The organism is Streptococcus pacificus, from assembly GCF_016481305.1.
Lineage (GTDB): Bacteria > Bacillota > Bacilli > Lactobacillales > Streptococcaceae > Streptococcus > Streptococcus pacificus.
Map to the genome: position 1 here is coordinate 115,142 of NZ_JAENBO010000002.1, position 57,671 is coordinate 172,812.

52 protein-coding genes and 1 pseudogene (2 of these 53 running past the window's edge) are annotated in these 57,671 nt (G+C 36.7%); 8 read left to right on the plus strand and 45 right to left on the minus strand.

Annotated features, from left to right (window positions below; all coding sequences use genetic code 11):
• The 10 genes from JHK62_RS03715 to JHK62_RS03760 form a co-directional block, all read right to left on the minus strand.
• On the minus strand, positions 1–252 hold the 5' portion of the coding sequence (locus JHK62_RS03715; protein ID WP_199575347.1) for a DUF6612 family protein. The gene continues 537 nt to the left of window position 1, outside the view; only the first 252 of its 789 coding nucleotides appear in the window; the start codon lies at positions 250–252; its stop codon lies off the left edge, out of view.
• Positions 253–355: 103 nt separating this feature from the next.
• The gene (gene sufB, locus JHK62_RS03720; protein ID WP_199575348.1) at positions 356–1,774 is read right to left on the minus strand and encodes a Fe-S cluster assembly protein SufB; all 1,419 of its coding nucleotides are present in this window, start codon (positions 1,772–1,774) and stop codon (positions 356–358) included.
• A gap of 11 nt (positions 1,775–1,785) precedes the next feature.
• Complete coding sequence (gene sufU / locus JHK62_RS03725) at positions 1,786–2,235, minus strand: Fe-S cluster assembly sulfur transfer protein SufU (protein WP_199575349.1); 450 nt, start codon at positions 2,233–2,235, stop codon at positions 1,786–1,788.
• Entirely contained in the window at positions 2,222–3,454 is a 1,233-nt protein-coding gene (locus JHK62_RS03730) for an aminotransferase class V-fold PLP-dependent enzyme (protein WP_199575350.1), read from the minus strand. The genes sufU and JHK62_RS03730 overlap by 14 nt, the downstream gene beginning before the upstream one ends.
• A gap of 6 nt (positions 3,455–3,460) precedes the next feature.
• The gene (sufD, locus tag JHK62_RS03735) at positions 3,461–4,723 is read right to left on the minus strand and encodes a Fe-S cluster assembly protein SufD (RefSeq protein WP_199575351.1); all 1,263 of its coding nucleotides are present in this window, start codon (positions 4,721–4,723) and stop codon (positions 3,461–3,463) included.
• A 36-nt stretch (positions 4,724–4,759) separates the two neighbouring features.
• Positions 4,760–5,530: a Fe-S cluster assembly ATPase SufC gene (sufC, locus tag JHK62_RS03740; RefSeq protein ID WP_199575352.1), complete on the minus strand. Its 771-nt coding sequence runs from the start codon at positions 5,528–5,530 to the stop codon at positions 4,760–4,762.
• Positions 5,531–5,602: 72 nt separating this feature from the next.
• On the minus strand, positions 5,603–6,760 hold the full coding sequence (locus JHK62_RS03745; protein ID WP_199575353.1) for a glycosyltransferase family 4 protein: 1,158 nt from the start codon (positions 6,758–6,760) through the stop codon (positions 5,603–5,605).
• Between the two features lie 4 nt (positions 6,761–6,764).
• Positions 6,765–7,475 (minus strand): adaptor protein MecA, encoded by a 711-nt coding sequence (gene mecA / locus JHK62_RS03750; protein ID WP_199575354.1) that lies wholly within the window; start codon positions 7,473–7,475, stop codon positions 6,765–6,767.
• Positions 7,476–7,744: 269 nt separating this feature from the next.
• On the minus strand, positions 7,745–8,596 hold the full coding sequence (locus JHK62_RS03755; RefSeq protein ID WP_199575355.1) for an undecaprenyl-diphosphate phosphatase: 852 nt from the start codon (positions 8,594–8,596) through the stop codon (positions 7,745–7,747).
• 39 nt (positions 8,597–8,635) lie between these two features.
• Positions 8,636–10,531 (minus strand): DUF2207 domain-containing protein, encoded by a 1,896-nt coding sequence (locus tag JHK62_RS03760; RefSeq protein WP_199575356.1) that lies wholly within the window; start codon positions 10,529–10,531, stop codon positions 8,636–8,638.
• Between the two features lie 133 nt (positions 10,532–10,664).
• Here JHK62_RS03760 and JHK62_RS03765 point away from each other — a divergent pair, with 133 nt between their 5' ends.
• Both JHK62_RS03765 and JHK62_RS03770 read left to right on the plus strand, forming a co-directional pair.
• On the plus strand, positions 10,665–12,230 hold the full coding sequence (locus tag JHK62_RS03765; protein ID WP_199575357.1) for an ABC transporter substrate-binding protein/permease: 1,566 nt from the start codon (positions 10,665–10,667) through the stop codon (positions 12,228–12,230).
• A complete protein-coding gene (locus JHK62_RS03770; RefSeq protein WP_199575358.1) occupies positions 12,223–12,963 on the plus strand; it encodes an amino acid ABC transporter ATP-binding protein in 741 nt (246 codons plus the stop codon). The genes JHK62_RS03765 and JHK62_RS03770 overlap by 8 nt, the downstream gene beginning before the upstream one ends.
• Before the next feature lie 64 nt (positions 12,964–13,027).
• Here JHK62_RS03770 and JHK62_RS03775 read toward each other — a convergent pair whose 3' ends face one another.
• The 5 genes from JHK62_RS03775 to JHK62_RS03795 all read right to left on the minus strand — a co-directional run bounded on the left by JHK62_RS03775 (position 13,028) and on the right by JHK62_RS03795 (position 16,772).
• A complete protein-coding gene (locus JHK62_RS03775) occupies positions 13,028–13,930 on the minus strand; it encodes an SPFH domain-containing protein (protein WP_199575359.1) in 903 nt (300 codons plus the stop codon).
• 147 nt (positions 13,931–14,077) lie between these two features.
• Complete coding sequence (gene jag / locus JHK62_RS03780; RefSeq protein WP_199575360.1) at positions 14,078–14,998, minus strand: RNA-binding cell elongation regulator Jag/EloR; 921 nt, start codon at positions 14,996–14,998, stop codon at positions 14,078–14,080.
• A gap of 10 nt (positions 14,999–15,008) precedes the next feature.
• Positions 15,009–15,824: a YidC/Oxa1 family membrane protein insertase gene (locus tag JHK62_RS03785; RefSeq protein ID WP_199575361.1), complete on the minus strand. Its 816-nt coding sequence runs from the start codon at positions 15,822–15,824 to the stop codon at positions 15,009–15,011.
• Positions 15,825–15,827: 3 nt separating this feature from the next.
• Positions 15,828–16,169 carry a ribonuclease P protein component gene (rnpA, locus tag JHK62_RS03790; RefSeq protein ID WP_199575457.1) on the minus strand — a complete coding sequence of 114 codons (342 nt, stop codon included), beginning with the start codon at positions 16,167–16,169 and terminating at the stop codon, positions 15,828–15,830.
• A 285-nt stretch (positions 16,170–16,454) separates the two neighbouring features.
• Positions 16,455–16,772 (minus strand): hypothetical protein, encoded by a 318-nt coding sequence (locus JHK62_RS03795; protein WP_199575362.1) that lies wholly within the window; start codon positions 16,770–16,772, stop codon positions 16,455–16,457.
• A gap of 69 nt (positions 16,773–16,841) precedes the next feature.
• Here JHK62_RS03795 and JHK62_RS03800 point away from each other — a divergent pair, with 69 nt between their 5' ends.
• Positions 16,842–17,213, plus strand: coding sequence for a MerR family transcriptional regulator (locus tag JHK62_RS03800; protein WP_199575363.1), 372 nt, complete (start codon positions 16,842–16,844; stop codon positions 17,211–17,213).
• 12 nt (positions 17,214–17,225) lie between these two features.
• Here the strand turns inward: JHK62_RS03800 and gltX are convergent, their stop codons facing one another.
• From gltX to JHK62_RS03835, 7 genes are all read right to left on the minus strand, one after another.
• Complete coding sequence (gltX, locus tag JHK62_RS03805; RefSeq protein ID WP_199575364.1) at positions 17,226–18,692, minus strand: glutamate--tRNA ligase; 1,467 nt, start codon at positions 18,690–18,692, stop codon at positions 17,226–17,228.
• A 188-nt stretch (positions 18,693–18,880) separates the two neighbouring features.
• Positions 18,881–19,375, minus strand: coding sequence for a beta-class carbonic anhydrase (locus JHK62_RS03810; RefSeq protein WP_199575365.1), 495 nt, complete (start codon positions 19,373–19,375; stop codon positions 18,881–18,883).
• Between the two features lie 63 nt (positions 19,376–19,438).
• A complete protein-coding gene (gene radA, locus JHK62_RS03815; RefSeq protein WP_199575366.1) occupies positions 19,439–20,803 on the minus strand; it encodes a DNA repair protein RadA in 1,365 nt (454 codons plus the stop codon).
• Positions 20,804–20,805: 2 nt separating this feature from the next.
• Positions 20,806–21,252: a dUTP diphosphatase gene (locus tag JHK62_RS03820; RefSeq protein ID WP_199575367.1), complete on the minus strand. Its 447-nt coding sequence runs from the start codon at positions 21,250–21,252 to the stop codon at positions 20,806–20,808.
• 116 nt (positions 21,253–21,368) lie between these two features.
• Positions 21,369–23,165 (minus strand): ABC transporter ATP-binding protein, encoded by a 1,797-nt coding sequence (locus JHK62_RS03825; protein ID WP_199575368.1) that lies wholly within the window; start codon positions 23,163–23,165, stop codon positions 21,369–21,371.
• Complete coding sequence (locus JHK62_RS03830) at positions 23,162–24,874, minus strand: ABC transporter ATP-binding protein (protein ID WP_199575369.1); 1,713 nt, start codon at positions 24,872–24,874, stop codon at positions 23,162–23,164. Before JHK62_RS03830 ends, JHK62_RS03825 begins: the two co-directional genes overlap by 4 nt.
• A 194-nt stretch (positions 24,875–25,068) precedes the next feature.
• Positions 25,069–26,094: a YeiH family protein gene (locus tag JHK62_RS03835; protein WP_199575370.1), complete on the minus strand. Its 1,026-nt coding sequence runs from the start codon at positions 26,092–26,094 to the stop codon at positions 25,069–25,071.
• A gap of 227 nt (positions 26,095–26,321) precedes the next feature.
• Here JHK62_RS03835 and JHK62_RS03840 point away from each other — a divergent pair, with 227 nt between their 5' ends.
• Positions 26,322–27,335 carry an NAD(P)H-dependent glycerol-3-phosphate dehydrogenase gene (locus tag JHK62_RS03840; protein WP_199575371.1) on the plus strand — a complete coding sequence of 338 codons (1,014 nt, stop codon included), beginning with the start codon at positions 26,322–26,324 and terminating at the stop codon, positions 27,333–27,335.
• A 20-nt stretch (positions 27,336–27,355) separates the two neighbouring features.
• Positions 27,356–28,255 carry a UTP--glucose-1-phosphate uridylyltransferase GalU gene (gene galU, locus JHK62_RS03845; RefSeq protein WP_199575372.1) on the plus strand — a complete coding sequence of 300 codons (900 nt, stop codon included), beginning with the start codon at positions 27,356–27,358 and terminating at the stop codon, positions 28,253–28,255.
• 49 nt (positions 28,256–28,304) lie between these two features.
• On the opposite strand, the gene JHK62_RS03850 is transcribed toward galU, so the two are convergent.
• From JHK62_RS03850 to JHK62_RS03925, 17 genes and pseudogenes are all read right to left on the minus strand, one after another.
• Positions 28,305–28,994, minus strand: coding sequence for a rhomboid family intramembrane serine protease (locus JHK62_RS03850; protein ID WP_199575373.1), 690 nt, complete (start codon positions 28,992–28,994; stop codon positions 28,305–28,307).
• Positions 28,978–29,517 (minus strand): 5-formyltetrahydrofolate cyclo-ligase, encoded by a 540-nt coding sequence (locus JHK62_RS03855; protein ID WP_199575374.1) that lies wholly within the window; start codon positions 29,515–29,517, stop codon positions 28,978–28,980. The genes JHK62_RS03850 and JHK62_RS03855 overlap by 17 nt, the downstream gene beginning before the upstream one ends.
• A gap of 106 nt (positions 29,518–29,623) precedes the next feature.
• On the minus strand, positions 29,624–30,046 hold the full coding sequence (locus JHK62_RS03860) for an aspartate carbamoyltransferase regulatory subunit (RefSeq protein WP_199575375.1): 423 nt from the start codon (positions 30,044–30,046) through the stop codon (positions 29,624–29,626).
• 29 nt (positions 30,047–30,075) lie between these two features.
• Entirely contained in the window at positions 30,076–31,005 is a 930-nt protein-coding gene (gene pyrB, locus JHK62_RS03865; protein WP_199575376.1) for an aspartate carbamoyltransferase, read from the minus strand.
• A gap of 3 nt (positions 31,006–31,008) precedes the next feature.
• The gene (pyrE, locus tag JHK62_RS03870) at positions 31,009–31,662 is read right to left on the minus strand and encodes an orotate phosphoribosyltransferase (protein ID WP_281389889.1); all 654 of its coding nucleotides are present in this window, start codon (positions 31,660–31,662) and stop codon (positions 31,009–31,011) included.
• Entirely contained in the window at positions 31,640–32,386 is a 747-nt protein-coding gene (gene pyrF, locus JHK62_RS03875) for an orotidine-5'-phosphate decarboxylase (protein ID WP_281389891.1), read from the minus strand. The genes pyrE and pyrF overlap by 23 nt, the downstream gene beginning before the upstream one ends.
• Before the next feature lie 43 nt (positions 32,387–32,429).
• Positions 32,430–33,338: a dihydroorotate dehydrogenase gene (locus JHK62_RS03880; RefSeq protein WP_199575377.1), complete on the minus strand. Its 909-nt coding sequence runs from the start codon at positions 33,336–33,338 to the stop codon at positions 32,430–32,432.
• Complete coding sequence (locus JHK62_RS03885; protein ID WP_246447883.1) at positions 33,335–34,138, minus strand: dihydroorotate dehydrogenase electron transfer subunit; 804 nt, start codon at positions 34,136–34,138, stop codon at positions 33,335–33,337. Before JHK62_RS03885 ends, JHK62_RS03880 begins: the two co-directional genes overlap by 4 nt.
• A gap of 94 nt (positions 34,139–34,232) precedes the next feature.
• Positions 34,233–34,418 carry a hypothetical protein gene (locus JHK62_RS03890; RefSeq protein ID WP_199575379.1) on the minus strand — a complete coding sequence of 62 codons (186 nt, stop codon included), beginning with the start codon at positions 34,416–34,418 and terminating at the stop codon, positions 34,233–34,235.
• A gap of 142 nt (positions 34,419–34,560) precedes the next feature.
• Positions 34,561–35,772: a DUF6287 domain-containing protein gene (locus tag JHK62_RS03895; RefSeq protein WP_213087399.1), complete on the minus strand. Its 1,212-nt coding sequence runs from the start codon at positions 35,770–35,772 to the stop codon at positions 34,561–34,563.
• A 245-nt stretch (positions 35,773–36,017) separates the two neighbouring features.
• Complete coding sequence (locus JHK62_RS07960; RefSeq protein WP_343044345.1) at positions 36,018–36,692, minus strand: LPXTG cell wall anchor domain-containing protein; 675 nt, start codon at positions 36,690–36,692, stop codon at positions 36,018–36,020.
• Between the two features lie 1,086 nt (positions 36,693–37,778).
• Positions 37,779–42,194 (minus strand): annotated as a pseudogene (locus JHK62_RS03900) (S8 family serine peptidase); the annotation flags it as partial.
• A gap of 213 nt (positions 42,195–42,407) precedes the next feature.
• Positions 42,408–43,757: a glucose-6-phosphate isomerase gene (locus JHK62_RS03905; RefSeq protein ID WP_199575381.1), complete on the minus strand. Its 1,350-nt coding sequence runs from the start codon at positions 43,755–43,757 to the stop codon at positions 42,408–42,410.
• A gap of 232 nt (positions 43,758–43,989) precedes the next feature.
• On the minus strand, positions 43,990–45,579 hold the full coding sequence (locus tag JHK62_RS03910) for an Ig-like domain-containing protein (protein ID WP_199575382.1): 1,590 nt from the start codon (positions 45,577–45,579) through the stop codon (positions 43,990–43,992).
• 227 nt (positions 45,580–45,806) lie between these two features.
• Positions 45,807–47,048: a S41 family peptidase gene (locus tag JHK62_RS03915; RefSeq protein WP_199575383.1), complete on the minus strand. Its 1,242-nt coding sequence runs from the start codon at positions 47,046–47,048 to the stop codon at positions 45,807–45,809.
• A 66-nt stretch (positions 47,049–47,114) separates the two neighbouring features.
• On the minus strand, positions 47,115–47,642 hold the full coding sequence (locus JHK62_RS03920; protein ID WP_199575384.1) for a DUF2812 domain-containing protein: 528 nt from the start codon (positions 47,640–47,642) through the stop codon (positions 47,115–47,117).
• Complete coding sequence (locus tag JHK62_RS03925; protein WP_199575463.1) at positions 47,632–47,958, minus strand: PadR family transcriptional regulator; 327 nt, start codon at positions 47,956–47,958, stop codon at positions 47,632–47,634. Before JHK62_RS03925 ends, JHK62_RS03920 begins: the two co-directional genes overlap by 11 nt.
• A gap of 186 nt (positions 47,959–48,144) precedes the next feature.
• On the opposite strand from JHK62_RS03925, the gene JHK62_RS03930 reads away from it, so the two are divergent.
• From JHK62_RS03930 to JHK62_RS03940, 3 genes are all read left to right on the plus strand, one after another.
• The gene (locus JHK62_RS03930) at positions 48,145–49,584 is read left to right on the plus strand and encodes an amidase (RefSeq protein ID WP_199575385.1); all 1,440 of its coding nucleotides are present in this window, start codon (positions 48,145–48,147) and stop codon (positions 49,582–49,584) included.
• A 100-nt stretch (positions 49,585–49,684) separates the two neighbouring features.
• Entirely contained in the window at positions 49,685–50,554 is an 870-nt protein-coding gene (locus JHK62_RS03935) for a transporter substrate-binding domain-containing protein (protein WP_199575386.1), read from the plus strand.
• 38 nt (positions 50,555–50,592) lie between these two features.
• Positions 50,593–51,249: an amino acid ABC transporter permease gene (locus tag JHK62_RS03940; RefSeq protein ID WP_199575387.1), complete on the plus strand. Its 657-nt coding sequence runs from the start codon at positions 50,593–50,595 to the stop codon at positions 51,247–51,249.
• A gap of 41 nt (positions 51,250–51,290) precedes the next feature.
• Here JHK62_RS03940 and JHK62_RS03945 read toward each other — a convergent pair whose 3' ends face one another.
• The 6 genes from JHK62_RS03945 to JHK62_RS03970 all read right to left on the minus strand — a co-directional run.
• Positions 51,291–51,569, minus strand: coding sequence for a hypothetical protein (locus JHK62_RS03945; RefSeq protein WP_199575388.1), 279 nt, complete (start codon positions 51,567–51,569; stop codon positions 51,291–51,293).
• A 101-nt stretch (positions 51,570–51,670) separates the two neighbouring features.
• Complete coding sequence (locus tag JHK62_RS03950) at positions 51,671–52,456, minus strand: alpha/beta fold hydrolase (protein ID WP_199575389.1); 786 nt, start codon at positions 52,454–52,456, stop codon at positions 51,671–51,673.
• A gap of 162 nt (positions 52,457–52,618) precedes the next feature.
• Positions 52,619–55,576, minus strand: coding sequence for a pneumococcal-type histidine triad protein (locus JHK62_RS03955; protein ID WP_199575390.1), 2,958 nt, complete (start codon positions 55,574–55,576; stop codon positions 52,619–52,621).
• Between the two features lie 8 nt (positions 55,577–55,584).
• Positions 55,585–56,523, minus strand: coding sequence for a metal ABC transporter solute-binding protein, Zn/Mn family (locus JHK62_RS03960; protein WP_199575391.1), 939 nt, complete (start codon positions 56,521–56,523; stop codon positions 55,585–55,587).
• A gap of 188 nt (positions 56,524–56,711) precedes the next feature.
• Positions 56,712–57,512, minus strand: coding sequence for a carbohydrate-binding family 9-like protein (locus tag JHK62_RS03965; RefSeq protein WP_199575392.1), 801 nt, complete (start codon positions 57,510–57,512; stop codon positions 56,712–56,714).
• A gap of 40 nt (positions 57,513–57,552) precedes the next feature.
• On the minus strand, positions 57,553–57,671 hold the final stretch of the coding sequence (locus JHK62_RS03970) for a transaldolase (protein WP_199575393.1). The gene runs 595 nt beyond the window's last position; only the last 119 of its 714 coding nucleotides appear in the window; its start codon lies off the right edge, out of view; it ends in the stop codon at positions 57,553–57,555.

Below are 57,671 nucleotides of genomic sequence, written 5' to 3' on the forward strand. Positions count from 1 at the left end.
GTCAATTTTTTGGGAAGAAATATTATCATTGACACTCACTTTAAATTGATGTTCCCCTTTGACTGAAGATAAGTCTTCATTCTTAGTTTGCATCTCTTCTAAAAAGTCATCTACTGTTATTTCTTTAGAAACTTTTGTAGTTTCTGTTTGATTATTGTCATTATTATTTGAATCGGTATTTGCTTGGCAACCCACTAATAAAAAGAGTACACCAAAGATTAGCACGAGACTAAAGAAAGAATGTTTTTTCATAATTAATCCTCCAAAAGAAAATAATGTGTAGTTAAACATCTAAAAGATATCTACCCACACACTATTTTATCAAAAATTATTATCTTTACCAATTATTTTATGACTATCCAACAGATCCTTCCATCTCATAGCTAATCAAACGATTAAGTTCAACCGCATATTCCATTGGTAATTCTTTGGTGAAAGGTTCCACAAATCCCATGACAATCATTTCAGTGGCTTCACTTTCTGTCAATCCACGACTCATTAAATAATATAGTTGTTCTTCTGAGATTTTAGAAACTTTAGCTTCATGTTCTAAGGCTACCTGAGAATTATGGATTTCATTAAAAGGGATGGTGTCTGATTTTGATAAATCATCCATAATAATCGTATCACATTCAATGTGACTGACTGATTTTTTAGAATTTTTAGCAAAAGTCACTTGTCCTCGATAATTAACCTCACCACCACCTTTAGCAATCGACTTAGAAACGATTGATGAACTGGTATGAGGCGCATTATGAATCATTTTGGCACCAGTATCTTGATTTTGTCCCTTGTTAGCAAAAGCAATGGATAACATTGTTCCACGCGCACCTGGTCCATCCAAGTATACCGATGGGTACTTCATTGTTGTTTTTGCACCAAGATTACCATCAATCCACTCAACTGTTGCGTCTTTTAAGGCACGAGCACGTTTAGTCACTAAATTATAGACATTATCTGACCAATTTTGAATAGTAGTGTAGCGCATGTAAGCACCATCTAAAGCAAAAATTTCGACAATGGCAGCATGGAGACTATTACTTGAATAGGTTGGTGCGGTACACCCTTCAACATAGTGAACACTTGCTCCCTCATCAACAATGATAAGCGTTCTTTCAAACTGCCCAGTATTTTCATTGTTGATTCGGAAATACGTTTGTAGTGGAATGTCTACTTTAACACCTTTAGGAACGTAAATAAAGGTTCCTCCAGACCAGACAGCAGAGTTGAGCGCAGCTAATTTATTATCTGTTGGTGGCACTAATTTTGCAAAGTATTGTTTAAACAAGTCAGGGTATTCTTTTAGGGCAGAATCAGTGTCTGTAAAGATAATGCCTAATTTTTCAAATTCATCTTTCATATTGTGGTAAACCACTTCTGATTCATACTGGGCAGATGCTCCTGCTAAGAAAGCACGCTCAGCTTCTGGAATACCAATTCTCTCAAAGGTTTCCTTAATTTTTTCTGGGACATCATCCCATGACCTTGCTGGTTGATCAGAGGCTTTTTGATAGTAGATAATACTATTAAAATCAATATCTGATAAATCTGGTCCCCATTCTTGCATCGGCATTTTATTAAATGCTCTTAACGACTTTAAGCGAAATTCTAACATCCATTCAGGTTCATCTTTAGCTTTTGATAGTTGTCTAACAACCTCTTCACTAAGACCTTTTCCGGTTGAAAAAATCGGAGTGACATCATCATGAAAGCCAAATTGATAGTCTCCCAGATCGATTGGTTTTGGTTCTATTTTTTCGTTTTTCTCGGGCATCTTGTCTTCTCCTATTTATCTTCCTTCTTTGTTTGGCTAGCTGAGACTGCTTTTTCTAAAGCATGCCATGAGAGTGTCGCACATTTAATCCGTTGCGGAAATTTAGAAACACCGGCTAAGAATGAAGCATCCCCTAGCTGTTCTTGCTTATCATCTTTCTTTCCTTGAACCATTTCAGAAAAGACATCAAAAAGCGCTAGCGCTTCTTGCTTGGTTTTTCCAATCATAACATCTGTCATCATGCTAGCTGAAGCAGTTGAAATCGTACAACCATGTCCAGAAAAAGCAATATCAGCAATTTTTTCGCCATCAAACTTTACATATAAATTAACAACATCACCACAAGTAGGATTACTTAAGGTTACCCCATCAACACCAGATAAGCTACCATGATGGTGAGGGGCTTTGGAGTGGTCTGAGACCACTGCCATATATAAACTATCTAATTTAGAAAGAGCCATTAAAATACTCCTTTGTTTTCATAATCGCATCAATTAAACGGTCACAATCTTCTTTTGTGTTATAAAGATAAAAACTAGCTCGCACTGTCGAAGAAACACCCAAATAATTAAGTAAGGGCTGAGCACAATGATGACCCGCTCGAACAGCAACACCCTCATAATCAAGTGCCGTGGCAACATCATGTGGATGAAGTCCTTCAATGTTAAAAGCAACCACACTACTTCGATCTTCAACTGATTTTGGACCGTAGACAGTGACACCAGGAATCTCTTGCAGTTTAGGGAGAATATAACTTATCAACTCTTGTTCATGCTGATGAATACCTTCCATCCCTATTTCTTCAAGGTAATCAATGGCCACTCCTAAACTAATAGCGCCAGAAATATTTGGCGTTCCTGCTTCTAATTTCCACGGTAATTCTTTCCAAGTGGCGCTTTGTTCATAAACAAAATCAATCATTTCCCCACCAAATTCAATCGGTGATAGTTGATTTAAAATTGCTTCTTTTCCATATAGAACACCAATCCCTGTAGGGCCTAACATTTTATGACCAGAAAAAGCTAGAAAGTCACAGTCTAACTCTTGTACATCTACCGGCATATGTGGTACTGATTGTGCACCGTCAACGACAAGATAAGCTCCATGTGCATGAGTTATTTCAGCAATCTCTTTGATTGGATTAACAAGACCCAAGACATTTGAGACATGCGCAAGGCTCACAAATTTTGTCTTGTCTGTAATGGCATTTTTCAACTGTTCCATATCAAGAAGATCATCTTTTAAATAGACATATTTTAAAACAGCACCTGTTTTTTGACAGGCTTGTTGCCAAGGAATGAGGTTTGAGTGATGTTCCATAATTGAAATGACGACTTCATCACCAGGATGTAACACCTCACGCGCAAATTGGGCTATCCAATTGAGACTTGTCGTTGTACCTCTGGTAAAGATAATTTCTTTTTCACTCGAGGCATTGATAAACCTTGCCACTTTTTTTCTAGCCGACTCAAAGGCTTGCGTTGCTCTTTCTGCTAGTGTGTGTACGCCGCGATGGACATTAGCATTATTCATATGATAATACTTCTCAATACTTTTAATGACTTTTTCAGGTTTTTGAGTAGTTGCTGCATTATCTAAATAAACTAATGGTTCATCGTTGACAGCCTGATCTAAAATTTTAAAGTCTTGTCGAATGTTATTACTATCTAATGTTTTCATAAGCGTTTATCTTTTTTCAAGTTTTTTATCTAATACTAAAATCATCTCATCACGCACTGTTTTGACTGGAATTTCCGAGATAACACTTCCTAAGAAGCCTCGAATGACTAGTCGCTCTGCTGTTTCTTGATCTAGTCCACGACTCATCAAATAATACATATCATCAGGATCAACTTGACCAATAGAAGCAGCATGCCCTGCGGTGACTTCGTTTTCATCAATCAATAAAATAGGATTGGCATCGCTTCTAGCATGATCAGAAAGCATCAAGACACGACTTTCTTGTTGAGCATCTGCTCCTTTGGCGCCTTTTATAATGTGACCAATACCGTTAAAGGTTAGGGTCCCTCTTTCCAAGATAACACCGTGTTGAAGGATGTGACCAACAGAATTTTTACCATAATTGGTGACACGCGTATCAATCCCTTGAATTTGTCGTCCACTAGATGCGGCAACTACCTTTAAGTTGGCATAACTACCGTCTCCTAAAAGGTCAGAATCAAAATCAGCAATGACATTACCTTCATTCATCACACCAAGTGCCCAATCAATGGTTGCATTATTTTGATGATGCCCACGACGAGTCATGTAAGTTGTGACATTGTCTCCCAAACGATCAATCGCTGAAAATTTAACATGACTACCTTCTTTAGCGATAACTTCTACACTAATATTGGCTGTTGTTTTAACTGCACCCTCACCAATGGTTTCAAAACGTTCTAGATAAGTGATGCGACTGTTTTTACCTACAATAATTAACACGTGTTTATTAAATGGGACATCTGATTCTGAGTCTTGTAGAAAAATGCCTTCAATAGGCTCATCAATTTCGACATTATCTGGAATATATAAAATGGCTGCACTATTAAAATAAGCATGATGATAGGCAGCTAATTTATCTTCTTCAAAAGACAATGCCTGACCAAAATAATCTTTGATAAGTTCTGAATTTTCCTTAAGTACTGTGTCAAAATCAGTGAAAATAACACCTTTATCGATTAAAGGCATTGGTAGTTGCTCTAAAACAGTTTGGGTGCCAACTTGAACTAATTTGGGGTTATCATCCATAGCTATAAAGTCAGCCACATTTCCTTGGACATCACTCTCAGATATTGTACCATCCCCAAGTGACCATCTTTGAAATTTCACTCGTTCAATTTGAGGGAGAGGCAGTTTTTCTATTTTTTCAAAAGCAGCCAAGCGATGCTCCAAAAGCCATTTTGGTTCTGCTTTAGTTTGTGAGAAATCAATTATTCTCTCTTTTGTCATTTTTTACTCCTTTGCTCTATTTCGGCAATAATGACTCTAAACTTCTTCTTTATAATCAATGCCTAGTTCTTCAGCAATGGTAGAGTAGCCTTCTTTTTCTAAACGATCAGCTAGTTCTGGACCTCCTGATAAGACAACACGACCATCCATCATCACATGAACAACATCAGGACGAATATAGTTTAAAAGACGCTGATAGTGTGTGATAATCATGGCACCAAAACCTTCTCCTCGCATTTCATTAACACCTTTAGAAACCACTCGAAGAGCATCAATGTCAAGACCTGAGTCAACTTCATCTAAGAGAGCAAAACGTGGTTCTAACATCAATAGTTGTAAAATCTCATTGCGTTTTTTTTCACCACCAGAGAATCCTTCATTAAGGTAACGCTCAGCCATTTCTTCTTTCATACCTAAAAGAGCCATTTTTTGGTCTAGTTTAGTGATAAAATCACGGACAGAGATTTTATCTTTATCTTCTTTTCCGGCATTCATCGCAGCACGCATAAATTCGGCATTAGTAATTCCTGGAATTTCACTAGGATACTGCATCGCAAGAAAAAGACCTAGTCTTGCTCTTTCATCAACTTCTAACTCAAGAATATTTTCACCATCTAAGAGAATCTCACCTTCTGTGACTTCGTAATTAGGATTCCCCATTATCGCAGCAGAAAGTGTTGATTTTCCGGTACCATTTGGCCCCATTATCGCAGCAATTTCTCCTGTTTTAAGCATAAGATTAACGCCTTTTAAGATTTCTTTGTCTTCAATAGAGACATGAAGATTTTTTATTTCAAGTACTGACATAACACACTCCTTTTATCTAGTCATTCCATTATAACAAAAAAAGCCCGCAAGGACTTTTTTGTTGCTTGTAACCTAATCGTCATTCTTTTTGATTTTATCAATAATCGCTCTTCTTCTATCTGAATTACCAATAAATGAGAGAACTTTAAAGAGAGGGGTTCGTCCCTTTCCCCAAATTTCAATACTTTCAATGAAAATTTCTAGTGCAAACAAAACACCAATCATTAACAAGATTCCACCAATTCGGCTAGACACATTTAAAAGTAAGGAGACTAATGAGAAAAATAGTGCAATGCCATACACTACTAGAACAGCTCCACGGTGAGTAAAGCCCATTGCTAACAGTCTGTGGTGAAGATGCATATTATCTGCTTCATAAAATTTTTGTCCCGACAAGGTTCTGCGAATAATAGCCACAAAGGTATCGATAATTGGAACACCTAAAATAATAATCGGTGTCACAACAGCTACAGCTGTCGCATTTTTTAATCCTTGTAAGGATAAAACGGCAATCATAAAACCAATAAATAAGGCTCCCGTATCTCCCAGATAAATAATAGCCGGATGATAATTGTATGGGAAAAATCCTGCAATAGCTGCAATCAAAACAAAAATGGTTAAGGTTAAAAAGATATCACGATCAAATAAGAAGAAATAAGATATCAACCCCATTGTTGTTAAACTAATAATGGAGACACCACTCACTAACCCATCCAAACCATCAATCAAATTAACAGCATTAGTAATGGCTGTTATCCATAAAATGGTTAAAAAGAAGGTGAGCAAGGGATTAAATTCCAGCATTGGTCCACCAAAGGGAATCTTAAAACTATCAAATCTAAAATCAGTAAACTTCCAAACAATAATTGCTGCCAACAAGATACCAATCATTTTTTTCTTAGCACTAATTTCAAAAATGTCATCAATAAAACCAGTAGCAGAAACAACTAAGCCTCCAATAACAACTGGTAACATATAATCAAAATAGGACTGACTACCAATAATTAATTTTGTAATCATCGGCATAAAAATAAGAGAACTAAGAAGAAAAGACAAAACAATGGCTAAACCACCAGAGCTTGGCATTGTCACTTTATTAATGCGGCGTTCATTTGGTTTATCAACAGCACCGACACGAAAGGCTAAAAAACGAACGAGCGGTGTTGCAATCAAAGAGATTAGAAAAGTGCCAATCAGGACCAAAACATATTCAAGTTTAAAAGGCGTCATATTACTATACCTCTATTGACTGCAACTCTTCAATAGCATTGCTAGTTAATAAGATACCATGTTCTTGTAAATAGGCACGTGTTTTTGTACTTGCTTTAGCATGTTCAATCATACGAGCATAAACCACATTTGTATAGTAATCTGGTCGTCCGATATTTTTTATCAAAATAGTCAGATGATAAGTATCACTTTCTTTAAATAGCTCTGAAGCCTCTATCTCATAATCAGCTGTTCGAGAAAACAAAACAACATCCTTTAAGTTGTCAAAATCCAAAACATAATGGATGTAATCAGAAACGATATGGCTCTTTTCTTGTTCTTGCTCATCTTGTTCTTCAGCTTCTTTTAATTTATCGAGAGCTTCTTTGTCACCTTTTTCACGCATTGTCGTCTCGAGACTTTTGAAAAATTCTTCCGGTGACATTTTTGCAATGTCTTCTAACTCAGCTAAATCTTCAAGACTGAGGTCTTTACTAATCTCTGATTTTGTCACAAAGACATCGATTCGATCTTGTCTTGGTGTAACGCGAAAACTGAGCATACCGCTATCTTTAAAATTGTCAGGTAAATCTAACTCGTCCATGACAGCATAGAAAAATTCTTCTGTCTTTTCTTGAGGTACTAAGAAATCTTTTAATTCCATTCCTCTTTCTTCTAAATCATCCATACTAATCGTTATCTTTAGTGTTGTATCACTAATTTGTTTCATTTCCATCGTTTTTACCTCGCACATGTAATCAAACCTATTATACTAGAAAAAAAGATTATTTACAATTTAGATAGTTGTTTTGAGCAATTAAAAAGGTTGGAACAAAATGCTCAACCTTTTAACGTTTATCATTTTATTTTTCAGACATAGTTCTTTCCTAAACACTAACCAGCTGAGACATCTGTTTTAATATCAAACCACTTTCTATGAAGCTGAATACAAAAAACAACTTTTTCTAAGCCAGATAGTAGATGTTTTGTAATTGCTGAAATGGTTTATAAAAATAAAAGCTTAATACCCCCATAAACCAATAAAAGCAAGCCTAAAATAATGCGATATTTCCCAAAAACCGTAAAATCATTCTTCTTAACATAATCGGTTAAAAAGCGAATAGCATACATACTCACAACAAAGGCTGTGAGCATAGCAATTGCTAAGATGGCAAATTGACCCAAACTCAAACTGGCGCCTCCAAGAATAAATTTCAAGACTTTAATAAAACTAGCGCCAAACATGACAGGAATCCCTAGGAAAAAGGTGAATTCAGTTGCAACCACTCGGCTGGTTCCCAGTAACATTCCCCCAATAATGGTAATGCCAGAACGACTGGTTCCTGGTACTAGGCTAAGTACTTGAAAAAGACCAATGAATAAGGCTGTTTTATAAGACATTTTCGCTAATGAAGTCACACTTGGTTTAAGACTCTCGTTTTTATGTTTTTGCTCTATCCATAAAAAGACAAAACCGTAGAAAATTAACATTAGGGCGACAGTAATAAAATTATGAAGATGTTCTTCCATCCAATCATCAAGAGGTAAACCAATCACAATCGCAGGAATAACGGCAAGGACAACTTTTGCCCACAACTGCCAAGTTATTCTGATTTCTCTAGCTGTTTTTCCTTTTTGAAAAGGATTTAAGCGCTTGAAATAGATGACAACAACAGCTAGGATGGCTCCTAGTTGGATAACAACGTTAAACATACTAACAAAAGCTTGGTTTTGATTTTTAAAGTTGAGAAACTCTTGCACTAATATTAGATGACCCGTACTGGAAATGGGTAGCCACTCTGTTACCCCTTCGACAATTCCTAATATAATAGCTTTGATTAAATCTACGATAAACATGTTAACTCCTTTGATTAATTCTTTTTAAATCAGATAGTATTAGAAGGCCCCGCCACCTCCGCCGCCACCTCCGCCGGAGAAGCCTCCACCACTACTTCCTCCTGAGGAAACAGAGAAATGAGAAGCCTCAACAGCATAGCTATTTGACGACATGACTGCCTTTGTTTGACGACTAAGTTGGGGTGAGATAAAGAGATACGATTGATACAAGCTATTTTCTACAAATTGCGGATGCACTGTTGAAAGGTATTTTTCAACCTTTTGGGCAAAGCCCAATAGTGTTGCATAAATCAAGATACGATTCCAAATCACAACTGCTTCAATTTCCACTTGATCAAATTTTCTAATATCACGAAGCATATTGTTAAAACTAACCCAATCTTGAAGTACATCATGTCCTCTAGCTTCTAAAAAGCCAAAATCAGCCATAACTTTTTTACGTTGAGCAAAATAGCTAATCATTGTAATGACAAGAATGATGCTAGCCAAATAGACCAACGAATAAGGTGAGATGACATTCCCAATAATAACAACGATGATTAAAGCGACTATTGACAAGATCAACCCCAAAACAGACGCTCCCAGAGACAATCTATAATATTTTAAATCACTCGGTAAGAAATCTCTTTTGATTTTTTCTAGTGCTTTATTTTCAATAGCTTCAGCTACCAACTGATCAATCTTATTCAATTTTGATTCTAACTTATGGTTAAAACGATCTCCCAAATGGTTGATTTTTTCTGTCAACTCTTCTCCTTTATAACTTTTCTTCAAAGCTTTTATGTCGTGTTTATTAAATAGAAAAGTTGAAAAAAGTTGATTGATTGCTATTTTTTCTTTTTCACCAAAAGCAAAAGTAATTAACTCTCTTTCAAATGCGGATGCCCGATCTTTTGAAACAATACTTAATTCCTTGTCTTGAGAAACTGTTAATATTTGACGATCAATGAGGTCTAACAAACTAGCCTTTAAAAGATTTTCAAAGCTAATCTTACCCATATAAGAAGAGGTTTGATTTAATTCAGATTTTAATGTCTTTTCATAAATGTATTTAGCGACAATTAAAGGTGGTAAGTCATCCGGAAGATTGAAAAGGTGACTCTTTTTATTAAAATGATGATGTTTTTCAACATGCCGTTTAAATAAAAGAAAGAAAAAAATAGCTAGTATTGCTAAAAAACCAATAGCAATAGGAAAGGCTCTATCAAGCAATGAATGGATAGCTGCTTGCTTGAATGCGATATCATTTTCAAGGCGATTGAAGTCTTCTTTTCTTGTTGTAGGTAATTTAAATTCTGTAGATACTGGGCTTCCTTCCCAATAACCATGTAACTCCAATCGATTAGAGACGTTAGTAGCAATCAAATGATAAGCATTTTCCTCAGAGGTTATTGTAGGTTGCCTTTTCCCAAAGCCTGTATGCGCATAAAGATTTTGATCTTCAGAAATAAAGTCTGTTTTCACTGTAAAATCGACTTGTTTCAAAGTTCTATCCCAATCACTGATAGGGACCCAATTAAGCTCAGCAATATCTTGGTAGGCAAACAAAATTTCCTTTAGTTGCCATTCAACAACAACAACAACTTTATCTCCTTTTTGCCCCTTGTTATAGATTTTTAAGCTATAACCATCACCCAAATCTGTGACTTCCTGCTCAGAATTGACTAAAATGTTATTGTGATAAACAGTGACTACAGGATTTGGATCAATATAGAACCCTTCAGGCATTTTTCCTGCTTGTCCCAGAGTCACTATTTGACCGTTATAAGAACTATCAAAATCATAGTCAATAATTTGCTTGAAATTGGCTGTATTATCTTCATGAATAATCAATTCCCCAGAATAATAAGGAATCGAATAAGAAACGTCTGCATAAGTAGACTCATTAAATAAGAAAAATAGTGCTGCAAAAAGTATTAAAATAATCCTTTTCATTAGAAACCTCAGAAATATTATTCCTATTTATTTTACCACAAAACCCTTTAAAATCGTATTTATCAATCAAGTAAATTGTCAAACACCTTTATTTAAGATACAATGGAAGGCAATATACTTACAGGAGGTTGATATGAAAAAGATATTATTTACTATTTTAGCAACAGTTTCTTTTTTATTTGCTGGCGTAACTAGTATCCAAGCAGACGATTATTTACGTGTTGGAATGGAAGCTGCTTATGCTCCTTTTAACTGGACTCAAGAAACCAATAAAAACGGGGCAGTCCCTATAGAAGGTTCTTCTCAATTTGCAAATGGTTATGATGTTCACGTTGCTCAAAAAATCGCTGATAGACTCGGTAAAAAATTAATTGTTGTGAAAACCTCTTGGAGTGGTCTTATTCCTGCTCTCACCTCCGGTAAGATTGATATGATTATTGCTGGGATGAGTCCCACAGAAGAAAGAAAATTAGAGATTGATTTTTCAACTAGTTACTATACAAGTAAACCAATTCTAGTCGTTAAAAAAGATAACCCTTATGCGAGTAGTAATACTTTAGCTGATTTTTCGCAAGCTAAAATCACCTCTCAACAAGGCGTATATCTCTATGACCTTATTGACCAAATCCCTAATGTTTCTAAACAAACGGCCATGGCTGATTTTGGACAAATGCGACAAGCTCTTCAATCAGGAGTGATTGATGCTTATGTATCAGAGCGTCCTGATGGTATCTCTGCTGAAATGGCTAACTCTGATTTTAAAATGATCCAATTAAGTGATGGTTTTAAAGTGAGTGAATCAGATGTTGCCTTAGCTATTGGGCTTCGAAAATATGATCCCATCATGGCACAAGTCAATAGCGTTCTGGAGGACTTTTCAACAGAGCAACAAATCGCCCTAATGGATGACATTATTGCTCTTCAACCAATCCAGGAAGAAACTGGAGAAAAACCTCATTTTATTAGTCAAGTCATTACTATTGTTCAAAACAACTGGAAACAGCTCCTAAGAGGGACTGGGATGACTCTATTCATTTCCATTCTAGGAACGATTTTAGGAACCAGCATAGGCTTATTGATCGGTGTTTATAAAACAGCTCCAAAAGCAAGCCATAAAGGACTCTTGATTTTACAAAAAGCATTTAATGCTCTGATTAATGTCTATATTGAAGTCTTTCGTGGAACACCAATGATTGTACAATCCATGGTGATCTATTATGGTACTGCTCAGGCCTTTGGCTTATCAATTGACCGAACACTTGCTGCTGTCTTCATTGTATCGATTAATACGGGTGCTTATATGAGTGAGATTGTCCGTGGTGGTATTTTTTCTATCGATAAGGGGCAATTTGAAGCCGCAACCGCACTTGGGATGACTCATAGACAAACCATGAGAAAAATCATTCTTCCTCAGGTCATGCGAAATATTTTGCCAGCAACCGGAAATGAGTTTGTTATCAATATTAAAGATACTTCCGTACTAAATGTTATTTCTGTGGTTGAGCTCTACTTTTCGGGGAATACTGTGGCTACCCAAACGTATCAGTACTTCCAAACCTTTACAGTGATAGCGATTATCTACTTTGTTCTCACTTTCACGGTGACAAGAATTCTGCGTTATATTGAAAAACGTCTTGATACTGATCACTACACAACGGGAGCTAATCAAATGCAATTGGAGGTGGCAAACCATGACTAATACCATACTTGAAATTAAACATCTTAAAAAATCATATGGCCAAAATCAGGTTTTAAAAGATATTTCTCTAACAATTAACAAGGGGCAAGTCATCTCAATTATCGGTAGTTCAGGCTCTGGTAAATCAACACTCCTTCGATCGATTAATCTCCTTGAATCACCTACTGAGGGAGAAATCCTTTATCATGGAAAAAATGTGCTCGAAAAAGGCTTTGACCTAACTACCTATCGTGAAAAGCTGGGGATGGTTTTTCAATCCTTTAACTTATTTAATAATTTAAATGTGTTAGAAAATGTGATGGTCGCTCAAACGACCGTTTTAAAAAGAGATAAAAGTGAAGCAGAACAAATTGCTAAGGAAAATCTCAACCAAGTAGGAATGACCGAACAATACTGGTTGGCTAAGCCCAAACAATTATCAGGTGGGCAAAAACAAAGAGTTGCTATTGCTAGAGCTCTAGCCCTTGATCCTGAAGCTATCCTTTTTGATGAACCCACTTCTGCTCTTGACCCTGAGATGGTTGGTGAGGTTTTAAAAACCATGCAAGATTTAGCCAAGTCAGGCTTAACCATGATTATTGTGACACATGAAATGGATTTTGCTCGTGACGTATCAGACACGGTTATCTTTATGGATAAAGGCATTATTGCTGAACAAGGTAGTCCAAAACAAATCTTTGAAACACCAAAAGAAGAAAGAACTAAAGAGTTCTTAAAACGTTTTTTGAAATAATCATTAAGAAAAAGACCACTCAATTGAGTGGTCTTTTGACTAGTAGGAAAACTTTCCCATTATATTATTTATGGTTTTTTACTTTCAAAGCAGATAACACTTGTGTGCGAATATCTTCAACGCCATCAGGATTGTTTGGCAAGAAAATCGTTTGATTGCCACTCGCTGCAAAAGTATTTAGGGTATCTAAATATTGGTTGGTTAGCAAAATTGACATGATTTGTTCTTCATTTAAACTAATATTAGCATCTTTTAATTCTTGGATAGAGTCTGCTAAACCATCAACAATGGCTTTACGTTGTTGGGCAATACCCACACCATGTAAGCGATCTTTTTCTGCTTCGGCTTCTGCTGCAGTCACAATCTTAATCTTGTCAGCATTTGCTAATTCTTGAGCAGCCACACGTTTACGTTGTGCAGCATTGATTTCATTCATTGATTGCTTAACTTCCGCATCTGGTTCGACTTTAGTAATCAATGTTTTAACAATGATATAACCATAGCTAGACATTTCTTCTGCCACTTGATGTTGGACTTCAAGGGCAATCTCATCTTTTTTCTCAAACAGTTCATCTAGTGTTAGTTTAGGAACAGAGGAACGTAGGGCATCTTCAATATAGGATTTAATTTGCTCTTCTGGACGCATCAATTTATAATAAGCATCCATAACGTTGTTTTCATTAACACGGTATTGCGTTGCAATATTTAAGGTAACGAATACATTATCTTGTGTCTTTGTTTCAACAATTAAATCACTTTGAAGCAAACGTAATTGAATACGCGCTGCTAATCGATCAATACCAAACGGCATTCTTAGATGAATTCCGCTGGAAGACGTTTTTAGATATTTCCCAAAACGTTCTATAATCACTACCGTCTGTTGTCTAACGACATAGAGAGTACTGATAACGACTGCTAAAATTAATAGCAGAATAAAAATAAACGGTAATAATGTTACGATTAACATAATGATAATCCTCCTTGTGTATTAATTATATAGTTTTCTTATACACTTTGCAAGAGCTGACTGGTCATTATTAAAAGACTAATCATAAGTTTAAGTTCACAATTTCAATAAATAAAGAGTGGCTTTAAGCCACTCTTTTAAAAGCTTTTAATCATTACTTGGAACGACAACAACATAACGGTTAGGGTCATTTCCTTCAGAATAACTATCAACACCTTCAATTGCTGTAATCGTTTTGTGAATAATTTTTCTTTCTGTATTGCTCATTGGGTTCATTTCATATTTCTCACCTGAGGCGAGAACACGTTTAGCAATTTTCTTAGAAAAATCAATTAAAGTCTTCGTTCTATGTTCCACATAATCGTGAACATTAACAGTAACTGAGAAGGCTTTTGAATAATGATCATGAAGATAATTTTGCGCCAATAATTGTAATGATTTCAACACCTTACCGTGGTAACCAATCACTCTACCAGGATCTGGAGTGTCAATTTTTAAATTAATTTGGCGATGATTAAGGGTAATATCAATACTTGCTTCTAAATCCATTTCATAGATAATTTTAGAAATGTAGTCAGAAACATCTTTACTAGCTTCTTCAATAGAAACTGTCTCTGTTTCATTAGTGTTTTTTTGCTTTTCTTCGGCACTCAACACTTCTAAAACATTGATATGGCCAGTTTCTTGTAAGATGGTTTGAGGCGATTTCTTACTTTCAAGTAATTGCTCCTTGACACTGTCATCTATCAGCTCTCCCTTTTCTTCCATTTCTCTAATAATACTTGTCACTTTTCCAAGCTCTACAGTATCTTCTAAACTAGATTTAACAGGAGCATTTTGTCGATTAATTTCATCAGGAACACCTCTAATGGCTTTTCTATCCGCTTTATTAATGATATTCTCACTGATGTTTTCAATCTCTACCTGTGCAGGTTTTCTCCCAAATCCTAAAAAGCCTTTTTTTTCACGAGATACCACTTTAATATGGGCTTTTAAACGCGAAATATTAAGTTCTTTTAGGCCAGTTTCAATAGCCTCTTCAACAGTTTTTCCTGTGAATAAAACCATAATCGTCTCCTTATTTTCTCTTTTTTTGTGCTTTTTTCTTGGCACGTCTTATCTTAGCTTGTTTTTCTTTTTCTTCTCGCTCTAAACGTTCATACTCTGCAATTTTCTTAAAAGGATTATTAAAGATTAACGTTTGGAAAACTTGGTAAGCATTTGAGATTGTCCAGTAAAGGGCAACACCACTAGCCATATTAATACCAATAATTAAAATCATGATTGGCATGATATACATCATTGCCGTTAAGACACCATTTTTTTCTCTGATTCCCTTATTACTCAACCATGTTGATAAGAAGGTGAAAATAGCAGCCAACACCGGCAACACAAAATAAGGATCAGGATTAGCGATTTCAAGCCATAAAAAAGTTCCAGTTTTTAAAAAGGCAACTCGAGAAAGGGCTTGATAAAGCGCTAAAAGAAGTGGCATCTGAATAAATAGAGGTATAAAACTAGAATAAGGATTAACGTTATTTTCCTTATAAAGTTGTTGCGAGGCTTCTGCAAGAAGCATACGGCTTTCTGTGTCTTTACCAGGATATTGCTTTTGTAATGCCTTTAGCTTTGGTTGGATTTCCTGCATTTTTTGACTAGATTTCATTTGCATATTGTAAACGGGCAAAAGAATGGTTCTAATCACTAAAGTAAAGAGGATAATTCCGATACCGGTACGTTCATTAAACGATAAAGCCTGAATCATCTCTGCAAAGAAATAAACAAATTTTTCCCATAATCCGTCTGAATTAGCAGCTATTTCACTTGTCCCACAAGCTGTCAAAACAACAAGAGAAACAATCACTAACAATGATAATTTAAGTTTCTTTTTCAATGGTCAACCTTTCTTTGAATAACATTTAGCTAAGCTAAAGACATGAATCATATTTTTTTTAATGGCTTGATAGTCAAGATCTTCAACACCTTTTCGTGCAATAATCACATAGTCTTTACAATCAATATCTTGTGATAATTCCATAAACGCATGGCGTATTTTTCGTTTAATACTATTTCTTACCACGGCATTGCCAAGTTTTTTACTGACTGATAATCCCACTCGATAATGAGGGTAATGCTTATCTAAATAATATAAAACAAAATGACGATTAGCAGCACTTTTGCCATGATCAAAAATAGCTTTAAAATCTTTATCACTTTTTACACGATGGGTTTTCTTCAAAACACGACTCCAAATATCTAAATTACTATTATTATACCATAAAATAATAAGTCTAGTCATCTAGTCATTTGCCTTATCAACGAGATGTCTTGTTTATTAATCTCACAAGGTTATATTATATCATGACACTTCTATAAAAACAACGTTACTTCCCTCAAACACTTAAAAATAGCCAGCTTTATTCCCCAAAAACGAAAAATAAAGCCGACTACCTAAAAATTGATTTATAATCATTGCCGATGAGGCAAAACAGTTAATTAAAAAGAAAAGGTGATCAAGCAATGATCAACGATTTAGTAACATGATCACGAGAATTATCGTTATCACCCCATGAATGACTAAATGAGAAAGATGAATTTCTTGATAAATTAGCTTACCATTAATGGGTCTGATAATTAAAAAGGCTATTAAACTACCGATTATGACATAATGCAAATTAATCATAGAAAAGGTTCCTAATAAAAACATAGAGAAGCTTGCAATCATCAATACAATTGGTATAATATTAAGCAACAAAAGCCATAAAGGCATTTTTTGATAGCTACTTATAACAGCTAAAGCCATTAGAAATAGATAGATGAAGGGTAGAATGAGTGAGAACATGGTTGTCTCCTTTCTTAACTTTTCTTCATTATAAAATGAGGGGCTAAGCCCCTGTCAAGGAGATGACTCATGAAAACAGGAACTGTCGTGAAAAAATACCAAATTTCGCGAGATAGCTTACGATTTTATATTGAAAAAGGCTTGCTTTCTCCCGAAAAAAAAGAAGCTCACTATGATTGGTCACAAAAAGATTGCGAAGACCTTGAAAATATTATTGGTTTACGTGACTTGGGCTTTTCCATCAAATCTATTCTTCGCCTCAAATGGCTTCATGACAAAAAATGTGGCACTAAAGAACAACTAGAAGAAAACAAGGCCGTTTTAATAGAAGAAATTGAAAATAGAACAAAAGAGCTTGAACATATTAGTTATCAAAAAAGACAATTAGAAGATCTTCTACAACAATTAGCAATCAATTTAAAAAATCTATCAGAAAACTGATAGATTTTTTAATTACAAGGTTTTTAAGATATTGTTGATATGTTCAATTGATTGTTGTCTACCTAGCAAATAAATGGTGTTTGGTAGGTCAGGTCCATGCATTTCTCCTGAAACAGCAATACGAATTGGCATAAAGAGGTTTTTTCCTTTTATACCAGTCTCTTTTTGGACAGCTTTAATTTGTGGGAAGATGTTTTCTGGTTTAAAGTCTTCATCTGATAAAGCCTCTAATTTGTCTTTAAATTGACCAAGTACCGTTGGTACTGTCTCTCCTTGTAGGACCTCTTTTTCAGCTTCTCCCAATTCTGGAAAATCAGAAAAGAATAAATCTGTCAAAGGAACAATCGCATCAATAGAGACCAGTTGAGGTTGATAAAGGGCAACCAATTCTTTTGATTTCTCATTGAGGCGACCTGCTTTTTCTAAAAATGGTTTAGCCAATTCATAAATCTTATCAGCTTCTGCATTTTTAATATAGTCGTTACTCATCCAGTCCAATTTCTTTTGATCAAAGGCTGCTGGTGATTTACTCAAGCGATTTTCATCAAAAAGTTTAATCAACTCTTCACGAGAAAAAATTTCTTCTTCACCACCAGGGTTCCAACCAAGAAGCGCAATAAAATTAAAGACGGCTTCTGGTAAATAACCTTTTTGACGATAGTCTTCAATGAATTGAAGCGTGTTAGTATCACGTTTTGAGAGTTTCTTTCCAGTCTCGCTATTAATGATAAGCGTCATATGACCAAATTCTGGTGCTTTCCAACCCAAAGCCTCATAAACCATGAGTTGCTTTGGTGTATTGGCAATGTGGTCATCACCACGAATAACATGACTTATCTCCATCAAATGATCATCAATAACAACAGCAAAATTGTAGGTTGGATAGCCATCTTTTTTCTGGATAACCCAGTCTCCACCAATATTGGCACCTTCAAAGCTAATCTCGCCCTTAACCATATCATGCCATTGATAAATTCCTTTTTCATTAACTGCTAAACGAACCGTTGGCACAATTCCCTTAGCCACTCTATCAGCGATATAAGCCTCTTTTTCTTCGTCATTCATGCCTAGAAATTCATTGACATAGCGAGGTGTTTCACCTGCTGCTTCTTGGCGTTCACGCTCAGCAGCCAACTCTTCTTCTGTCACATAAGATTTGTAGGCAAGACCTTTTTCAAGGAGTTCATCAACATATTTTTGGTAGATATCAAGACGTTCTGATTGGCGATATGGACCAAACTCATCCTTAGGGTTAACAGGACTCTCATCCCAGTCCATTCCTAACCACTTCAGGTTATCTAATTGCGAGCGCTCACCATCTTCAACATGGCGTTTACGGTCAGTGTCTTCAATACGAATAATAAAATCTCCACCATGGTGACGAGCGTATAAATAGTTAAATAATGCTGTACGAGCATTCCCGATATGTAATAGTCCTGTTGGACTTGGTGCATAGCGCACACGAATCTTATTAGTCAAAATAGTTCTCCTATATGGTTTTAAATCGTCATTATTATATCATATTTTTAGTCGAATAGTGAGACGACTTTTTATTTTCATAGTAACGCTTTAATTCATCATCATTCCATGAGCCGTTAGATACAAAATTGGGGTCATCTGGATATAGTTTATCGGCTTTATCATAAAGAATGACCCCATTCTAATAATTATTTCACTTCTACCATCCGTCCTGTATCAACATCATAAATAGCTCCTGAAATGAGAACATCATCAGGGATAAGGGGAGACTCTTTTAAAAGAGCAATATCTTCTTTGACGCTTTTTTCAAGATCCTTAAAGGGTAGAAAATCATAGTCTGAAACGTCAACACCCAAGTCTTTTTTTAGTTGTTGTTTCAACTTGTCATTGGTAAAGGTCTTGGCACCACAATCCGTGTGATGGAGCACAACAATTTCTCTTGTTCCCAGTAATTGTTGGGAAATGGTTAAAGACCGAATCATATCAGGGGTCACGCGACCTCCTGCATTTCTCAAAATATGAGCATCTCCTAACGCCAATCCTAGTGCTTGAGCAACGTGCAGGCGAGAATCCATACAGGTGATAATGGCTACCTTCGTTTTTGGGGGTAAAGGGAGATGGGCAGTGCCATGGAGGTTGACATAAGCCTCATTTGCCTCCATGAAATTTTTAAAGTAAGACATCTTTTCTCCTTTTCATGACAATCATTTCTGAGAGTGATTTTGTTGATGGATAAGGTATTCTGGCTAGCGACCAAAAACCTTTTGTAAGACTTCACTCACTGTTGACACTCCAATGACTTCTATATTTTTAGGAATTTCTATTCCAGTTAAAGCCGTTTTGGGCACATAAATCTTGGTGAAACCTAACTTACTGGCTTCGTTGATCCGTTGATCAAGGCGATTAACTCTCCTGATTTCACCCGTTAGGCCAATCTCTCCCACAAAGCAGTCTTGAGGATTGGTTGGTTTATCTTTGTAGCTAGAGGCAATAGCAATGGCTACTGCTAAATCTATAGCAGGTTCATCTAACTTGACACCCCCTGCTGATTTGAGGTAGGCATCTTGGTTTTGTAGAAGCAAGCCACAGCGTTTTTCTAAAACAGCCATGATGAGACTTGCCCGATTAAAATCTAGACCTGTTGTTGTTCGCTTGGCATTACCAAAGACTGTTGGCGTCACAAGCGCTTGAACTTCAGCTAAAATGGGTCTTGTCCCTTCCATGGTCACAACAATGGCTGAGCCTGTCGCACCATCCAATCGCTCTTCTAAGAAGACTTGGCTAGGATTTAAGACCTCGACTAAACCAACAGACCGCATTTCAAAAATACCAATTTCATTGGTTGAACCAAATCTGTTTTTGACAGCTCGTAGGATTCTAAAGGTGTGTTGTCTCTCTCCTTCAAAATAAAGAACCGTATCAACCATGTGTTCTAACAATCTTGGACCTGCTAGGGTCCCTTCTTTGGTGACATGACCAACAATGAAGGTGGCAATATTGTTGGTCTTAGCAATTTGCATCAACTCAGCAGTCACTTCTCTCACTTGACTGACAGATCCTTGCACACTGGAAATTTCTGGACTCATAATGGTTTGAATCGAGTCGATGATAAGGAAATCAGGTTGAATCTTTTCAATTTCCATACGGATGGACTGCATGTTGGTTTCTGCGTAGACATAAAAAGCATTGTCAATATCACCCAGACGCTCACTTCTTAGTTTGATTTGCTGAGCAGACTCTTCGCCAGAAACATAGAGAACCGTTCCTTTGTGAGCCAACTGCGTTGACACCTGAAGGAGCAAGGTTGACTTACCGATTCCTGGATCACCACCAATCAAGATAAGACTTCCAGGAACCAGACCTCCACCAAGGACTCGGTTAAACTCAGCCATATCTGTTTTGACGCGTGAAAAATGACTTGACGTCACATCCTTTAATTTGATCGGTTGACTTTTTTCGCCTGTTAGTGACACACGCGCATTTTTAACCTCAGTAACTGGCGTTTCTTCAACAAAAGAAGACCAGGCTGAACAATTGGGGCAACGGCCTAAATATTTTGGTGAATTATAACCACATTCTTGACAAATATAAACTGTTCTTTTTTTAGCCATGATTAGTTTCCTGTGCTTCCAAAGCCACCTGTTCTTTGTCCAGTTGCTTCATCATTATCCGCGATTAAAAAAGGGGCAAAAACAGCTTGAACAATCCGTTCACCAACCTCTATAGTTACTTCTTTATCGGTGATATTTTTCATTTGGGCAAAAATATGACCTTCGTTTGCAGAATTCCCATAGTAATCACCATCAATCACACCAACAGAGTTGATGAGCACCAATCCTTTTTTTCTAGGATTAGAAGAACGATCATAGAGATAAAGTACCTCATTGTCTTGCATATAAGCCTTAACACCAGTGGGAATCAGCTTAATGTCACCAGCTTCTATCACTATTCTTTCAGCGGCTTTTAAATCATATCCAGCCGCATGACTGGTTGCTCTTTTGGGTAATAATGTCTTATCTGAGTACTTGCTAACTAGTTCAAAACCTCTTATTCTCGTCATTTGAATCTCCTTTTTTTCTATACTTTATTATAATTTATTCGTAAATGAATTGCAAAATTGCAATCTAACACCAGCAAAAAGAGTTATCTTTTGAAGATAACTCTTGTTTTTGATGATTATTCAAAGACAAATTGATTGTGATACAGTTCAGCGTAGAAACCTTTTTCTTTTAGTAATTGATGATGATTGCCTTGCTCAATCACTTGACCATCCTTTAAGACGATGATATTGTCAGCATTTAGGATAGTTTTAAGACGATGGGCAATGACAAAACTAGTTCGTCCAGCAATAATGGTTTCCATCGCTTTTTGAATCTTACTTTCAGTTACCGTATCAACGTTTGATGTCGCCTCATCCAAAATGAGCACTTGAGGGTCGGTTAACAGAGTTCTCGCAATAGAGATGAGTTGCTTTTGACCCGTTGAAAAAACATTATCACTATCACTTACCATCGTTTGGTATTTGTCTGGTAAGCTTTCTATAAATTCATGGATGTGGGTAGCACGCGCTGCCGTTTCAATCATTTCTTGACTAGCATCTGGCACACCAAAAGCAATGTTTTCTGCTATTGTGCCACTGAATAAGACGGATTCTTGTAGCACGATACCGACATTTTGTCTCAAACTATCTAAGTCATACTCTCTAATATCCTTGCCGTCAAAGGCTATAGAGCCACCATCAACATCATAAAAGCGATTTAGTAAATTCATGATGGTTGTTTTCCCTGACCCAGTTGGACCAACAACGGCAATCATTTTCCCTTTAGGCGCTGATATGGTGACATCAGACAAGACTTTTTGTCCAGGAAGGTAACCAAAATCAATGTGATTGATGGCGACTTCTTCTTTTAACTCTGTAAATTCAGGAGCGTTTTGTGGCTTAACTTCTTCAGTTTCATCAAACATTTCTTGAATTCTTGATGCCCCTGTAAAGGCCAACTGGAGTTCTGCCCAACTAGATGAGACTTGCATGATTGGTTGATAGTATTGTTGTGAGTATTGAACAAATGTCACTAGTAACCCTAATGCTGCAGCTCTTGTGAGGCTCGTATCATTTAAAACAATGGTTGACCCTACAAAGATAACCGTTGCCGTATTAAACAAACTAAAACCGTTCATGACTGGGAAAAGCATACCAGCAAAAAGTCTTCCTTTAAAGGTTGCCTTACGAACACGGTCATTTAGCTCTGTAAAGCCTTCAATAGCATCCTCTTGCAAACCCTGTACGATAATCGCTTTTTGACCTGAAATTTTTTCATCCATGTAAGCATTAAGTTGGCTCACTTCTTTTTGTTGGAGATCAGTGTATTTTCTTGCTTTTCTAATAATGATAAACAAAACGATGAGCGCCACTGGTGTTGACATCATGGTCACTAAAGCAAGTTTCACATTTTGAGTATACATCATCCAAACCAAACCAATATAAAAGGCAATATTAGACACGACTTGGGTCATGCTTTGATTAAGAGAGTTTTGGATGTTATCTAAATCACTGGTAAAGCGTGATAAAATATCCCCATCTTTATGTTGGTCAAAAAAGGCAATGGTCAATTTTTCTAATTTGCCAAAAAGCCCTTTTCTCATACTACTGGTTGAATAAGCAACAATTCTTGTAAAAATCAACGTATATATCAAAGAAGAAACCGCTATGAAGACATAGGTTAAAAAGAGATACCACATCACCGATAAAAAAGGAGCCTTACTTGGAGCAACAAAGGCTTGTCCTGTTGCCTGACTAACTGCCTTTGCTTCAAAATAATCTTGTGTCCACTGTCCTAACTCCGTTAAAGATTGTCCTAGATAAATAGGCGCTTGTACCCGTAAATAGGTTGATACCACTATGGCCAAGAAAATAAGAAGAAAGGAAAGGCGGTATTTTTTAAAATAATACCAGAAAAAACGAGCTGTTTTCATTGATTTTCCTCCTGACCTTTTTGAGTTTCATAGATTTCACGATAAATAGCATTATTAGCCACTAATTCTGAGTGAGTCCCTTGACCAATCAAAACACCATTATCTAGAACGAAAATTTGATCAGCTTTAATGACTGAGCTAATCTTTTGAGCAATCATAATGGTCGTTGTGTCTTTTAATTCATTGTTTAAAGCTTCTTGCACCAATTTTTCTGATTTGGCATCAAGGGCTGATGTAGAATCATCTAAGATGAGAACTTTTGGATTACCAATCACACCTCTTGCAATACTCATTCTTTGTTTTTGACCACCTGAGAAATTGTTTCCTCTTTCTTCAACCATACTTTCGTAATGTTCAGGCATTCGTTCAATAAATTCTTGTGCTTGCGCGATACTTGCTGCTCTTTCAAGTGCACTATTGTCTGCCAAAGGATTCCCTTGTCTCAAATTATCAGCAATCGTACCGCTAAACAAAATCGCTTTTTGTAAAACAATTGAGACCGTTTCGCGTAAGGTTTTTTCATTAATCTTTTTGATGTCTTGTCCACCAATCAAAACCCGTCCTTTTTCAGGGTCAAATAATCTTGCGATTAACTGAGCAAGAGTTGACTTCCCTGAACCGGTTGCACCAACAATCCCAACCATTTGTCCTTTTGAAATGGAAAAATTAATATTTTTCAAGGTCGGCTTGCTATCATTGGGATAGGTAAAAGTGACATTTTCAAAAGCAACGCTACCAGACAAGTCCATATCTGCCACATCCTCAAAAACCATGGCTGGATTGGTATCTAACACTTCTTTAATCCGTTTGATTGAAATAAAAGCACGACTAGCCTGCATGCCCAAAAAACCAACCATGATAATCGTGAACATGAGTTGCATCATATAAGTCATAAAGGTTGCCACACTACCAATCACTTCAGGATCCGTCTCAACAAAGGTTGAAACCATATAGATGGCCACAAAAATTGCCATATAAGAAACAAACATTACCATTGGTTGCATGATAGAAAAACCATAACCGATGAATAAATTGAGATTAAGCAGTTTATCAGATTGCTCTTTAAATTTATTGAATTGTGATTCTTCTTGAACAAAAGATTTCACAACTCTGGCGCCACGAAGATTTTCTTTAGCAATCCCATTAATTTTGTCCATTAATTTTTGAAATTTACCAAATCTTGGTCCCATTAAACTCATGATAACACCCATAATGGTAGCAATAATAACCACCATCAAAACAAGAATCCACCATAATCTTGGGAGGGTATCTAGGGCTAAAATAAACGATCCGATAAACATTAAGGGTAGCCTTATTAAAATTTGAAATATCATCATCATCAAATTTTGAATTTGATTAACGTCATTGGTCATTCTAACGACCAGATTACCAGCATTGAATGCTTCGACATTGGCATAAGAAAAGGTTTGAATTTTACGAAAGGTTGCTTCTCTAATATCTGCTGAGACACCTTGAGCTATTTTTGCGGCTAAAACAGTGTTAACCACTCCTGAAAGGAGCCCAAGAAAGGCAACAAGAAGTAAAATGGTGCCAACGGACGTTATTTTTTCGTGATCTTCTGTTAGTAAGGCTGTGAGAATAGATTTCATAAATCTAGGTTGTAATAAAGAGTTGGTCACAATTCCTAAAACCATCAAAACAGAAGCTAAAGCATACCATTTGTATTTCATAATGGCTTTAAATATCATTTTGTCTCCTTTAAATAAAATAATAGCAGTGAGTATTTGCTCACTGATTTTTTTAGTATTCTTCTTACATTCTATAATAATTATTGCTAAAAGTCTAATAAGCAGTACGTTTTTCACTGATAAGAAGACTATAAAAAACGAAGATTTTCCTAGAGAAAACCCTCGTTTTTATTAGATAATGAGCTAGATGTTATTTACCAAAGATGAAAGAGATGTTGCATCCCTAAACTCACTAAAGTAATAGCAATCCAACAACAAGCTCCTAAGATAATGGCTTGTTTTCCTGTCTTAATAAGTTTAAGGGGATGAGTATTTAAGCCAATAGCTGCCATTGCCATAACAATAAAGAATTTAGACAGCTGTTTAAGAGGATTAAAAATACTTGGATTAATGCCCACTTGTGTCAAAATGGTTGTCAATAAGGATGCTAAAATAAAGTAAATAATAAACATAGGAAAGATTTTACTGATTTTAGGACTTTGTTGTTTAAGCTGGCCGTTAGATTGACTTTTACGTAAACGATAAAAAGATAAAAATAGGGTGATGGGAATAATCGCTAATGTTCTAGTTAATTTAACAACAGTTGCCCCGTCCAAAGTATTGGAACCATGAATTCCATCCCAAGCAGTTGCTGTTGCTGTAACTGATGAGGTGTCATTCACAGCTGTCCCTGCAAAGATGGCAAACCCATCATTTGATAGGCCAATCATATCACCTAGGGTTGGAAAAATGAGGGCTGCTAAAATATTAAATAGAAAAATCACCGAGATGGCTTGCGCTATATCATGATCATCTGCTTCTATGACAGGCGCTGTTGCTGCTATAGCAGAACCACCACAAATAGAAGAGCCAACGCCAACAAGAGTTGCTGTATTTACATCTAATTTTAACGCTCGTTGTAGTAAGAAGGCGACCACTAAAGAGGTGGTGATGGTAGAAATAATAATGGGTAGCGAACTTTTCCCAACTGCTAAAACTTGTGATAAATTTAGTCCAAATCCTAACAAAATAACAGCCAACTGAAGAATAAATTTGGAAGTATATTTGACACCAATTTGGATACTATCAGACGGTTTGTAAAAAGTATTAAGAATCATTCCTATGAAAATAGCAAACACTGGAGCGCCAACTAGAGGCGCTAGTTCTCCTAGAAACGACGCCACACTAGCCATAACAAGACATAATAAAATACCAGGTATTCTTTGCGTTATGTTATTCAAAATAATCTCCTTAATCTATTATTATAACGACTAATATCCATTTAGATAGTTTTTAATTAATTTAATAGTTTTATTATAATAAAGATTTGAGATGATGTAAACTTAAGAACTTTCTCTTTTATCATGGTGATAGGAATTCGTTTTTATGTTGACAATTAAGACTTTTTAATAATAATTTGTTATAATGAAGCTAATAATATCACCTGTTTGTAATAAAGGAGAGAAAAATGATGAAACAAAAAATTGCTGTCTTAGGACCAGGGTCTTGGGGAACAGCATTATCCCAAGTGCTTAACGATAATGGACATGACGTAAGACTTTGGGGCAATATTCCTGAACAAATTGACGAAATTAATACCAAACATACCAACCAACATTATTTTAAGGATATTGTTTTAGATTCAACTATTAAAGCTTATACTGATCTTGAAAGTGCTTTGAAAGATGTTGATGGTATTGTTTTTGTTGTTCCGACTAAGGTAACACGCTTAGTCGCCAAACAAGTGGCTAAAGTGCTAAAACACAAGGTTGTGATGATGCATGCTTCAAAAGGATTGGAACCAGAAACTCACGAACGCTTATCTGTCATTTTAGAAGAAGAAATCCCAGAAAATCTTAGAAGTGATATCGTTGTTATCTCAGGTCCAAGTCACGCTGAAGAAACTATTGTTCGAGATATCACCCTAATTACTGCGGCCTCAAAAGATTTAAAAGCTGCTCAATTCGCGCAAAAAATCTTTAGTAATCATTATTTTAGACTCTACACTAATACAGATGTCATTGGTGTTGAAACAGCTGGTGCTCTTAAGAATATTATTGCTGTTGGTGCTGGTGCCTTAAAAGGATTAGGTTATGGCGATAATGCTAAGGCGGCTATCATTACGCGCGGCTTGGCTGAAATTACACGTCTAGGCGTTAAAATGGGGGCCAATCCTCATACCTATAGTGGCTTATCTGGCGTTGGTGATTTGATTGTTACAGGAACATCTGTCCACTCTAGAAACTGGCGTGCTGGTCATGCCTTAGGTAAGGGTGAAAAACTAGAAGACATTGAAAAAAACATGGGCATGGTTATTGAAGGGATTTCAACCACTAAAGTTGCCTACGAATTAGCCAATGAATTAGATGTTTACATGCCAATTACAACTGCTATCTATCGTTCCATATACGAAGGTGCTGATATCAAAGAAAGCATTCTTGATATCATGTCCAAAGAAATGAGAGCAGAAAACGAATGGTAACCAAACAAGGAGATCAGAACATGAGAAAAAAAGTGAGAAAAGCTGTTATTCCAGCTGCAGGATTAGGAACTCGTTTTTTACCCGCAACAAAAGCGCTAGCAAAAGAAATGCTTCCTATTGTTGATAAACCAACGATTCAGTTTATCGTTGAAGAAGCGTTAGCTTCTGGTATTGAAGATATTTTGGTGGTTACAGGAAAATCAAAACGCTCTATTGAGGATCACTTTGATTCTAATTTTGAATTAGAATACAATCTCAATAAGAAGGGAAAGAAGGATCTCTTAAAATTAGTGGATGAAACAACTGGTATTCGCCTTCACTTTATTCGTCAGAGTCATCCTAATGGTCTTGGAGATGCTGTTTTACAAGCTAAAGCTTTTGTCGGCAATGAACCTTTTGTTGTCATGCTCGGTGATGATTTAATGGAAGATGACATTCCTCTCACCAAACAACTCATCAATGACTATGAATCCACTCATGCTGCTACTCTTGCTGTCATGGAAGTGCCTCACGAAGAAGTCTCAAGCTATGGTGTTATTGCACCACAAGGAAAAGGGATAAATGGTTTGTATAGTGTTGATTCCTTTGTTGAAAAACCTAAACCTGAAGAGGCTCCTAGTAACCTAGCCATTATTGGTCGCTACTTGTTAACACCTGAGATTTTTGACATTCTTGAAACACAAGAACCGGGTGCTGGAAACGAAGTGCAACTAACAGATGCTATTGATAAACTAAACAAAATTCAACGTGTTTTTGCGCGTCAGTTTACTGGAAAACGCTATGATGTTGGTGATAAATTTGGTTTTATGAAAACATCCATAGATTACGCTTTAAGACATCCTCAAGTAAAGGATGCCTTAAGAACTTATCTCATTGATTTAGGTAAAAAACTAGAAAAAGAAACTCAAAACAAAGAATAAAATGTTTACATCAAAAGACAGGTATGAAATCATACCTGTCTTTTTTTGATTAAAATGGATTACTATAACTACTAAAAGCATAAAATAGCAACAAAGCAATAATAATAAAATAGCCAACAAAAGCAAGCAACCTCTGATTTTTAGGGAATAATTCCCCTTCAACTCTTGTGGTTAAAAAGATTGCAACAATAGCCCCTCCTAATGCACCACCTAGGTGTCCTTCAATACTGATCCCTGGCATAAAAAGATTAAATAGTAAGTTGATACCAATTAATAATTTATAATTTTGACCTAGTTGTTTGAGGTAAGGATTGATGCCATAATGACCAACTAGCGCAACAGCAGCAAATAGACCAAATAAAGAAGTGGAAGCTCCTGCTACTAAAACACTTGGTGTCAAAGCTAGCGCCAACATATTTCCCATGATACCTGATAAAAGATATAATAGTAAAAATTTAGCTGATCCAAAAAGAGGTTCTGTTACTCTTCCAAGAAAAAATAAGGTGATACTGTTTAAAGCAAAGTGCTCCCAACCAATGTGAACAAAAATGGGAGTTACAAGACGCCACAATTGACTTGGAAATAGGACAACATAATCACCATACATGCCCCCAAAACTAAAAACAGCTTGAAAACTTTCTGCTTGGCCTAGGTAAAGTACTTGCATGAGTAAAAAAATAAGAATAGTCACTGCCAATAGAAAACTAGTGGCTGGGTAGTTTTTAAGCATTTGTTTCATCTATTAATACCTTTCTAACGGCAATATCATGAGTTTCTGGATCAAATTCTTTCAATTGTTGTTGGTAAATGGTAGCAAGAGTCAACCCCTCATAATCTTTTAGGTAGCGATCATAAAATCCACCACCATAACCAATCCGATACCCTTTACTATTAAAAATAAGTCCAGGAACATGAATTAAATCAATGTCAGTTTTTAAAATAGCTTGGTTGCTATTTGGTTCTTTTAAGCCAAAAGACGATAGCGAAAGATCATTCTCATCATAAGGCACAAAAATCATTTCGCCCTTGGACATCACTTTAGGCACTAGAATTCTCTTGCCGTCTTGATGCGCTTGATGGATGATTAAAGATGTATCATATTCAAACTCAAAAGAAAGATAAGTGGCAATGGTCTTTGCTTCTTTATAATCTTTAAGTGCGATGAATTGTTCTAAGAGCCATTGATCCGCTTTTCTTTTCGCTAAAGGGTCATGTGCTTTTAATTGCGCAAGTATCTCTTGTCGCCATAACTTTTTTGTCATGTTACTATCATATCATATTTTTTCTTTTTTTCTGTTCTTATAATTCCTAATTTTGACAATAAAAAATCACTAGTTAGTACTAGTGATTGAAAGCTATTTTGTTTTTTTAAGCAGTAACTTGCTCTGCGTCACAATAGACACAACGGTAAACTTTTTGTTCTTTATTGACCAACTTAAATTGTTGGACAATTTCTTGCTCGATAGAGGTGATACAGCGAGGGTTTTTACACTTGATTACATCGGTCAGTGTTTCTGGTAAAGAAAGGTGTACCTTTTCTTCTAATTTGCCTTCTTTAATACGATTAACTGTTATGTTACTATCAACATAACCTAAAACATCAACGTTTAACGGAATATCTTCATCAATTTTGATAATATCTTTACGGCCAAATTTTGTGCTCATAACACGTTGAATAACTGCAACTCCACAAGATAATTTGTCTAATTTTAACAAGTCATAAATTTCCATGCTTTTGCCTGCTTTGATATGGTCTAACACAATCCCTGTTTTAATGCCATCAATATTCATTTCTTTGTCTCCTTCATTTTTCTCGTTTGTTATGCCTGTTTTTCAATACCTAATAAGAATAGAATTAGTGCCATTCTAATATGTTTTCCACACAAAGCTTGAAAGAAATAGGCAGCTCTTGGGTCTTTATCTACTTCTACAGAGATTTCGTTAACTCTTGGTAGAGGATGTAGGATGGTTAGATCTTCTTTAGCGACTTTTAATTTTTCCAAATCAAGGATGTAGCTATCTTTTAATCTAATATAGTCGGCCTCATTGAAGAAACGTTCTCTTTGAACACGTGTCATATAAAGAATATCAAGTGAGGCCATTGCATCTTCTAATTTTTCAACTTCTTCCCACTCAGCCCCTGCTTGAGTCATTTTTTCTTTCATATAGTCAGGAACCTGTAATTCTTGTGGAGAAATGAGGACAAATTTGACATTAGGGTAACGAAGCATAGCTTCAATGAGTGAGTGAACGGTACGACCGAATTTTAAGTCGCCACAAACACCAACCGTCATATCTGACAGTCTGCCTTTTTTACGATTGATGGTTAAGAGATCCGTCAGTGTTTGTGTTGGATGGAAGTGCCCACCGTCACCAGCATTGATAATCGGAACAGTTGTTCTTTGCGAAGCAACAATTGGTGCGCCTTCTTTGGGGTGGCGCATGGCAATAATATCAGCATAACAACCTACCGTTTGGACAGTATCACTCACACTTTCTCCTTTAGCTGCTGAGCTGGAGTTGGCAGATGAGAAGCCTAGAATACTACCACCTAGTTCTAGCATAGCTGCTTCAAAACTCAATCTTGTTCTTGTACTTGGTTCAAAAAAGAGTGTGGCTAATTTTTTATGTGCACAAATGCTTTGATAGTCTTTAGGATTTGCGACGATATCATCTGCAGTTGCAATTAACTGATCAATCTCTTGTACGGTTAAATCGGTAATGTTGATAAGATTTCTAATAGCTGTCATTGGTTACTTATTTCCTTTCATCCATGAATCATCTGTTGGGTTGTTTCTAAAAGTGACTATTTTTTCTTTTTGGTCTAGGGTGATGTTTTGTTGTTCAACAGCAACCTCTAGTAGGACATCAAGATTAGAGAGACTATGATTGATGACTTGATTTTCTCTCAAGCGCTCAGTTGCTTTGGTCATACCATAGGTAAAGATGCTAGCAATCCCTAAAACGTCGGCACCAAACTCTCTTAAAACGTTTACGGTGTCTATGGCTGAACCAGCAGTTGAGATTAAATCTTCAATCACCACCACTTTTTGACCTGGTACCAACTTGCCTTCAATTTGGTTAGTGCGACCATGTCCTTTAGCTGAGCCTCTTACATAGCCCATTGGTAAGTTTAACAAATGGCCAACGATAGCAGCATGAGCAATTCCTGCCGTACTCGTCCCCATTAAGACTTCACAACTTGGAAATTGGGTCTTAATGATCTCTGCCAAGCCTTCTTCAATCCTTGTTCTAATCTCTGGCGAGGTTAGGGTTAACCGATTATCACAGTAGATAGGGCTCTTAATACCAGAAGCCCAAGTAAAAGGGTCATCAGGTCTTAGAAAAACAGCATTGATTTCTAGGAGACCCCTAGCAATGGTTTTATCCAGGTCTTTTGTCATCATCTTCCTCCTTTTTTGATGTTAAAAATCCTTTCAAACAATTTTGATACGCTAAGACAGGATCTTTTGCTTTGGTAATGGGTCTACCAACCACAATAAAATCTGACCCTAATTGTCTCGCTTGTTGCGGTGTTGTAATTCGCACTTGGTCATCTTTTTGACTATCTTTAAAACGAATACCTGGTGTCACCGTTAAAAAGTCTTTGCCACAAACTTGGTGAATCACTGGTGCTTCGTGAGGTGAACAAACGACACCATCAAGTCCAGCTCTTTTGGCATTTTGAGCATAGACCTTAACAGTTTCCTCAAGTGAGGACGAAATCAAAAGCTCCTCTTTCATTCTTGCTTCATCTGTCGAGGTCAGCTGGGTCACTGCTATGATAAGTGGGCGCTTATTTGTTTGCTGGGTTAAGCCTTTTAAGGCGGCTGCCATCATCTCAATGGTGCCTGCGGCATGAACATTGACCATGTCTACTTCCAAATTGGCTAAAACACTCATCGCCTGTTCGACAGTATGCGGGATATCATGTAGTTTTAAATCCAGAAAAATCTGATGACCTCTAGACTTGATTTCTTTAATAATAGCTGGCCCTTCACTATAAAACAATTCCATCCCAACCTTGACAAATAGCTTCTCCTCAGGAAATTGATCGAGAAAGGCAAGCGTCTCTTCTTTGTTGGGAAAATCAAGAGCAACAATCACAGCTCTATCCATCTGTTTTAACATCAATGGTTTACCTCCTTTTAAAATTCATTTCATCATCGCTAGATTATAAAGCTGCACCAATAATATCTGATAGATTGGTAATATCTAGTTCTGCCATCTTGGTAGGCAATTCCTCAATAATTTCTTTACAGATATAAGGGTTAATTAGATTTGCTGACCCTATCTGAACTGCACTTGCACCCGCCATCATCATTTCAATCACATCATTGGTTGATGAGACACCACCAATACCGATAATTGGAAGCTGTGTTGATTGGGCCACCTGATAAACCATCCTAAGTGCAACCGGGAAAACAGCTGGACCTGAAAATCCTCCCATTTTATTGGCTATCACACAAGAGCGACTTTTAGTATCAATTCTCATTCCCAATAAGGTATTGATCAGACTTAAGCCATCAGCACCACCAGCCTCACAAGCCTTAGCAATTTCTGTAATATCAGTAACATTTGGACTAAGTTTAATGTAGATAGGTTTTGTGGTAACATCCTTAACGGCTTTTGTCACATCATAAACACTGTCAGGAGAAACGCCATAAGCCATCCCTCCGTTATGAACATTTGGACAACTAACATTGATTTCTAAAAGACTAACTTGGTCCTGCTTATCAAGCCTCTCAGCGCAATAAGTGTATTCTTCAATCGAAAAGCCACTAATATTAGCGATGAGTGGTTTATGATAATGTTTAGCGAGTTCCGGTAACTCTTTATTGATAACAGCTTCCACACCAGGATTTTGTAGACCAACAGAATTAATCAATCCCATCGGACATTCAGCGATGCGTGGTAAGGGATTACCAAAGCGTGCTTCTTTAGTTGTTCCCTTAAAAGAGATGGCCCCCAGAATATTAAGATCGTACAAATCAGCAAATTCTTTGCCGTAACCAAAGGTCCCACTTGCTGGAATAATGGGATTACTTAAGGTTATCCCACTTAAGGTAACTTCTGTATTCATTTTGTCACCTCCCATACCAGTTCAGATTTTTCAAAGACAGGCCCTTCTCTACAAATTCTCTTATAGCCTGTTTTTGTCTTTTTCGAGCAGCCCATACAAGCACCAAAACCACAGGCCATGCGTGCTTCCAAACTAAACTGACCATCAATGGTGTTTTGTGTTTGAAGAGACTGACTCCTTGTTGACATATCCTCACTAGCACCTTTAGGAGTTACTAATGAGAAGTCATGAATTGCTTTTAGCATTCCTTCTGGCCCACAACAACAGATATAATCAAATGTTAGATTGTTTAAAACATCAGTGACAAAGCCTTTGATGCCTTGACTACCATCAACTGTCGTAACAAGTGGTTCAATCCCTAGTTCTTGAAAAAGAGTCAATCCAAAAACGTCTTCTTTACTGTTAAATCCTAGCAATACTTGAGGTTTTTTACCCGCTGCAATCATCTGTCTAGCAAGAGCAACCAAGGGAGGAACCCCAACACCACCTCCACACAGAACTGTGTTAGACGTGGTTTTACTCACATCAAAACCAGTCCCAAGCGGTAAGAGCAATTCCAATTCTTCTCCAATTGCTAACTGAGAGAGCTTGTTTGTTCCTTCTCCTACCACCTTGTAAATGAGAAATAGACGACTCTTCTTTGCCTCATCATCAATTGTCCAATCAGAGATGGAAATGGGACGACGTAGGTAAAAACCTGGAATCTGAAGATTAACAAATTGACCTGGAGCACTGATTTGACTAACATCACCAGATAGTTCTAATTGAAAGACATCTTTTGCAATCCTATTATGTTTCATAATAGTAAATCGTTCTCTTTGCATGACAATCCTTTCATTTCAATATGCGATTATAATGACTTTTTGGACATAAAAAAACCAGTAATGCTAATGGCTAAAGTGCCAAAGCAGAACTGGTAACAGTAAAATTATCAAAAATAAAAATAGAAAAGCAAAAAGCTTTAAATAACTGGTACTGCATTTGTACCAGTAAAACGAATGATTTGAAAATAGAAAAGAGACGACCATGACCAAAAGCTGAACTATCAAAGATAATTGTTTGCTTTAAGTGATTAAACATTCGCCTCTCCTTTACTTTTATTCTATTTTTTTATCTTTCCTATCTTAGCATACGAACAATGACTTGTCAATAAAAATTTAAATTTTTTTGGGGGAAAATAATTAATTTTATCAACTCACTTTTCAATCTGCCACTAAAGGTTTTACTCACTATAATAATAGCTATCTGCCGAGTAATTTCCTCCTTGTTGCGAGATTATCAGGCGAGGACGACTAGTATCACTTTGATCCCCATCAGGGTTTTTAAAACCAATTTTATATAACCCAAGTGCTGCCCCTGTATATCCATAACTAATGCTTGCATATGGTACTTTACTGATTTCACCCGAATTTTGAACAGCATATAATTGTGCATCATCATTAAGTGAACCATCCTCGTATATCACAAGAGTATTGCCTTTGCCATTTTTCCAAGTTCCCACTAGAGAAGAGAAATCTCCATTATTAATAGCCTCGATATCTAAATCTTTTTCTTGCGTTTGATAGGCTTTCCACCAATCTTTTTCAAGATACTCTAATAGATTAAGACTGCCATCAACACCTTCCATAAAGGCACGTCTTTCTTGACTGACAATGCCATCTGGCCCTTTTATCTTTGGTGGCACAAGTAACAAGGTCATTTCGGCATTGTTTGCTCCTGTATTAGTACCGTACAAGTGAACGACATAATAACCATCTTTTTTAGTCGGTAAATTAGAAGGACTGATGGCAAAATTCCCGTGGGATAAAATACCATTCCAATACCCATCTTTTTTAATGGTAGGAAACACCGTAGTTCTGTCATTAAAATAATCATCAGGAGTATAGCCACCATAGGTAAAGCCTGAATCTGCTACAATTCTATTAAACGCATCAGTAGAAAAATGTCCCTCAAATGGTGTTAAATCACCCTGCAAAACAAGGTCATAATTTTCTAGTTCACTAGGTTCTTTTTTAGTGAATACCATTTGATGACTAGGATTACCATCGGTCATCGTTATTTTGATATCAGTTTTGCTTTTATACTCGACAATAATTGTAAAGCCTAAATAGCCATCTGATTTTGTCATTGGTGTTTCTGATTTACTCATTTCATCAGATTTTTCCCATTTTGTTTCAAAAATAGCAGAAACATCACCATCTAATGTTGAATAAGCTATCTCCCACTTATTTTCATTTAATGATTTAAGAGTTGCACTCTCTCCTGAGGTTGCATAAAACGTTCCAGATAAGTCGATCGTTTTTGACTTATCACTTGATTTTACCTGCGTTGTTTGACTCTCTTTACTAGTAGCTTTTTGATTTTTTTGAGTGTTTGTGCATCCTGATACCAAAAGTAAAATGATAACAGTGTAACTAATTAATCGATATTTCATTTTTTTCTCATTTAGTTTACAAATGACCTATTATGTTGATCATGGTTAAATCTAATATCAGTAGTATTATGTATTAGTTTATATTTTTATTATATAACAAACTTTTTTCTAGTGCCACTAGGTAAAAAATATTTAAGATTAACATAATAAAAAACACTCTAACAGAAAGACTTAAATGTCTATCTATCAGAGTGTTTTTTTATACCTTTTAGATATTAGTCAAACTATCATCTACTCAAGGTTTATTAATTTTTTCTTCTACGATAAGATGTTGCTATTCCCAATCCTCCAACTACTAGACTTAAGCCCAACAGTGCTGATGTGGTATCTGCATCTCCTGTTTTAGGAAGTGTTTTACCATCTTTAGCAGTTGTAGAAGCTGATGCTTGAGTTGAAGAAGGGGCATCTTGTTTAGTATTTACTGCCAATGGCGTTGGTTGGTTGTCTGTTGTTGAAACAGTCTCTTTCTTATACACCAATCCATAATCACTAAAGTGTTTAGCGACAAAAACAACAGCTTGATGTAACTGACCACTCTCATCTCTATAGTTAGTTGATGTAAACTCTAGTGACTCTTCAGTAGACGTATTTGGTAAATAAACAACACGTGCTACTTCTTTTCCGTCATCAACTGGTAAGATAACAAGAGTATCTTTGGTCGGCTGAAGACTATTTCCGTCTTTGTCTAATAAAATAATATCAAACAAGTCATAATCTTCTGATGCTAAGACACTTGGAGTTTGTGCATCCGAAGTCTCCTTATGAGTAATTTTGATACCAACAATGGAGGCTAGCTCTCCTTCTTCAAGAATAACACTAACACCATTAGTAGAATCGATAAGAGTTTTCGAAGAAGTCAGTACCTCTTTTTCACTTGATTGATTTGGCGTTGGAACAGTAGTTGAACCCTTATCAATCATTTCACCTTCAAAAGCTGGTTTATCATCTGCAGTAGGCGCTACCTCTGGTACCTTTGTCTCTGCAACAAAGTCGGAAACTGGGAGCTCATGGCTTGGAGCTTTATCCGGTAACTGAGTTTCTGGAACAAAATCGGAAACTGGTAACTCATGACTTGGCGCTTTGTCCGGCACCTTAGTGTCCGGATCAAATCCGGAAACTGGCAGCTCATGACTTGGCGCTTTGTCCGGTACCTTAGTCTCTGCAACAAAATCAGAAACTGGGAGCTCATGGCTTGGCGCTTTGTCCGGTACCTTAGTCTCTGCAACAAAGTCGGAAACTGGTAACTCATAACTTGGCGCTTTGTCCGGTACCTTAGTGTCTGGATCAAAGTCGGAAACTGGTAACTCATAACTTGGCGCTTTGTCCGGCACCTTAGTCTCTGGACTAAAGCTTGAAACTGGTAACTCATAACTTGGCGCTTTGTCCGGCACCTTAGTCTCTGCAACAAAGTCGGAAACTGGTAACTCATAACTTGGCGCTTTGTCCGGTACCTTAGTCTCTGCAACAAAGTCGGAAACTGGTAACTCATAACTTGGCGCTTTGTCCGGCACCTTAGTCTCTGGACTAAAGCTTGAAACTGGTAACTCATAACTTGGTGCTTTATCTGGCACCTTAGTCTCTGCAACAAAGTCGGAAACTGGGAGCTCATAACTTGGCGCTTTGTCTGGCACCTTAGTCTCTGCAACAAAGTCGGAAACTGGGAGCTCATAACTTGGCGCTTTGTCTGGCACCTTAGTCTCTGCAACAAAGTCGGAAACTGGGAGCTCATAACTTGGCGCTTTATCTGGCACCTTAGTCTCTGGATCAAAGTCGGAAACTGGTAACTCATAACTTGGCGCTTTGTCCGGTACCTTAGTCTCTGCAACAAAGTCGGAAACTGGTAACTCATAACTTGGCGCTTTGTCTGGCACCTTAGTCTCTGCAACAAAGTCGGAAACTGGTAACTCATAACTTGGCGCTTTGTCCGGTACCTTAGTCTCTGCAACAAAATCAGAAACTGGTAACTCATAACTTGGGGCTTTATCTGGTACCTTGATTTCTCTTATTTCTTGTCCATCTAAGCTATCAGCAGCTGCTTTAAGACGATTAAAGAGGGTATCTACTTGTTCTTGACTGGCTTTATCATTTGCTAAGAGAACTTTTGCTTCTTGTAATAATTGATCATAAGCTTCTTTTTTGTCTTTGCTAGCATTTTGATATTTCACTGATGTTTGTTTAAAGTCAGGTGCCTTTGAAACCAAATCACTTAGATTTGACTTATTTGTCTCTTGTCCAGTTAGCTGTTCCCTAGCATTGGCTAGACTTTCTAAGGCGGCATTCACTTCAACTTGAGTGACTCTCATTTTTTGCAGTGTTTGTTTTGCAATCGCTAGCTGCTTATCATAGTTTTCTTTTGTTGCTGAACTTGAATTAACATAAAGAGCACTATCTTTAACGTCTGTTTCTTTTGAAACTTCTTCTGATAACGCTACAAGAGTTGTTTCTTGTCCATTTAAGGCTTGTTGAGCAGTTTGTAATTCTTTAACTGCTTGGTTAATATCAGATTGGGGAGCCTTGTTTTTCAATAACTCTTGTGCTTTTCCAAGACTTAGCAAGTAAGCTTTTCTTAATGCTTCACTAGCATTGTAGAAAGTAGCAGTCAAAGGCACATCAGTTTGATTATTGACAACTTCAATTAAAGGATTTTTGTTAATGAGAGTAAGTTTTGTAATGTTTACTTCATCTTCAATAACAGGAACTGTTAAAGTTGCTAAATCTTCTAAAACTTCATAGCCTGCTGGTAGGGTTAGAGCTAAACGATAATCCCCTGTCGGCACATACTTACCATAGTCTGAACGTGAATAAGTTGAGTTTGGTAATACAATACTTGTTGTTTCACCACTTGTTAGACGTACTTCAGAACCTGTTGGTAACTCTTTGTCAAAATCAATCAGAAGAGATGCTTTTGATAACACTTTTACTTTGAAAATAGCATCTTTAACACTCTCTTTTTCAGAGATAGTAAGGGTGACACTTCTATCACTGACTAACTGTGCTCGTTCCTCATCATAAACGAATAAATCAACAGTATAGGTACCAAATGGTAATTTAACAAGATTTAAATCTCCTTTATGATATTGTTTTTTCACTTGACGACCACTTGAGTCTCTGATTGAGTAGGTAACATCAACTGAGACTTCACTATTTAGTTCCTCACTAAATACTTTGATAGCAATTAAACCATTATCATTTCCAATACTGATTAAATCAGACAAGGTAGAGATGGCACGGTTACCGGCGTAATCTTCAACGACATAGTAGGCATGAGAAAAATCAGTCAACTCTTTTGGTAGTATAAAACTACCGTCTTTTTGTTGTTCAACAGGTATCTTATTATCTAAGACGATAAAGCCTTCTTCGCCTTGTTTTCTATAGCTTTCGTTATAGTGACCATATTGATCAGCAAGAAGATAAAAGAGGCGTTCTCTATAGATACCAGACTCACCGTGCTCCAGAGCTGGACGACCTTTAAAGACTCTGCTAGCTTTATCATAAGTTGCTGTTGTTATAGTTGGTGCTTGTCTATCAAGGATAATATCAAATGCCATTTCCTGTTTTTTACCACCAGGAACATCAGAATAGTAAGACAAGACATATTGATATTTGCCGTCTGCTACAGGTAAACCATCAGAGTTTGTCCCATCCCACTCAGTTTCAACCAGTAAGGTAGAAAGAGAATTTCTAGGATTACCACTATAGTAGTTCTTATTACCGTTTTGGGCTGAACTTGTCCAAATAGGTGTTCTTCTTTCTTTGTCATCATAATGATACACTTTAGCACGTAAGTTATTATAGTTACGTAAGAACACACCCTTAAAGGCAAATGAATCTTGATTTTGGTCATCATTAGGTGAGATGGCTAAATGTGGCTTACCACTGTCATCTAATTTCAGAATAAAGGCACCGTCGTCAGATTGGTAAGTTCCTAACACTTTTATATCAACTGCTGTTGTTTCTCCTGTAGTAACAAGAGTATCTGATGTGGTTGTTACAAGTGCTGTGTAATTTTCAGAGCTAGGAATTTCTAAAGACTCCTGTGGACTGAAATAAAAACCATCTTCATCATTGGCAATTATATCGTAAATAGGTTTTTCGATAACCTCAAGATTTTGGAATTCACCGTTGAAACCAACATAAGGAATACTGACAACTTCACCACCATCAGTAATATCTGTAAATCTGACATAACCTTCTAAGAAATACCCGTTTGGCATTAGAGTACGTAAAGGTCCATCAAATAACGAGGCATCGATATCAATAGTAATTGTTTTTGTTTTGTGGGCTTCAACACGAACTCTTTGACCTGGTACACTTTGTATTTGTAGAGGTAATAAGGTAACTAAGCCTTCATTGACCAAATCAGTATTAAGATAAGTTGTATAATCTAATTCCTTATCTGTATCACCAATATTATGCAAAGTCACATCAAATGTTATTCTATTTTTGACATTACCAAGAGTGATACTACCATCTTTGTCTCCATTGCCTGTCAAATAAAGATTCGTTTGAATGGCTGCTGCAACATCAATAATACCTGCCCCTTGTTGTCTTGGTGATGTGTAGGCATTTGTAATTTTATTAAAATGAGGTCTAGCAGTACTCATCAAGAGAAGTTTGACATTTTTAGCCACTTCATCAGGAGTCATTTCTGGATGCTCTTTTAACAAATATTGCTTCACTAAAGCTGCTGCTCCAGCAACATGTGGAGAAGCCATACTTGTTCCACTCATCATAGCATACTCATTATCGTTGATAGAAGAGTAAATAGCGCCTCCTGGTGCAGCTAAATCAGGTTTTAATTCGCCATCAGCAGTTAAGCCCCAACTTGAGAAATTAGATAAGCTTTCTGCCTCTGGATTAGCTTCTTTTGCCTTTAAATTATTAAAAATTAATTTGTAATGATGCTTAGCCAACTCATCACCAAATTCTTTTTGAATAAAGAGAGAAGGAATGACATAAGCTGACTCTTCAATACTCATCACAAGATTTGCTTCTCCTGGACGATTATTATAAATCATAGCACCAACTGCACCATGTTTAGCAGCTGTAACAATTTTTTCTGTAAAGGTAAACTCGCCACGTTCAATTAAGGCAATTTTCCCTTTGAGATTTTTGCCAGCATAATTTTCTTCTCTACCAAGACCGACATGTTCATAGTCGTATTCTTTACCTATTTGCAGTGTTTTTTTGCTAAGTTGTGGATCTGCATAGGTCACAAGTCCATTATTGAATTGGCTGTTGTTTTCTAATTCTTTGACTTTAAACACTGGACTAATAACTGTTGAATTGTTGTAAGAAGCAACAGAAATTGTTCCTTTAGCTGTTGAAGGACTACCAACAAGACCATAATCAGGATATAGTGCAGATGGTTGTGAAGCACCACTACCAAATGTCCCATCATTACCAGCTGCCATAACAACTGTTACCCCAGCTTTTCTTGCTTCTTCTATCGCTTTAATCACTCGAAAATCAGAATTAATGAGAGACCCATTAGCACTTCCCAAACTAAGATTGATACTGTCAGCACCTAATCTCACAGAGTCCTCTATCGCTTTAACATATAAAGCCGGTCCAGTTCCTCTTCTTTCATCAGAAAAGACTCGCATAAACATCACTTGGGCTTCTGGGGCTACACCTGTGATTAACTCGCCGATGTTTTCCTTTTTAGGATTTCCTGCAGCAATCCCTGTGACATGCGTTCCATGAGAATCTTTTTCTGATTCTTTTAACTGATCGTTATTATCAACGTAATTATGACCAAAAATGACTTTATTGCTATACCATTTCCCGTAGTCAATACCTGCTTTTACTTTGGCATCAGTCATTTCTGCTTCTGACTTATATTTTGCTTTTGTTAAATCAGTTAATTGCAAAACATCATGGTCAATATCAAGACCTGAGTCTATGATGGAAACCACTGTTCCCTCACCTTTATAACCACTATTCCAGACCTTAGGGACTGTAATAATGGTATTACTATCAATATTTTGAGGAGTTTCTTGTGTTTTATTAGCTGCTAAAGGAGTAGATTCTTTGCTCGTTTGATCGGTAGCTACGGGAGTTACTTCTGGTTGATCTGATGAAGTTTCCTCAGAAGTTTCAGTTTTTTCAACAAGAGCTACTTCACTTTCAACATCACTAGGAATTTCTATTATCTCAGCAGTTTCTTTCTCACTATCACTAGCTGGCATAGTCTCTGCCACTTGAGAGGCTTGCGTGTGACCTAAATCAAGCTCATTTGTTGGGCTTGTTTTTTCTAGCTGAACGACTTCTTCTGTAGTAGTTGCTATCTCAGATGGACTTTTTGTGTGTGAATCAGCAGCAACCGTTCCAGCGCCACTAACGAAAAATATAGTTCCTAATAAAATCGAAACAGCACCGACTTTGTATTTACGAATTGAAAAACGTTGTTTTAATTTCATAAATCTCTCCTTTTTCCTTAAATGTCTATGGAAATATTAAACCATAAATTATCAGAAATTTCTATAATTTTCTGAATTTTATTTTTATCATTCCATTAATTTGATTTTTTAGTTTATTTAAAAAGCTCTATTAAATGATTTATTGACACTATTACAACACTCATCCTATTTTGACAACACAAAAAGTCGTTAGCTGGCTAACGACTTTTTAGATTATAAACGAGCATTTAGTTCTTTACTTAATTCTTCAAAACCTGGTTTTCCTAAAAGAGCAAACATGTTTTTCTTATAGGCTTCTACTCCTGGTTGGTCAAATGGATTCACACCATTAAGGTAACCTGATAAACCAATGGCTAGCTCAAAGAAGTAGATAAGATAACCAAGGGTAAATTCGTCTTGTTGAGGCAATGTAATGTACATATTTGGCACACCACCATCTGTGTGGGCAAGAAGTACACCATCCGTTGCTTTTTTGTTAACAAAGTCAACATCTTTGCCTTGCAAGTAGCCAAGACCATCTAAGTCTTCAGCTAGTTCTGGAATAGTAACGTTACGACGTGGTTTTTCAACACGGATAACTGTTTCAAACAAGTTGCGATAACCTTCTTGGATGTACTGACCAAGTGAGTGAAGATCGGTTGAGAAGTTAGCTGAGGAAGGGTAAATCCCTTTGTTATCTTTTCCTTCTGACTCACCGGCTAATTGTTTCCACCACTCTGCAAAATATTGAAGAGATGGTTCATAGTTAGCTAAAATTTCTGTGATATAGCCTTTTCTATATAGAACATTTCTAATCGCAGCATATTGGTAAGCTTCATTTTCTTCTAATTTATCTGAAGCGTAGTCGAGACGGGCTTTTGCAGCACCATCCATCAAAGCTTTAATGTCTGCACCACTTGCTGCAATTGGTAGTAGGCCAACAGGTGTCAGCACTGAAAAACGTCCACCAACATTATCTGGGACTACAAATGTTTCCCAATTGTTTGCATCTGCTTCAACCTTGACTGCTCCTTTGACACGATCTGTTGTTGCATAAATGCGCTTATTAGCTTCTTCTTTGCCATATTTTTTAACTAATAATTCTTTAAAGACACGAAAAGCAATAGCAGGTTCTGTTGTTGTCCCTGATTTAGAAATAACATTAACCGAAAAATCTTTATCAGCGACATAATCCACTAAATCTGCTAGATAATTGGCTGAAATAGAATTTCCCGCATAAAGGATTTGTGGTGCTTTTCTTTCTTCTTTTGATTGGAGATTAACAAATGAAGAACTGAGGAAATCAATCACAGCACGCGCTCCAAGATAAGAACCACCAATACCAATAACGACTAACACATCACTATCTGATTGGATTTTTTTAGCGGCCTTTTGAATACGATCAAATTCTTCTTTGTCATAATTATCTGGAAGATCAATCCAGCCAAGAAAATCTGAACCCGGACCTTTTCCTTCACGTAATAATTGGTCTGCTACAGTGATATAAGGTTGCATCATGTCTATTTCATGTTGCTCAATAAATTGATCTAATGTTTTTGAATAATTAAATGTGATTTGCTTCATTGTCTTTCCTACTCCTTCTATTTGTGTTCCTTTACTATACTACCTTTTTATCCCCTTTTTTTCAATTGTTTTGAAAAATAATCTTTATTAGAAGTAGTTTTTTAATCGTCTCATATTTTATTAATGACAGCATTTTTAATTGAAATTTTCAAAAAGGTTTAGGACTAAAATTAATCCTAAACCTTTTAAAATGTCGTTTTATCCTTCCATAAAGCAAAGGAGCATTACTACATTAATTGTTTCTTTTTTTAAGTCTTCCTAAAGTTATCATTACAACTAGAACGAACCCGATAAATACTGGTTGATAGTCAGTGGCGTCACCTGTTTTAGGAAGTGTTTTTTTCTCATTCTTTTGCTCTTGGTTTTTTTGGTCTAACTTTGGTTTATCTTTTGATTCTGGTTTTTTCTTATCGGTAATTTCACCTTTAGGCAAGTCATAACTTGGAGCATTATCTGGAATCTTAAACTGGCCTGGTACTATGATAGTAGCCATTGGACCTACTTCGCCAAAGGTATTAGTGATATAGGCTGTGACAGTGGCACCCGGCTTAACTTCTAACATTTGACCATTATCTAGAAGAGATTGTGTTACCTCATAATCTTTACCGTCAATGGTTAACATATCACCAACTGCTGTACCTGTAGGTGCTTTAACAGTTACGGTCACAGTGCCATCTGAGCCTACTTCGTCTTGACTGTAAACACCATCAGAGCCTGGATCTTCATTAGACATTATCGGTGCTTCTGGTATAGGCGCCAACGTATAAGATTTTGTGGCCATCACGGTCCCTTGATTACCTACTGTATTAGTTGCTAGTATAGAAGCATCAATGATTTTATCGCTATCTGCTACTAAATCAGAACCTTTAACGGCGATGCTAAAGTTGCCTTTATCATCCACTTGACCTTGGTAATAAACATCATTGATAGTAAGAGAAATGTAATCACCTGCCATAAATACGCCACTAGCTTGACCAGTAATCACAATATCTGCTTGAGCTTCTTTACTAGTCACGATATTATCCATTGTAACATCGTTAATCATTAGTTGTGTGGTCGAATTATTTGGTCGTGAAGTGTCATATGGAGCAGCTGTACCTACCGCTACTTGTCCTTCATTGCCTGCTTTATCAATGATGTAGGCAGAAATGGTAGTAGCTGGAGCCACTTCTACTTCTTGACCATTTTGAAGAATCTCTTGAGTAATCGTATAAGAAGTACCATTAATCATTAAAATATCGCCAACTTCTGTACCAGTTGGGACTTTAACCGTTGCAGTAATAGTGCCGTCAGGACCAACTTCTGCGTGATTATAAACACCGTCAGCGCCTGGATCTTCAAAAGAGATAGTAGGTGCAAGGGGTGCTATCGTGTCAACAACAAACTGGACGAGGTTACTACTTCCTTGAGTACCGTCAACACCATTATAATAGCTACCAGACAATAACGTAATTTTCCCTTCCCCGCTATAATCATAGATAGGAACAATATTTGCTGTCCAGGTCTTTCCACCATCAACAGAAGAAAGATTATTGAGAGAAACGCCCATCGTTTTAAAGTCAGATGGTTCTAGACCAACAACTTTGTCAGTAAAAGTGATGTGAAGAGTTGTTTTCTCTCCAATGGATAGCATAGTATCATCAAGTGAAAATTGTTCAAATGTTGTTTCAGCATGAACAGTCATCGGTTCACCGATGATTGGTGCGTTTGGTGAGAAAGCAGAAATGATTAGAGTAACTAAAACAGTGACTAAGCCAATAAGACAGTTTTTGAATATAGATTTATGAAGACCACTAGGCCTTGAATGACTAAATGTTTTCATGTGTTCTATCCTCCTCTTATTCCATAACAAAACTTTATTAAAATATTCTAATAAATTATTACAAAATGATAGTTAACCCGTTTGTTTCTCCTCCTTTCTCACCCGTATTCTAGCATTTTGTCTTATAACTGTACAGTAATTATACAAGATTAAAAACTATTTTTATGCTAATTAAAACGGTTACAAACGAAAATTATTAAAATCTTATTTTTTGAGAATTTAGATGCTTATTTCAACAATTTCAAACAGTTTTCTAGGTCAATATCTTGAAAAAGATGTTGAGGGGTAAAAGGGATTAAAATATCTGGTTCAACCCCTTTATCTGTCATCCCTTGACCAGAATCGATGGCTAAACTTCTTGAAGTGGGAAATACCAATTGATAGTCACCTAGTAAAACCCTACAAACGTTAGAGTAATCCAAAATCCCCATGGTTGGTCGACCAAGAACAGTGACTTTTGGGAATTTTTTCATCATCTGAACAAAGTTATCACCCGAAGAAGCACAATAGACATCACTTAAAATAAAAATCTTTTCTGGCCATTTTAAGCCAGTCATTTCAGGAAAAACGGTATCATCGTTAAAAAGCACGAAGCCATCGTTTTGGTGACGAACCAATTCTTTTTTTAAACTTGCTATCAAGCGTTTTGTTTCTTCAGTCGTCGTTTCTTGTTCCAAAATAGCTTCAAATTGCTTGAGCCTTAAAGCTACATTACGCTTGGTATACAAGATTTCCATCTGATCATCATCAAAATTAATATCATCTAATTGTTTTCCTTCTGGTAGTGCGTATTTCAGCAAAGGAAAATATAAGGAATCTGTTCCACCATGATTAATCCTAACATCAATAATCAGTGCTTTAGCCTTTTCAATGGCTGATTGACTGTCTTGAAAGAGTTGACTAATGGCTGATTCATCATAAAAGTTTTCCATTTTTAGATAAACAATATCATCAGTCAGTTGCTTCCATTCAAAAACTCTATCGGTGATTGGTAGTTTCGTTTTTTCAACTAAAATCTTGTGAGGTTTACCATCTCTTTTAACAGTCACATGGCTAGCCCTAGTGATAAGGATGGCCCAGTCCATAAATTGTCGTTCGGGTGTTGGACTAACGAAAAAAGTCTTGTGCTTGTCATAGTAAGTAGTGATTGGTACATCGTCTACAGCAACAATGGCATCCCCTTTTTGGAGGTTGGTATCTTTATTTGCTGATAAAACGTATAAGACATCATCCATACGACGAAGCCTAAAACCATTAGGTTCTACTTTTTTGGGTCCAAAGTAGACATGACTCAAAACACCAAAACTCGCGATATAAGAATGCATGAGATAGAGAAAATCATCTTCAGACATCTCATCAGAAATCAAAGAACGGTAATCGTCTGGATTAGTGCCCTTGATATCCTTTTTCGTCGACGAATCTTCTCTCAAATAGCGAACGACTTCTTCAAAAATTTCTGTTTTTTTCATTTAACTTTTCCATAAACTTCTATATTAATGAGGGATCTGTTAAACTGGTTAAACCTTCCCATTGATTTAACCTCCTTTAATCTTCTTAACCAATTGTCGATATTTCAATAATTGTGTTCCTACAATCACTAAGGCTAGGATACAGACCATCAAGAGAAATTTATCAGCCCATGTTTGAAAGCCTGTCTTTACAAAAATGGCATAAGCTAAGAAGAGCAAAACAATCCCATAGATGGTTGGAAATTTGATGCTTTTTTTCGCACGATTTAATTTTGAAGTCGTATCACTAAATAAGGTCAAATCACCATCATTATCTTTTTTAGGCTTTCTAAAATAGTACCAATTGTTATACTTAAAAACATACTCCCAGCCATAATCTTGACACATAGCGATATAGTCTTCTTCATCGCTGGTTTGTTCTAAGATATCCAATTGATAGACATAGTCTTCTGGAGCTGTCTCTTCAAACACATAAGTATTAAGTCCTTTAATGTCAACAAAACGCCAACCGTTTTGATGCTGTTGTTCTAAAAAGCTTTCTTCTTCTAAAAAATCAACCATCGAAAAAAAGCGATGCATTTTTTTAATTGTCATGGTTATTCTCTCCTTTAATATTATGATACATTCTTTCAATCCGTTTCATCTCTATCTGCAAAATCTCTAGACCTAAAGGTGTAATCTGATAGAGTTTTCGTTTCCCTTGGGCTCTTGAAAAAGCGATAAGCCCATCACTCTCCATTTTCGATAAACTACCATACATGGTGCCTGCACTAATAATCACCTCATCTTTGGTCATTTCTCTAACCATTTGTGTAATATTATAACCATGTCTTTCTTCTTGTAGACAGTAAAGGATATAGAATCCCGTTTCTGTCATTGGTAGATAAATTCGTTTAAGACGTTCATCCATCATCCTACCTCCTTTAAATTATTTTATATCGTACTTCTATCTATATTATATCGAGGTGCGATATATTTGTCAAGAATTTTAAGAAAGATAGAAAAGCTGATTAATCTCTTTGCATCTTCCTTCGCTTTCTTTTATAATAAAATTGATATGACGACTCTCAAGAATCGACTAGAAAGCAGGAAAATCATGATAGATGCAACACAAATGGCACAAAACATTCGTTCCAAAGAAGTCAGTCCTTTAGAATTAGTCAAGGAAGTGATTCAAAAAACTGAAAATATTAACCCTAAGTTAAATGCCATTACCAGTCAACGCTATGAGAAAGCCTTGCATGAAGCTAAAACAAAAGATTTCTCAGACAAATTATTCGCCGGTGTCCCCATCTTTTTAAAGGATTTAGGACAAGAACAAGAAGGAGAACCGTCAACATCTGGCTCTAAACTTTTCAAAGACTACCGTGCTACAGTTTCTGATTATTATGTACAAAAACTTGAAGAACTCGGTTTTATAATTCTTGGGCGAACTAACACCCCCGAGTTTGGTTTTAAAAATATTTCAGATAGTGCCCTTCATGGTAGTGTTAATTTGCCTGATGACCTCTCAAGAAATGCTGGAGGGTCTTCTGGAGGGGCAGCTGCTTTAGTTGCTGCTGATGTTATTCCTCTAGCGCCTGCCAGTGATGGTGGTGGTTCTATCAGGATTCCTGCCTCTTTTAATGGTCTCATCGGCCTAAAACCCACAAGAGGTCGTATTCCTGTTGGTCCTAGTTCCTATCGCGGTTGGCAAGGAGCTTCTGTTCAATTTGCTCTAACTAAGACCGTCAGAGACACCAAAAACTTGCTACAAGGCTTACAAGTTTACCAGATCGAAAGTCCATTTCCTTTAAAAACACTGACTAAGGAGGATTTCCAACAAAAAAGCAAGAAACCACTGAAAATTGCTGTTCAACTTGAATCTTCGATTGGAGGTTTGGTCTCTTGGGATGCAAAACAAGCAGTGAAAAAAGCTGTTGCTTTTTTGGAGCAAGAAGGTCATCACATCACACTCATAGACAAGCCTATCATTGATGGGGTTGAAGCCATGCAGACTTATTATTTAATCACTTCTGTTGAAACAGCTGCTATGTTTGATAGAATTGAACATTTTTTAAAACGCCCTTTGACAACAGATGATATGGAAGTCATGTCTTGGGCCCTTTACCAGATGGGGAATAATGTTGCCGCAAAAGACTACACAAAAGCCATTTCTCAATGGGATCAATACAGTCGACTCATGGCTGAGTTCCACCAAGACTATGATTTACTGTTAACGCCAACGACAGCTGATGTGGCACCAAAGCATGAACAGTTGCTACTAACCAAGCAAGAACTGGAACATTTAAAACGTAGTCGCAACTTCTCCTTGGAGGAACAAAAAAAGGCTGTTTGGGAGATGTTTGCAAAAAGTTTAGACCTAACACCTTTTACCCAACAAGCTAATATGGCCGGTCAGCCAAGTATTAGCCTTCCTGTCTATAGAAACCAAGAAGGGTTAGCCCTTGGTGTTCAATTAATTGCAGCTAAAGGGCGTGAAGACTTACTGTTGTCGGTAGCAGAACTCTTCGAAAAAAAACAACAATTTTTATAAAAGAAAAATAACAGTTTTAATAATTGATTATTATGCTTATAAAGTGTAAAATTAATCCGTAAATGCATTAATGCATAATAAATTTATAAAGGACGGTCCTATGGCTAAAAAAATCTATTCCCTTCTTGTTGTTCTGATTGCCGCAGTTTTGTTGGTGGCGTGTGGCTCTAATAACTCAAAAGAGTCTGATGCTAGCTCGAAAGCTGATGCTAAGTGGGAAAAAATTAAAGAATCTGGCACCTTAAAAGTTGCCACTGCTGGTACTCTTTTCCCTCAATCTTATCACACTGAAGATAATGAATTAACAGGTTATGACGTTGAGATTATTAAAGAAATTGCTAAACGTTTAGACTTAAAAGTAGAGTTTGTCGAAATGAACATTGATGGTATGCTTGCTTCACTTGACAATGGTCAAATTGATGTTGCTGGCTACTCTATTGAAAAAGACAGTAAAAACGCCGAAAAATTCCTCTACACAACATCACACAAGTATTCATTTACTTCTATGATTGTGCGTGAATCTGATAACTCAGGCATTAACTCGTTAGAAGATTTAAAAGGTAAAAAAGCTGCTGGTGCTGCGTCAACACCTTACATGAAAATTGCCAAAAAATACGGTGCTGAGTTAGTAATCTACGATAACGTGACAAATGATGTCTATGCACGAGATGTTGCCAATGGCCGTACTGATGTTATCATTAATGACTACTACCTCCAAAAAATGGCCTTAACCGCCTTTGCTGATTTTCCTATTAAAATCCTAGAAGATGTTTATTTCAATCCTTCAGAAGCTAACTTTGCGCTTAAATTAGATAATACGACTCTTCAAGCCAAAATGAATGAGGCCTTAGAAGACATGCGTCAAGATGGCACACTAACTAAATTATCTGAGCAATTCTTTGCCGGTGAAGATGTTTCAAAAGAAAAAGACTATGATTTAGAAAAAATCGATATTTCTGACATTGAGTAATCATAACATCAACTTATTGACACAATAAGGAGCAATAAATGTCTTTTATTAACTTAAAATTGATGGTGGACAATTTAGGATTTGTCTTGACTGGACTGCCTTATACGCTAGGCATTGCAGGGCTTAGCTTTGTTACTGGATTAATACTAGGGCTCTTTTTAGCCTTGATGAGACGTTCAAAATCGCTTTTACTACAGACAATTGCCAAAGCTTATATATCAATCATGCGGGGAGTCCCAATGATTGTTGTCCTTTTCATGCTCTATTTTGCCCTACCTTATTTTGGCATTCAGCTATCTGCTTTGGTCTGTGCCTTTATTGGTTTTAGTAGTGTCAGCTCGGCCTATATTTCAGAGATCTTTCGATCTTCAATTGCAGCCATTGACTCTGGTCAATGGGAAGCCGCTCGTGCTTTAGGATTACCTCAACGAACCATTGTCAAAAAAGTAATCCTACCTCAAGCCATTCGAATTGCGATTCCCCCACTTGGTAATGTGGCGGTAGATATGATTAAAAGTTCCTCACTGGCTGCCATGATTACAGTCCCTGATATCTTTCAAAATGCTAAAATTGTTGGCGGTCGTGAATGGGATTATATGAGCATGTACATTTTAGTGGCATTTATTTATTGGTCTTTATGTGTCTTATTTGAACGTTTCCAAAATTATTTGGAAAAACGATTAATACTAGAATAAAAAATTAAAAAGAAAACCACCAAATTGGTGGTTTTTTGTGTTTATGATAAATCTGTTTGAGAAATCTCAATAGATGGGTAGTGATCCAACGTTGTTAGATCAGTATCTAAAGGCACACTATAGACCATATAATATTTATCTGGGTGAGATGCCGACAATTCTTCTAATTTTTCTTTTGCTCGTTTCTTATCCTTAGTAACAAAAACAACTGAAACAACTCCTAATTTTTCGGTTTTATTTTCGTCAACCTCTCCACAAAGAATTAACTTGAGAGGCGCTATACCATTTAATCCTTGTTCAATATAATCTTGGTGGGACATTATTAACCTCTTAATCTTCAATTTTTTTACAATCCTAAACTAATTGCATATATAACCTCTCTCATATTTCAATAGAGATTCGGTTGATATACCCAGTGCTCTCAATCAAATCGTTTTAATTTTTCTGGAAAGCTACTGTTCTTAAAAAAATACTTTACCAGCTGAATATGTGTTTTCACGTCACTAAATAACCAGGCATGGCCTTTATTAGGATAATATGCACATTCACTGGCTAAATTTTGACTCGCCAGTAACTTATGTGACTCATGCATTGTCTCAGAATCATGCTCACCTGAGACGAAAAAAATAGGATTAGAAAATGTTAAATCTAATGTTAAAAGATTGGCTTGTGACATAGCTCGGCGAAAGGAGCAATTTGAAGTGTGTTGCAAATCAGATACAAAACTCTGACACTCATCTTCAGGAACACCATCTTTTGTCATCATGCCTCTCATGATATTAGCAATCATGCGTGTATTTTTAAGCCAAGAAATGAGATAAACACCACCAATAACTTTCCAGTACCCTTTAATGGGACGATGTGACATCCCATCTACAATTGCTCGTTCAAACAAATCAGCATGACTCTCAAGCAAGGTTAGAACGACCCCACCACCTAGTGAAAGTCCCACCAAATGAGGTCTCCCGTGCGCTCTCTCTTTGATGATTTGTGCAATCATTTCCGTCACCTCATCAAAGCTTGTCCACTCTACATCAAGACTATTCCCATGACCAGGTAAGTCAACGACAATACAATGGAAATCATTCTCAAGTGCGACAACATGATGCTGCCACATTCGACTACTAGACCCCGAAGCATGTAAAAAAATAATCGTTTGCGAATGGTGACTGCCTCTTTCTTCAATAAACAGTTTATTATCACTCATAAATTTCCCTCTTTTGTCATAGGTATTAAATAAAAGACTGTTCCTTTCTTCATTATAACATGCTGATATCAGTTGTTAATCCTAAAAAGCTATTCAAGACCATATTGTCACTGGTTATTGACAAAATAAAAACTGGGAAATTTCCCAGTTTTTTTTTAAAAATTATGGTGTTACTTCTTCTAAAGTGTCAAGGGCTACGATAACAGTTGTGCCGTCTTTTTTAGCTACTGTTACTTGTCCAGGAGCAGCGTAAGACATTTTATCCAACGCAACACTATAACGGCTTGCTAGTTTAAATAATTTGTTAAAGTAGTCATCACCACTTAAACCATGACGCTCCCCTTCAACTCTCATTTGAGCGTCAAATGGATCTTCCTCTTCTACCCAGTCTTCGTCGTCATCAACTTCTTCTTCAGTTGTAGCTTCTGAATCACTATCATCTGGTTCTTCACCAATACCATAGTTATTATCCCAGATACCAGTATTACCAGGCTCTGACTCTTCTTTGGCGTCTGTTCCCCAGCCAGCTTCTTTTGGAGCTTCTTCTGGGTGTGCCATATAGTATTTAACTGTGGCCAATAGTTCTTTGATACTGTAACCGTCTGATATTAAACTACCTTCGTCTAGCCAGCTAAGGTAAACATTATGGTAATGATCTAAATGAGGAATAATTAATTGCCCACCAACATATCTTACCGCATGGTACATATTACCTTTAATCTTATCTGTTGGCACAATCTTCTCTGGCATTACTTTGTCAAAAATTTCTGTTGCGCTTAAACCAGTAGCATCAAGCTCTTTAGATGCTATCAGTTGTGAGTTGTTTGCTGTAGCATCGTTATTCTCAGGTTTACTTTCATTATTTTTTGGCTCTGAAGTATTATTGCGGCTAGCCCAAAATTCTGCTGCTGCTTGACGTTCAGACTCAGATAAATCTGCTTTTGGAATCCAGTGTTCATGATTCATGTGTGGTGTAATATAAGCATCACCCATATCTCTTATAATATCTTTAGGATCAAAGATATAACCATCTGAAGTAGTGTACTTCCCTGCTTTTTTAGCTTCTGCTACTTCTTTAGCTGAGTAGACAATTTGTGAATTTGGTTTTCCTTCACGTTCAGAGATTGGTGTCACAGGATGACTTTCCTCACCTTCATGGTGGTGATGTTCTGCTTCATCGTGATGATCTTCGCCTTCATGATGGTGATCTGCCTCATCGTGATGATGGTCTTCGCCTTCATGGTGGTGATGATCTGCCTCATCATGTTTATCAGTATTTCCTTTATGAATATCTGCATCTTCACCCCAGCCAGCTTTTTTAGGACGCTTGTCAGGATTTTCCATATAGTACTTAGCTGTTGCTAAATACTCGTTTAAGTTATATGTTTTATCACTTACTTCAAAGATTTCTGGCTCATTATCGATCCACTTTAATTGTACATAATGATAATGATCAATATGAGGAATGATAAATACACCTTCTCTATACTCGGTTGCTAGTGCCAAACCATACAGCATATCATCTGGTTCAACAATAGCTTTTCCTTGAATAACTTCATAAATTTCTTGTGCTGTCCAACCCTTATAGTCATAACTTTCATCTAAAACAGCATCTTTTGGTACCAAATGACGACCAACTTCTCTCATCTCTTTTTGAGTGTTATCATTTTCAGAGGTTTGAGGATCAGCCGTTTGGTCATCAGCTGTTTCGTTATTTGTAGCTTGGTCATCCGTAGAGTCTTCATTAGTAGCTTCGTTGTCTACATCCTCTTCATCATCGGAATCATCCCATGAAAAACCTGAAAGTCCACCAATAATCTTATCTAGAATGTCTTTGTTACTTTGTTCACCAGACTCAGTAGCTTCTTTTGCATCATTACTGTGGTCTTCTCCCTCATGATGGTGATCTTCAATCGGTTGAGGATTTCCTTGAGATTGCTTGTTATCTTTCAACAACCTAGTAATCTTTTCTTCTAGTGGACTCATTTGAGAATAAGGAATAAAATGATAGTGATCACCATGAGGAACAGCAACACCACTGTCTGTCCAACTATAAATAGTTTGAGGATCATAGACTAAACCATCTGACTCAACATGACGTTTATTTAAAGGTAAAGCATACAGTTGTTTGAGCAAGTCAGCAATAGTCTCTTCTTGTTTTTGAGGTTGCTGTGTTTGTTGTGATGCGTTAGAGTTTTGCGATGAGTGTTGTGCTGAGTTTTGTGTTGAATGTTGTGATGCTTGTGATTGACTAGAGTGTTGCTCTGTTTGTTGGCTTCTAGTCCCTTGACTTGTTCCTTGATTTGTCGTATGAGAAGATTGTGTTGAAGCTGTTGAATGGCTACCAGAACTTTGTACCACGCCTCCCTTTTGGGTAACTTGAGGCACTTTTCCTGTTTTTCTATCCCAATAGGCTTGTGCTTGTGCTAATTCGCTTGGTGATAAATCTTTTTTGGGAATATAATGGAAATGATCGCCATGTGGCACAATAAAGGCATCACCAGTATCTTCAATCACATCAGTTGGACTAAAGACATAACCATCATCCGTTCTGTAGCGACCGTCACTCTTTTGGCTGACTTGTGAATTTTTCTTGCCTGATTTATGTTTTTTTTGGGCGGCTTCTTGAGTTCCCTTAGCCTTTTGTTCTTCAATTTGTTGTTTGGTACGAACGTTTTTACGCTTACTGTCTTCTTTTAGATAAAGGTAGTAGTTTCCATTAACCTTAATGATATAGCCATCAGCCACTTCATTAACAACGTCTGCTTCGTTAAAAGTATAATTGGGGTCATTCATGATAAGGTCTTCACTGATAAGTGAATCAAACGGTACCTTACCATTGTAATAGTGATAGTGGTCACCATGAGAAGTCACATAGCCATCATCAGTGATTTTAACCACGATTTGTTCCGCTGAAATGCCTTCTTCTTCATTGATTTGTTCTTGCGTTTTATTCTCTGATTTTGCTGTGGTGTTTGATTTTTTGTCGCCACCTTCAATATAGGCAACTTTATTATCATTTTTTGGAACTTCTTGATTTTGATTTATTTGGTAAGCTCCAACACCTACTGCTAATAAAAGAGCTGCGGTTGCTGAACCAATAATATATTTCTTCTTCATATTGCCTCCTATTTACTTAATTCTTGATAAAGTATTTCTAAATTATCTTTGACATTTTCCAAATAAGTTTTATCATTTCCTGGGTCTGCTTCAAGCGGACTAAGGGTTTTTAATTTTGCTCCTGTTGATTCGGCAACTGTCTCTGCGATTTTTTGAGAAACGTTTGCCTCAACAAAAATAGTTTTAACATTATTGTCTTTGATGAATTCTCTAATCTCAACCAACTGACGAGGTTGTGGTTCTTGGTCTGGTGAAATACCTGCTATACCTAATTGTGTTAATCCAAAACGTTTAGCAAGATAAGAGAACGCTGTGTGTTGAGTAACAAAGGTTTTATTTTTAACAGATTCAAATTTCTTCTGATATTCCTTTGTTATCTCTTGGGCTTCTTTTTTGAAAGCTTCAGCATTTTTTTCATAGGTATCTTTATTGTCGGGGTCAGCAGAAATCAGCATTTCTTTAATATGATCTACTTCTTCGGCTGCTAATTCAGGATCTGTCCAAGTGTGGGGGTCATATAAGGTGGCAGGATCAATCCCATCACCAGCCTCCATATCTTCAAGACCTTTGACCTTATCTAAAGACATTTTTTCAGAAGCTTCAAGCACTTTTTCGGGAGAATCTTTGAGATTTTCCTTGATATCACCGGCCCAAGCTTCTAGCGTATGAGAATGAAAAATAAACACATCCGCATCATAAATAGCTGCAACATCATTTGGTGATGGTTCAAAGGAATGGATACCATTTCCTGATTGAATCATTCTAACATTGTTTAAATCGCCAGAGACTGATTTCGTCATGGCATAAATAGGATAAAAACTGGTAACAATAGTTAACCCTTCTTGATTATCGCTAGTGTTTTCTGATTGTTGTTGACAAGCGGCCAAAACGACTGCAGAAACAAGAGTAATGATAACCAAGGAAAGATATGAAACGATTTTTTTCATTATCTTAATAAACTCCTCCATAAAAAACTTAGCCAGTTATATAACCGGTTAAGTAATATAATAACACTCCATATTTTGTCTGTCAACCATTTACTGAAAACAATGAAAATATAGCAAAATGGTTGTTTTAAAAGCTTGTGAATAGTAAAAAGCCAACGTCAATTGACGCAGGCTTTGTTTCAAACTCATTAGTTCAAGAATCTAAATTCACCAAAAGAAGAATTGACATGAAAATCTGGAGCTGGTGTTTTAGGATCGACCCAAGAAATCCATTCCATGATAGGATCGTCACCTTCTGTTTCTGGTGTAGAAAATTCTGCACGATAGGCTCCAACCTTCATGGTGTTGTTGGTTAATAGTTTCAACTCTTCTAATGTTTTGATAGGAATTTTCCCTTCAACACTATAGCCATTATCAGTTTTTGTTGCAGCGGTTTCCAAGCCTTCTAAGTCCCATTCACCATCAAAATCTCTATAGTATTCAATAGAATAGTCGTGAACACGACCGTCAGCATCAACTTCAATAGCATAATAAAGTGGCATCCCGTCTGGAGTAGGCTTGTCAATGCTACCACCGGCAAAGAATAACTCAACACGGTCTTCATTATCGACAGTACTTTCATTATCTTGCCATTCACTATCAAGTAAGACATCTTTGTCTAAGACATTGAAATTAAAATATAGATCTGTTCCATCTTGAAAGGCTTTAAATTCTGTTAGTGGTGCTTCTTTAGCATCCCATGGAAAATGGAACCCACCAGACAAGATAGGAACATCTTGCCAGACAGTATCGTCAAGCATGCCATCTATTTGTGGTTTTTCTTTGCGCATCACCACATCGTAATGAGGTGTTGTCGCTTCATTATAAGCGATAACCGTTTGATTAACCTTCTCATCACTTGTTGTGCTACTTGTAGTACAGCCAAAAAGAGCTAGACTAAGAAAAGATATCATAACCAAATAAAGCCAATGTTTTGATAGTTTTTTCATAAAAACCTCCTTACTATCACAACCTCTTAAAACAATCATTCTACAAGATAGAAAAACCTAGACTTGTGCTGTCAGAAAGAAACGTTTGAACAGTCTCTAAGGAGTATTGTTCCAAATCTTTACCTTTTAAACTGAGTTTTTTAATGATACCAGGTGTAC

What these genes read in the sequence shown, in the direction of transcription:
- radA (WP_199575366.1), bottom strand. Translation starts at nt 20,803, where the DNA reads ATGGCTAAAAAAAGAACAGTTTATATTTGTCAAGAATGTGGTTATAAT.
- JHK62_RS03910 (WP_199575382.1), bottom strand. Translation starts at nt 45,579, where the DNA reads ATGAAAACATTTAGTCATTCAAGGCCTAGTGGTCTTCATAAATCTATA.
- JHK62_RS03760 (WP_199575356.1), bottom strand. Translation starts at nt 10,531, where the DNA reads ATGAAAAGGATTATTTTAATACTTTTTGCAGCACTATTTTTCTTATTT.
- JHK62_RS03810 (WP_199575365.1), bottom strand. Translation starts at nt 19,375, where the DNA reads ATGTCTTACTTTAAAAATTTCATGGAGGCAAATGAGGCTTATGTCAAC.
- JHK62_RS03795 (WP_199575362.1), bottom strand. Translation starts at nt 16,772, where the DNA reads ATGTTCTCACTCATTCTACCCTTCATCTATCTATTTCTAATGGCTTTA.
- JHK62_RS03800 (WP_199575363.1), top strand. Translation starts at nt 16,842, where the DNA reads ATGAAAACAGGAACTGTCGTGAAAAAATACCAAATTTCGCGAGATAGC.
- JHK62_RS03940 (WP_199575387.1), top strand. Translation starts at nt 50,593, where the DNA reads ATGTCTTTTATTAACTTAAAATTGATGGTGGACAATTTAGGATTTGTC.
- JHK62_RS03965 (WP_199575392.1), bottom strand. Translation starts at nt 57,512, where the DNA reads ATGAAAAAACTATCAAAACATTGGCTTTATTTGGTTATGATATCTTTT.
- sufD (WP_199575351.1), bottom strand. Translation starts at nt 4,723, where the DNA reads ATGACAAAAGAGAGAATAATTGATTTCTCACAAACTAAAGCAGAACCA.
- JHK62_RS03825 (WP_199575368.1), bottom strand. Translation starts at nt 23,165, where the DNA reads ATGAAAACAGCTCGTTTTTTCTGGTATTATTTTAAAAAATACCGCCTT.
- JHK62_RS03820 (WP_199575367.1), bottom strand. Translation starts at nt 21,252, where the DNA reads ATGACGAGAATAAGAGGTTTTGAACTAGTTAGCAAGTACTCAGATAAG.
- JHK62_RS03885 (WP_246447883.1), bottom strand. Translation starts at nt 34,138, where the DNA reads ATGAAACATAATAGGATTGCAAAAGATGTCTTTCAATTAGAACTATCT.
- pyrF (WP_281389891.1), bottom strand. Translation starts at nt 32,386, where the DNA reads ATGTTAAAACAGATGGATAGAGCTGTGATTGTTGCTCTTGATTTTCCC.
- JHK62_RS03955 (WP_199575390.1), bottom strand. Translation starts at nt 55,576, where the DNA reads ATGAAGAAGAAATATATTATTGGTTCAGCAACCGCAGCTCTTTTATTA.
- JHK62_RS03770 (WP_199575358.1), top strand. Translation starts at nt 12,223, where the DNA reads ATGACTAATACCATACTTGAAATTAAACATCTTAAAAAATCATATGGC.
- JHK62_RS03840 (WP_199575371.1), top strand. Translation starts at nt 26,322, where the DNA reads ATGATGAAACAAAAAATTGCTGTCTTAGGACCAGGGTCTTGGGGAACA.
- JHK62_RS03745 (WP_199575353.1), bottom strand. Translation starts at nt 6,760, where the DNA reads ATGACGCCTTTTAAACTTGAATATGTTTTGGTCCTGATTGGCACTTTT.
- JHK62_RS03755 (WP_199575355.1), bottom strand. Translation starts at nt 8,596, where the DNA reads ATGTTTATCGTAGATTTAATCAAAGCTATTATATTAGGAATTGTCGAA.
- JHK62_RS03935 (WP_199575386.1), top strand. Translation starts at nt 49,685, where the DNA reads ATGGCTAAAAAAATCTATTCCCTTCTTGTTGTTCTGATTGCCGCAGTT.
- pyrE (WP_281389889.1), bottom strand. Translation starts at nt 31,662, where the DNA reads ATGATGACAAAAGACCTGGATAAAACCATTGCTAGGGGTCTCCTAGAA.
- JHK62_RS03905 (WP_199575381.1), bottom strand. Translation starts at nt 43,757, where the DNA reads ATGAAGCAAATCACATTTAATTATTCAAAAACATTAGATCAATTTATT.
- JHK62_RS03850 (WP_199575373.1), bottom strand. Translation starts at nt 28,994, where the DNA reads ATGAAACAAATGCTTAAAAACTACCCAGCCACTAGTTTTCTATTGGCA.
- JHK62_RS07960 (WP_343044345.1), bottom strand. Translation starts at nt 36,692, where the DNA reads ATGATTGATAAGGGTTCAACTACTGTTCCAACGCCAAATCAATCAAGT.
- galU (WP_199575372.1), top strand. Translation starts at nt 27,356, where the DNA reads ATGAGAAAAAAAGTGAGAAAAGCTGTTATTCCAGCTGCAGGATTAGGA.
- JHK62_RS03945 (WP_199575388.1), bottom strand. Translation starts at nt 51,569, where the DNA reads ATGTCCCACCAAGATTATATTGAACAAGGATTAAATGGTATAGCGCCT.
- sufU (WP_199575349.1), bottom strand. Translation starts at nt 2,235, where the DNA reads ATGGCTCTTTCTAAATTAGATAGTTTATATATGGCAGTGGTCTCAGAC.
- pyrB (WP_199575376.1), bottom strand. Translation starts at nt 31,005, where the DNA reads ATGACAGCTATTAGAAATCTTATCAACATTACCGATTTAACCGTACAA.
- sufC (WP_199575352.1), bottom strand. Translation starts at nt 5,530, where the DNA reads ATGTCAGTACTTGAAATAAAAAATCTTCATGTCTCTATTGAAGACAAA.
- JHK62_RS03775 (WP_199575359.1), bottom strand. Translation starts at nt 13,930, where the DNA reads ATGTTAATCGTAACATTATTACCGTTTATTTTTATTCTGCTATTAATT.
- JHK62_RS03915 (WP_199575383.1), bottom strand. Translation starts at nt 47,048, where the DNA reads ATGAAAAAAACAGAAATTTTTGAAGAAGTCGTTCGCTATTTGAGAGAA.
- JHK62_RS03860 (WP_199575375.1), bottom strand. Translation starts at nt 30,046, where the DNA reads ATGAATATTGATGGCATTAAAACAGGGATTGTGTTAGACCATATCAAA.
- jag (WP_199575360.1), bottom strand. Translation starts at nt 14,998, where the DNA reads ATGGTTTTATTCACAGGAAAAACTGTTGAAGAGGCTATTGAAACTGGC.
- JHK62_RS03895 (WP_213087399.1), bottom strand. Translation starts at nt 35,772, where the DNA reads ATGAAATATCGATTAATTAGTTACACTGTTATCATTTTACTTTTGGTA.
- JHK62_RS03925 (WP_199575463.1), bottom strand. Translation starts at nt 47,958, where the DNA reads ATGGATGAACGTCTTAAACGAATTTATCTACCAATGACAGAAACGGGA.
- JHK62_RS03930 (WP_199575385.1), top strand. Translation starts at nt 48,145, where the DNA reads ATGATAGATGCAACACAAATGGCACAAAACATTCGTTCCAAAGAAGTC.
- JHK62_RS03765 (WP_199575357.1), top strand. Translation starts at nt 10,665, where the DNA reads ATGAAAAAGATATTATTTACTATTTTAGCAACAGTTTCTTTTTTATTT.
- JHK62_RS03880 (WP_199575377.1), bottom strand. Translation starts at nt 33,338, where the DNA reads ATGAATACAGAAGTTACCTTAAGTGGGATAACCTTAAGTAATCCCATT.
- JHK62_RS03855 (WP_199575374.1), bottom strand. Translation starts at nt 29,517, where the DNA reads ATGACAAAAAAGTTATGGCGACAAGAGATACTTGCGCAATTAAAAGCA.
- mecA (WP_199575354.1), bottom strand. Translation starts at nt 7,475, where the DNA reads ATGGAAATGAAACAAATTAGTGATACAACACTAAAGATAACGATTAGT.
- sufB (WP_199575348.1), bottom strand. Translation starts at nt 1,774, where the DNA reads ATGCCCGAGAAAAACGAAAAAATAGAACCAAAACCAATCGATCTGGGA.
- JHK62_RS03890 (WP_199575379.1), bottom strand. Translation starts at nt 34,418, where the DNA reads ATGTTTAATCACTTAAAGCAAACAATTATCTTTGATAGTTCAGCTTTT.
- JHK62_RS03730 (WP_199575350.1), bottom strand. Translation starts at nt 3,454, where the DNA reads ATGAAAACATTAGATAGTAATAACATTCGACAAGACTTTAAAATTTTA.
- JHK62_RS03960 (WP_199575391.1), bottom strand. Translation starts at nt 56,523, where the DNA reads ATGAAAAAAATCGTTTCATATCTTTCCTTGGTTATCATTACTCTTGTT.
- JHK62_RS03830 (WP_199575369.1), bottom strand. Translation starts at nt 24,874, where the DNA reads ATGATATTTAAAGCCATTATGAAATACAAATGGTATGCTTTAGCTTCT.
- JHK62_RS03950 (WP_199575389.1), bottom strand. Translation starts at nt 52,456, where the DNA reads ATGAGTGATAATAAACTGTTTATTGAAGAAAGAGGCAGTCACCATTCG.
- JHK62_RS03920 (WP_199575384.1), bottom strand. Translation starts at nt 47,642, where the DNA reads ATGACAATTAAAAAAATGCATCGCTTTTTTTCGATGGTTGATTTTTTA.